Origin of the sequence: Azohydromonas australica DSM 1124 (assembly GCF_000430725.1) — a bacterium.
Classification (GTDB): Bacteria; Pseudomonadota; Gammaproteobacteria; order Burkholderiales; family Burkholderiaceae_C; genus Azohydromonas; species Azohydromonas australica.
The window spans coordinates 31020-86679 of sequence record NZ_KE387207.1; the positions used below are offsets into that span (position 1 = coordinate 31020).

51 protein-coding genes (1 of these 51 running past the window's edge) are annotated in these 55660 nt (G+C 71.9%); 29 read left to right on the forward strand and 22 right to left on the reverse strand.

The window, feature by feature from the left end:
* Nucleotides 1–457: response regulator (locus tag H537_RS56590; RefSeq protein WP_310733032.1), on the reverse strand; the 457-nt coding region annotated here is incomplete at its 3' end.
* A gap of 69 nt (nucleotides 458–526) precedes the next feature.
* Between H537_RS56590 and H537_RS50410 the strand changes: the two genes are divergently transcribed.
* The 5 genes from H537_RS50410 (at nucleotide 527) to H537_RS55125 (ending at nucleotide 3688) form a co-directional block, all read left to right on the forward strand.
* The gene (locus H537_RS50410; RefSeq protein ID WP_084150985.1) at nucleotides 527–1252 is read left to right on the forward strand and encodes a cysteine hydrolase family protein; all 726 of its coding nucleotides are present in this window, start codon (nucleotides 527–529) and stop codon (nucleotides 1250–1252) included.
* Nucleotides 1253–1315: 63 nt separating this feature from the next.
* Nucleotides 1316–1585, forward strand: coding sequence for a GlsB/YeaQ/YmgE family stress response membrane protein (locus tag H537_RS0127685; RefSeq protein WP_029000457.1), 270 nt, complete (start codon nucleotides 1316–1318; stop codon nucleotides 1583–1585).
* Nucleotides 1586–1720: 135 nt separating this feature from the next.
* Complete coding sequence (locus H537_RS53490) at nucleotides 1721–2275, forward strand: hypothetical protein (protein WP_156901986.1); 555 nt, start codon at nucleotides 1721–1723, stop codon at nucleotides 2273–2275.
* Nucleotides 2275–2808: a phage holin family protein gene (locus tag H537_RS45860; RefSeq protein WP_051243356.1), complete on the forward strand. Its 534-nt coding sequence runs from the start codon at nucleotides 2275–2277 to the stop codon at nucleotides 2806–2808. The genes H537_RS53490 and H537_RS45860 overlap by 1 nt, the downstream gene beginning before the upstream one ends.
* Entirely contained in the window at nucleotides 2774–3688 is a 915-nt protein-coding gene (locus H537_RS55125; RefSeq protein WP_211235095.1) for a lipocalin family protein, read from the forward strand. Before H537_RS45860 ends, H537_RS55125 begins: the two co-directional genes overlap by 35 nt.
* 110 nt (nucleotides 3689–3798) lie before the next feature.
* Here the strand turns inward: H537_RS55125 and H537_RS0127710 are convergent, their stop codons facing one another.
* The gene (locus H537_RS0127710; protein WP_029000461.1) at nucleotides 3799–4059 is read right to left on the reverse strand and encodes a hypothetical protein; all 261 of its coding nucleotides are present in this window, start codon (nucleotides 4057–4059) and stop codon (nucleotides 3799–3801) included.
* A gap of 126 nt (nucleotides 4060–4185) precedes the next feature.
* On the opposite strand from H537_RS0127710, the gene H537_RS49780 reads away from it, so the two are divergent.
* On the forward strand, nucleotides 4186–4746 hold the full coding sequence (locus H537_RS49780) for a hypothetical protein (RefSeq protein WP_051243358.1): 561 nt from the start codon (nucleotides 4186–4188) through the stop codon (nucleotides 4744–4746).
* Between the two features lie 200 nt (nucleotides 4747–4946).
* Here the strand turns inward: H537_RS49780 and H537_RS45870 are convergent, their stop codons facing one another.
* A complete protein-coding gene (locus H537_RS45870) occupies nucleotides 4947–7928 on the reverse strand; it encodes a hybrid sensor histidine kinase/response regulator (protein WP_051243360.1) in 2982 nt (993 codons plus the stop codon).
* Nucleotides 7929–8303: 375 nt separating this feature from the next.
* Between H537_RS45870 and H537_RS45875 the strand changes: the two genes are divergently transcribed.
* The 7 genes from H537_RS45875 (at nucleotide 8304) to H537_RS0127755 (ending at nucleotide 16427) form a co-directional block, all read left to right on the forward strand.
* On the forward strand, nucleotides 8304–9587 hold the full coding sequence (locus tag H537_RS45875; protein WP_051243361.1) for a glycosyltransferase family 4 protein: 1284 nt from the start codon (nucleotides 8304–8306) through the stop codon (nucleotides 9585–9587).
* Nucleotides 9584–10204, forward strand: coding sequence for a D-glycero-alpha-D-manno-heptose-1,7-bisphosphate 7-phosphatase (locus tag H537_RS45880; protein WP_043460333.1), 621 nt, complete (start codon nucleotides 9584–9586; stop codon nucleotides 10202–10204). The genes H537_RS45875 and H537_RS45880 overlap by 4 nt, the downstream gene beginning before the upstream one ends.
* Nucleotides 10201–11376, forward strand: a complete 1176-nt coding sequence (locus tag H537_RS45885) for a glycosyltransferase family 9 protein (protein ID WP_051243363.1) — start codon at nucleotides 10201–10203, stop codon at nucleotides 11374–11376. The genes H537_RS45880 and H537_RS45885 overlap by 4 nt, the downstream gene beginning before the upstream one ends.
* Complete coding sequence (locus tag H537_RS0127740) at nucleotides 11373–13235, forward strand: carbamoyltransferase family protein (protein ID WP_029000462.1); 1863 nt, start codon at nucleotides 11373–11375, stop codon at nucleotides 13233–13235. The genes H537_RS45885 and H537_RS0127740 overlap by 4 nt, the downstream gene beginning before the upstream one ends.
* A gap of 66 nt (nucleotides 13236–13301) precedes the next feature.
* Nucleotides 13302–14279: a glycosyltransferase family 2 protein gene (locus H537_RS0127745; RefSeq protein WP_029000463.1), complete on the forward strand. Its 978-nt coding sequence runs from the start codon at nucleotides 13302–13304 to the stop codon at nucleotides 14277–14279.
* A 10-nt stretch (nucleotides 14280–14289) separates the two neighbouring features.
* Nucleotides 14290–15429 carry a glycosyltransferase family 9 protein gene (locus H537_RS45890; protein ID WP_084150988.1) on the forward strand — a complete coding sequence of 380 codons (1140 nt, stop codon included), beginning with the start codon at nucleotides 14290–14292 and terminating at the stop codon, nucleotides 15427–15429.
* A 5-nt stretch (nucleotides 15430–15434) separates the two neighbouring features.
* The gene (locus H537_RS0127755) at nucleotides 15435–16427 is read left to right on the forward strand and encodes a glycosyltransferase family 4 protein (RefSeq protein WP_043460441.1); all 993 of its coding nucleotides are present in this window, start codon (nucleotides 15435–15437) and stop codon (nucleotides 16425–16427) included.
* 83 nt (nucleotides 16428–16510) lie between these two features.
* Here the strand turns inward: H537_RS0127755 and H537_RS0127760 are convergent, their stop codons facing one another.
* From H537_RS0127760 to H537_RS0127790, 7 genes are all read right to left on the reverse strand, one after another.
* Nucleotides 16511–17161 carry a D-sedoheptulose-7-phosphate isomerase gene (locus H537_RS0127760; protein WP_084150989.1) on the reverse strand — a complete coding sequence of 217 codons (651 nt, stop codon included), beginning with the start codon at nucleotides 17159–17161 and terminating at the stop codon, nucleotides 16511–16513.
* A gap of 1 nt (nucleotide 17162) precedes the next feature.
* Complete coding sequence (gene rfaE1 / locus H537_RS45895; protein ID WP_051243365.1) at nucleotides 17163–18110, reverse strand: D-glycero-beta-D-manno-heptose-7-phosphate kinase; 948 nt, start codon at nucleotides 18108–18110, stop codon at nucleotides 17163–17165.
* Nucleotides 18107–18679 (reverse strand): D-glycero-alpha-D-manno-heptose-1,7-bisphosphate 7-phosphatase, encoded by a 573-nt coding sequence (locus H537_RS0127770; protein ID WP_064736062.1) that lies wholly within the window; start codon nucleotides 18677–18679, stop codon nucleotides 18107–18109. The genes rfaE1 and H537_RS0127770 overlap by 4 nt, the downstream gene beginning before the upstream one ends.
* Entirely contained in the window at nucleotides 18676–19164 is a 489-nt protein-coding gene (locus H537_RS0127775) for an adenylyltransferase/cytidyltransferase family protein (RefSeq protein ID WP_029000467.1), read from the reverse strand. Before H537_RS0127775 ends, H537_RS0127770 begins: the two co-directional genes overlap by 4 nt.
* A 152-nt stretch (nucleotides 19165–19316) precedes the next feature.
* Entirely contained in the window at nucleotides 19317–20444 is a 1128-nt protein-coding gene (locus H537_RS45900) for a DNA topoisomerase IB (RefSeq protein ID WP_043460336.1), read from the reverse strand.
* A gap of 16 nt (nucleotides 20445–20460) precedes the next feature.
* A complete protein-coding gene (locus H537_RS0127785; RefSeq protein ID WP_029000468.1) occupies nucleotides 20461–21462 on the reverse strand; it encodes a DUF4142 domain-containing protein in 1002 nt (333 codons plus the stop codon).
* Nucleotides 21463–21589: 127 nt separating this feature from the next.
* Nucleotides 21590–22042, reverse strand: a complete 453-nt coding sequence (locus H537_RS0127790; protein ID WP_043460339.1) for a PA2169 family four-helix-bundle protein — start codon at nucleotides 22040–22042, stop codon at nucleotides 21590–21592.
* Between the two features lie 111 nt (nucleotides 22043–22153).
* Between H537_RS0127790 and H537_RS45905 the strand changes: the two genes are divergently transcribed.
* Nucleotides 22154–23407 (forward strand): glycosyltransferase, encoded by a 1254-nt coding sequence (locus H537_RS45905; RefSeq protein WP_051243367.1) that lies wholly within the window; start codon nucleotides 22154–22156, stop codon nucleotides 23405–23407.
* A complete protein-coding gene (locus H537_RS45910) occupies nucleotides 23404–24183 on the forward strand; it encodes a DUF2334 domain-containing protein (RefSeq protein ID WP_169517104.1) in 780 nt (259 codons plus the stop codon). Before H537_RS45905 ends, H537_RS45910 begins: the two co-directional genes overlap by 4 nt.
* Before the next feature lie 59 nt (nucleotides 24184–24242).
* Here the strand turns inward: H537_RS45910 and H537_RS0127805 are convergent, their stop codons facing one another.
* Nucleotides 24243–24479 (reverse strand): hypothetical protein, encoded by a 237-nt coding sequence (locus H537_RS0127805; RefSeq protein WP_029000470.1) that lies wholly within the window; start codon nucleotides 24477–24479, stop codon nucleotides 24243–24245.
* A gap of 140 nt (nucleotides 24480–24619) precedes the next feature.
* On the opposite strand from H537_RS0127805, the gene otnI reads away from it, so the two are divergent.
* A complete protein-coding gene (otnI, locus tag H537_RS0127810) occupies nucleotides 24620–25417 on the forward strand; it encodes a 2-oxo-tetronate isomerase (protein ID WP_029000471.1) in 798 nt (265 codons plus the stop codon).
* A 49-nt stretch (nucleotides 25418–25466) separates the two neighbouring features.
* Here the strand turns inward: otnI and H537_RS45915 are convergent, their stop codons facing one another.
* The 4 genes from H537_RS45915 to H537_RS0127830 form a co-directional block, all read right to left on the reverse strand.
* Complete coding sequence (locus H537_RS45915) at nucleotides 25467–26012, reverse strand: phosphatase PAP2 family protein (protein WP_051243373.1); 546 nt, start codon at nucleotides 26010–26012, stop codon at nucleotides 25467–25469.
* On the reverse strand, nucleotides 25996–27156 hold the full coding sequence (locus H537_RS0127820) for a glycosyltransferase family 4 protein (protein WP_029000472.1): 1161 nt from the start codon (nucleotides 27154–27156) through the stop codon (nucleotides 25996–25998). Before H537_RS0127820 ends, H537_RS45915 begins: the two co-directional genes overlap by 17 nt.
* A gap of 80 nt (nucleotides 27157–27236) precedes the next feature.
* Nucleotides 27237–28304: a hypothetical protein gene (locus tag H537_RS0127825; RefSeq protein ID WP_029000473.1), complete on the reverse strand. Its 1068-nt coding sequence runs from the start codon at nucleotides 28302–28304 to the stop codon at nucleotides 27237–27239.
* Between the two features lie 65 nt (nucleotides 28305–28369).
* Entirely contained in the window at nucleotides 28370–29617 is a 1248-nt protein-coding gene (locus tag H537_RS0127830; protein ID WP_029000474.1) for an AI-2E family transporter, read from the reverse strand.
* Between the two features lie 129 nt (nucleotides 29618–29746).
* Between H537_RS0127830 and H537_RS45920 the strand changes: the two genes are divergently transcribed.
* Nucleotides 29747–30799 (forward strand): YihY/virulence factor BrkB family protein, encoded by a 1053-nt coding sequence (locus H537_RS45920; protein WP_051243376.1) that lies wholly within the window; start codon nucleotides 29747–29749, stop codon nucleotides 30797–30799.
* 30 nt (nucleotides 30800–30829) lie between these two features.
* On the opposite strand, the gene H537_RS0127840 is transcribed toward H537_RS45920, so the two are convergent.
* Nucleotides 30830–31123, reverse strand: coding sequence for a BON domain-containing protein (locus tag H537_RS0127840; protein ID WP_238446836.1), 294 nt, complete (start codon nucleotides 31121–31123; stop codon nucleotides 30830–30832).
* A 312-nt stretch (nucleotides 31124–31435) separates the two neighbouring features.
* Between H537_RS0127840 and H537_RS0127845 the strand changes: the two genes are divergently transcribed.
* The 7 genes from H537_RS0127845 (at nucleotide 31436) to H537_RS45930 (ending at nucleotide 39938) form a co-directional block, all read left to right on the forward strand.
* Nucleotides 31436–32362, forward strand: coding sequence for a manganese catalase family protein (locus H537_RS0127845; protein ID WP_029000476.1), 927 nt, complete (start codon nucleotides 31436–31438; stop codon nucleotides 32360–32362).
* A 3-nt stretch (nucleotides 32363–32365) separates the two neighbouring features.
* Complete coding sequence (locus H537_RS0127850) at nucleotides 32366–33289, forward strand: ZIP family metal transporter (protein WP_051243379.1); 924 nt, start codon at nucleotides 32366–32368, stop codon at nucleotides 33287–33289.
* A gap of 194 nt (nucleotides 33290–33483) precedes the next feature.
* On the forward strand, nucleotides 33484–34143 hold the full coding sequence (locus H537_RS0127855) for a phosphoribosyltransferase (RefSeq protein ID WP_029000478.1): 660 nt from the start codon (nucleotides 33484–33486) through the stop codon (nucleotides 34141–34143).
* 51 nt (nucleotides 34144–34194) lie between these two features.
* A complete protein-coding gene (locus H537_RS0127860; RefSeq protein ID WP_043460346.1) occupies nucleotides 34195–34860 on the forward strand; it encodes a dienelactone hydrolase family protein in 666 nt (221 codons plus the stop codon).
* Nucleotides 34861–35167: 307 nt separating this feature from the next.
* A complete protein-coding gene (locus H537_RS0127865) occupies nucleotides 35168–38752 on the forward strand; it encodes a Dyp-type peroxidase (protein ID WP_238446826.1) in 3585 nt (1194 codons plus the stop codon).
* Nucleotides 38753–38816: 64 nt separating this feature from the next.
* The gene (locus tag H537_RS45925; protein WP_043460348.1) at nucleotides 38817–39242 is read left to right on the forward strand and encodes a MerR family transcriptional regulator; all 426 of its coding nucleotides are present in this window, start codon (nucleotides 38817–38819) and stop codon (nucleotides 39240–39242) included.
* Between the two features lie 63 nt (nucleotides 39243–39305).
* Nucleotides 39306–39938, forward strand: coding sequence for an NAD(P)H-dependent oxidoreductase (locus H537_RS45930; protein WP_051243382.1), 633 nt, complete (start codon nucleotides 39306–39308; stop codon nucleotides 39936–39938).
* A gap of 43 nt (nucleotides 39939–39981) precedes the next feature.
* Here the strand turns inward: H537_RS45930 and H537_RS55935 are convergent, their stop codons facing one another.
* Nucleotides 39982–43656, reverse strand: coding sequence for an FAD-dependent oxidoreductase (locus tag H537_RS55935; protein ID WP_064736063.1), 3675 nt, complete (start codon nucleotides 43654–43656; stop codon nucleotides 39982–39984).
* Between the two features lie 10 nt (nucleotides 43657–43666).
* Nucleotides 43667–44221, reverse strand: coding sequence for a hemerythrin domain-containing protein (locus tag H537_RS45935; RefSeq protein ID WP_064736064.1), 555 nt, complete (start codon nucleotides 44219–44221; stop codon nucleotides 43667–43669).
* A 139-nt stretch (nucleotides 44222–44360) separates the two neighbouring features.
* Here H537_RS45935 and H537_RS45940 point away from each other — a divergent pair, with 139 nt between their 5' ends.
* Nucleotides 44361–44696 (forward strand): hypothetical protein, encoded by a 336-nt coding sequence (locus H537_RS45940; protein ID WP_043460350.1) that lies wholly within the window; start codon nucleotides 44361–44363, stop codon nucleotides 44694–44696.
* Nucleotides 44697–44997: 301 nt separating this feature from the next.
* On the forward strand, nucleotides 44998–46458 hold the full coding sequence (locus tag H537_RS0127900; protein ID WP_029000482.1) for an RNA polymerase factor sigma-54: 1461 nt from the start codon (nucleotides 44998–45000) through the stop codon (nucleotides 46456–46458).
* 88 nt (nucleotides 46459–46546) lie between these two features.
* Here H537_RS0127900 and H537_RS45945 read toward each other — a convergent pair whose 3' ends face one another.
* The 3 genes from H537_RS45945 to H537_RS0127915 form a co-directional block, all read right to left on the reverse strand.
* Nucleotides 46547–47575, reverse strand: a complete 1029-nt coding sequence (locus H537_RS45945) for a cyanophycinase (RefSeq protein ID WP_084150992.1) — start codon at nucleotides 47573–47575, stop codon at nucleotides 46547–46549.
* Between the two features lie 133 nt (nucleotides 47576–47708).
* Nucleotides 47709–50750 carry a hypothetical protein gene (locus tag H537_RS0127910; protein WP_029000483.1) on the reverse strand — a complete coding sequence of 1014 codons (3042 nt, stop codon included), beginning with the start codon at nucleotides 50748–50750 and terminating at the stop codon, nucleotides 47709–47711.
* Between the two features lie 218 nt (nucleotides 50751–50968).
* The gene (locus tag H537_RS0127915) at nucleotides 50969–53005 is read right to left on the reverse strand and encodes an AsmA family protein (RefSeq protein WP_029000484.1); all 2037 of its coding nucleotides are present in this window, start codon (nucleotides 53003–53005) and stop codon (nucleotides 50969–50971) included.
* A gap of 137 nt (nucleotides 53006–53142) precedes the next feature.
* On the opposite strand from H537_RS0127915, the gene H537_RS0127920 reads away from it, so the two are divergent.
* The 3 genes from H537_RS0127920 (at nucleotide 53143) to H537_RS0127935 (ending at nucleotide 55465) form a co-directional block, all read left to right on the forward strand.
* Nucleotides 53143–54216, forward strand: a complete 1074-nt coding sequence (locus H537_RS0127920; RefSeq protein ID WP_029000485.1) for a flavodoxin family protein — start codon at nucleotides 53143–53145, stop codon at nucleotides 54214–54216.
* Nucleotides 54217–54685: 469 nt separating this feature from the next.
* Complete coding sequence (locus H537_RS45955; protein WP_043460356.1) at nucleotides 54686–54925, forward strand: hypothetical protein; 240 nt, start codon at nucleotides 54686–54688, stop codon at nucleotides 54923–54925.
* Between the two features lie 108 nt (nucleotides 54926–55033).
* Nucleotides 55034–55465: a hypothetical protein gene (locus H537_RS0127935; RefSeq protein ID WP_156901987.1), complete on the forward strand. Its 432-nt coding sequence runs from the start codon at nucleotides 55034–55036 to the stop codon at nucleotides 55463–55465.
* Between the two features lie 22 nt (nucleotides 55466–55487).
* Here H537_RS0127935 and H537_RS0127940 read toward each other — a convergent pair whose 3' ends face one another.
* On the reverse strand, nucleotides 55488–55660 hold the end of the coding sequence (locus H537_RS0127940; RefSeq protein WP_029000487.1) for a DUF2269 family protein. 292 nt of this gene lie beyond the right edge of the window; the window shows 173 of its 465 coding nt (coding positions 293–465); its start codon lies off the right edge, out of view; the stop codon is at nucleotides 55488–55490.

Genomic DNA, 55660 nt, shown 5'->3' on the forward strand with positions numbered 1-55660 from the left:
CGTAGATGCGCTGCATCGGCGCCGAGCGGCCCCAGAGGTGGCCGAAGTGGCCGGTCTTGTGCCACTCGGCGTTGAGCGAGGCGAGCTCGTCCTTGAGCACCGAGGGGCGCATCACGCGCGAGAGGATCCCGCGCAGCTGCTTCATGTTGACCGGCTTGGTCAGGTAGTCGGCCGCGCCCAGGCGCAGCGCCTGCACCGACGTCTCCAGGCTGGCGTGGCCGGTGATGAGCACCACCTCGGAGTGCGCGACGAGTTGCGGGTCGTCGAACAGGTCCATGCCGCTGCCGTCGGGCAGCTGCAGGTCCAGCAGCACGATGTCGGGCCGCTGCAGCGCCATCTGGCGCCGCGCATCGCGCAGGTTGTGCGCCGTGGCCACGGTGAAATGCTCGGCCGCGATGAGGGCCGCCATCATCTGGGCCGAGTCCGTGTCGTCGTCGACGATCAAGGCATGACTCAAGTGATCTCTCCTCTACTGAAGGGGTCTTGTACGGCACGGCCCCGGGAACTGAAGTTGCCGTAAGGGCTCATGGACGTGAACCCCCCACAACGTCCGGCGCTGACCATCGGCGCCGGAGACAACACACTGCCCCGGAGCCACAGCGTCCTGCTGTTGGTGGACTTCATCAATCCGCTTCAGTTCACGGGTGCTGACAGTATCGCGCCCGCGGCCCTGCAGGCGGCGCGCTGTACAGCCCGTTTGAAACAGGTGCTTTCACAACGAGGCGTACCGGCCGTGTACGCCAACGACAACTATGGCACCTGGCGGTCGCAGTTCAGCGACGTGTTGAACTACTGCAAGGAGTTGCCGGGTGAGGCCGGTGAGATTGCCCGGTTGCTGGCACCGGCCGAATGCGACTTGAGCCTGCTCAAGCCGCGTCATTCGGGGTTCTATGCCACGCCGCTGGAGCTGTTGCTGACGCAGATGCATGCCCATGAGCTCATCGTGGTCGGGCTGTCGGCCGACATGTGCGTGCAGCTCACGGCCATGGATGCCTACCTGCGTGGCTACTCGGTCTGGGCGCCAGCGGACTGTACCGCCGCCGAGACGCCCGAGCGTAAGCGCGAGGCGCTCGCCTACATCGAGCGCGTGTTCAAGGCTGACGTCCGCGACAGCACCGAGCTGGACAGCCGGACGCAGGGCGGGGCGGCGATGGGCGAACAACAAGAAAAAGGCGGGGAAGACGAGGGCGGGGAAGCGCGTGAAGCCGATGCGACCAGCGCCGCGGCGGCACACCGTTTGCCTCAGCTTTGACACGGGACTCGCGCATCAGGGCGCCGTTCTGCAACCTCTGAAACGTAGGAGTAATGCACCATGATCAACCTGATTGTCTGGCTGTTCGTTGGCGGTCTGATCGGCTGGGTAGCCAGTCTGATGATGCGCACTGATGCCCAACAGGGCATGTTCCTCAACGTGATCGTCGGCATCATCGGCGCCGCGTTGGCGGGCTGGTTCATCTCGCCGCTGGTGGGCATCCCGTCCATCAATCAGAACTCGTTCAGCATCGGCTCATTGCTGGTGTCGCTGGTGGGCGCCGTGGTCTTGTTGGCCATCGTCAACCTCGTGCGCAGGGGCAGCGTGCGATAAGGCAGTCCACGGCAACCTTACCGAGCTCCCTGCGGCCGTCCCGATGCCGCCGTTATATGCTGCATCGGGACGTGCCTCGTCCTTCCGTCGGCTGGCGCCGACGCTCCACGCGTCTTAAAGCACAGGAGAGAAACCATGGCCTCCACTTCCAGCCCCTTCCCGACTTCCGGCAGCTCCGGCAGTTCCAGCACCACGGGGTCCGGCTCCACGCTGGGCACCGGTTCCACGCTGGGTAGCAGCAGCATGAGCGGTACGGGCGACAGCTCCAGCAGCCTGTCTTCCGGCATGTCCTCTTCGGGCATGTCCTCCTCTTCTTCTGGCACGGGCTCGTCCATGGGCTCCTCTTCCTCCGGCATGTCCGCCAGCGGCGGCGGCCTCTCGGGCAACGGCAACAGCGCGATGGCCGGCGGCGGCAACGCCCAGGGCGGCGCCTCGATGGACCGCATGGTGCAAAGCGCGCACGAGGCGGTGGACCGCTTGGCCGAGAAGGCCGGCCCGGCCCTGGACAAGCTGCGCAGCACCATGGGCAGCGCTACTGAAAAGCTGCCCATGAGCCGAGACGAACTCAGCGCCATGCAAGAAGAGTGGGTGTCGAGCCTGCGCGAGACGGTGCGCGAGCATCCGATCGCCTCCGTGGCCGTGGCCGCGGCCGCGGGCATCCTGCTCAGCCGTATGCTGTCCTCTCGCTGATGGACGGCCTGCAGCCCCAGCCTTCCGCGCAGGCCGCCCCCCAGTCCACCGCCCAGGCCGACCCGGCCCAGGCGGGCCTGGACGGCCTGACCTCCGATTCCTTGTGGGACAACGTCAAGCTGCTGCTGCGCGATCTCCCGGGTGTGGTGAGCGACCGCGTGCATCTGCTGGCGCTGGAGCTCAAGCGCTCGGGGCTGGCGCTGGCGCAGATGGTCGGACTGGTGGTGGCCGCGGGGGTGCTGCTGTGCACCGCGTGGCTGGCGCTGTGGACGGGCATCGGCGTGGCGCTGGTCCAGGCCGGCGTGGCCTGGGGCTGGACGCTGCTACTGATCCTGCTGATCAATCTGGGCGCGGCCTGGCTGGCCGTCAAGCGCGCGCTGGCGCTGGCAAGGTTCCTGGCCCTGCCGGCGACGCTGCGGCGGCTGACGCTGTCCACGCCCACTTCGTCCTCGCGCCGTGCCGGCGCCGGGGCTCCCAACGCTTCGACAGGAACCCCCGATGAGCGCGCAGCTTCAGCCGCCGGCACGCCCTGAGGCCCCGGCCGGCATCGTGCCGGCCAGCCTGGACCAGCAGATCATGGCGGCCGAGATGGCCATCATCGCCCGCGAGCAGCGGTTGCGCCTGCAAGCAAGCCGCATCGGCGAGCAGATTCACCAGAAGCTGCCCGCGCTGGGCGCGGGCGCGGCCAGCATGGTCGGCGGCGTGGTGCTGCGCAGGATTTTCCGCCAGCGCCGCGGCGTGGCCGACACCGGCGGCGCCGTGAGCACCGGCACCAGCTGGCTGGCGCAGCTGCCCTGGGCGCAGCTCAGCGCGTTCATCTGGCCGCTGCTGCCGCTGACGGTGCGCAACCGGGTCAATCCCAAGCTCGTGGCCGGGCTCATGGCCACCGCCGTGCCGCTGGCCGTGGCGCACTTCAAGGTTGCGCGCCAGGCGCCGGTGAGCACCGCGCCGCTGCTGGACCTGCGCCGCTACGCCGGGCGCTGGTACGAGATCGCGCGGCTGCCGCTGCGCACCGAGGACCAGTGCGACAGCGACGTGACCGCCACCTACACGCTGCTGCGTGGCGGCCGGGTGCGCGTGGTCAACAGCTGCTACACGCGCGACGGCGTGCAGGAGGAAGTGCGCGGCATCGCCCGCGCCACCGAGGGCGACGGTGCCAAGCTGGAAGTGAGCTTCGCGCCTCGGGCGCTGCGCTGGCTGCCCGGTTCCTGGGCGCCGTACTGGGTGCTGCACGTCGATCCGGACTACGGCGCCGCCGTGGTCGGCACGCCTGACCGCAAGCACTTGTGGCTGCTGTCGCGCTCGCCCCTGATGGACGACTCGCAGCTGCAGCGCCTGCTGCTGCACGCACGCGCCCAGGGCTTCGACACCACGAAGCTGATGCGTACGCCGCAAGGGCTGCACGCGTCCTGAGCGATTGAAGTCCTGAAAGGGCTCGCGCCCCGGCCTGCAACACAGTGGGCCGGGGCGCGCTGTTTTGGGCCGCGCCCGCCTTCGGTGACGGCGCGGCCGGTCAGCGGATCTCAGCCGCCCCGATGCGGCCCGTTGCCCGAGTCGTCGTTGCTGTTGGTGCGCCCGGCGCTCTTGCCCACCTGGTCATGGCCGCTGGAATGGGGCTGCAGCGTCTGGTGCGAGCCGCTGGCCGCCGGGTGCTGCGGGCCCTTGCTGCCTTGCTGCTGCTTGCCGCCCTGGTTCTGCTGCTGCTGACGGTTCGTGCCGGCGTCGGAGGGGTTGTTGCCCATCTGCGTTTCCTTGTTCCTGTCCGGATCCTGCTGGCGGGTCATGGTGATCTCCGTGGGAGTGGGGCGGCCCCGGGGGACCGCATGCCTTACGGGTCGGCAACGCCTGTGCCCAGTGCCGCGCGGCATGACGCTTGCCGAATCCACGGGAAGTTCAAGGAGCACAGCACCATGGCCACCAGTTCCATCCTCGGTACCGACCAGACCCCGATGCCCGTCGAGGGCCGCGACACGAAGGCGCTGGGTCCCAGCGACACCACGGACAGCGGCAGCGACATCGCCGGCCTGGAGGATGACCTCAATCCGGGCGGCGCGCTGGACTCCATCGCCGAGCCTGACAGCCTGCGCCCCATGACCTCGCCCGAGAGCCTGACGGCCGACAGCGACTCCCAAGGCTCCGGCGAGCGCCGCAGCGCCGGCAGCGACGCCGGCCGGGAGGCCGCTGACATCGCGCCGGACTCCATCCAGACCGTGAGCGACATCGACCCGCTGGTGGACGGCGATTTCAACGGCGATGCCAGCGCCGGCCTCTCGCCCGAGGAAGCGCGCGCCCGCGAGGATGCCGCCGCCGACATGGTCAACGCCGCCACGCTGGAGGACGACGACGACCTCGACGAGGAGGAGGAAGCCGACGCCGACATCGAGGAAGGCGACGAAGGGCTGGACTCCGACGACACCGGCGACGTGCCGGACCTGGGGGACGCCGGGGAAGGTGACGAGGACGGGCGCTGAGCCCGGTGCACGGTTTTCGCTGAGCCTGCGTCGGCGTCGATCGACGCCAGCGCGGGCCGTCAGTCGCTACGCTGTCACTCCGGCTTTTCCCGCGATGACGGCGTTTTCGCTTCGGCTGCCTGTGTCATGCGCGGACCACCAGCAGACCGCTGGTTTGGCGGTCGGCGCTCTCTGCGCTGGCCAAGCGTTTGGCCGTCCCTTCACGGCTCCGCCAGCAATTTCCTCAACGCCTCCGGATCCACCGGCTTGACCAGGTGCGCGTCGAAGCCCGCGCGCAGTGCCTGCTGCACGTCGCGGCCCTGGCCGTAGCCCGAGAGCGCGATCAACTTGCCGGCGTGGCCCGCGCCGCGGCTGCGCTTGGCGACCTCGTAGCCGGTGAGACCTGGCAGCCCGATGTCGATCACCGCCACCTCCGGGCGCAGCCGCAGCAGCTCCTCCAGCCCAGCCACGCCGTCCTCGGCCGTGCTCACGGTGTGGCCGTCGAGCTCCAGCAGCGTGCGCAGCGCGCTCATGGCGTCGGCGTTGTCCTCCACCAGCAGCACGTGGCGCTGGCGCGCGGCCAGCCGCTGCTCGCCGCCGCGCACCAGCTGCAGCGCCGGCGTCTCGATGCCCGGCAGGCGCACGCTGAAGGTGCTGCCCTCGCTGGAACTCTGCACGCCCACCGCGCCGCCATGCAGCTCCACCAGGCGCCGCACCAGCGTCAGCCCGATGCCCAAGCCGCCGGCGCGCCGGTCCAACGTGCGCTCGCCCTGCACGAACAGGTCGAAGACGCGCGGCAGCAGCGAGGGCGGGATGCCCAACCCATGGTCGCGCACCTCCAGCAGCGCCTGCGCGTCCTCGCGCACCAGCCGCACCTCGATGCGCCGGCCTTCGGGCGTGTACTTCAGCGCGTTGGTCAGCAGGTTGTTCACCACCTGCTCCAGCCGCGTGGCGTCGGCGTCCACCCATACTTCCTGCAGGTCGAGCTGCAGCTCGTGCTGCTGCGTCTGCCCGGTGAGCTGCAGCGTGGAGACCAGCCGCTGCACCAGCGCCGAGAGCTCCACCGGCTGGCGCGAGAGCACCACCTTGCCGGAGATCACGCGCGCCACGTCCAGCAGGTCCTCCATCAGCCGCGCCAGGTGCCGTGTCTGGCGGCCGATGATGTTGCGCGCGTTGGCGGCCAGCGCCTCGTTGGTGCCTCCGCGGTTGAGCACCTCCACGGCCGAGGAGATGGCGCTCAGCGGGTTGCGCAGCTCGTGGCCGAGCATGGCCAGGAACTCGTCCTTGGCGCGGCTGGCGGCCTCGGCCTCGCGACGCGCCGCCTGCTCGCGTTCCACCAGCGCCGCGCGCTCCTGCTCGGCGGCCTTCTGCTCGGTCACGTCCACCGTGATGCCGATGGCCTGCAGTGGGCGGCCGTCGTCGGCGTAGCTCATCAGCACGCGGCTGGAGAGCCAGCGCATGTGTCCGTCCCGGGGCGCGACGCGGAACTCCAGCGTCAGCCGCTCGGCGCGCTGGTGCAGCAGCCGCGCCAGCGCGTGGCGCACGCCGGGACGGTCCTCGGGGTGGATACGCTCGATCCACTCCGCCAGCGGCCCCTCCACGCGCTTGCTGCGCAGCCCGAAGAGCTTGGCGTGGCCGGAGGTCCAGGAGGCGGTGTCGGTGCCCACGTGGTAGTGGAAAAAGCCCACGTGCCCCGATTCCTGCGCCAGGTCCACCAGGTGCTGGCTCTCGCGCAGGCGGCGGTCGGCATGGGTGAGCCGCGCCTCGGCGAGCTTGCGCTCGCTGATGTCCACCAGCGCACCGATGGCCCCGCGCGGGCGCCCGGCGGCGTCGAGCAGCGGCGCGGCATGGGCGATGACGTGGCGCGGCGGGCGGTCGGGGAACTGCAGCTCCAGCTCCAGCCCGCGCACCGCCTGCCCGCTGCCGGCGGCGCGCTGCAGAGGATGCTCGGCCGTCTCCAGCAGGCGTCCGCGGTGCAGCATGCGCACGCTGCAGGCGTCGCTGGCCGCGCCGAGCAGGTCGTCCATGGCGGCGTTGTGCAGCACCGAGCGGCACTGCGGGTCGTGCGCCACCGCCAGCCCCACCGGGATGCTGTGGAACAGGGTCTCGAACTCGTCGGCCTTGCTCTGCAGCCGCGTGCGCGCCACGGACTCCTGCGCCTCGGCCGCCACCAGCGCGTCGCGCAGCCCGGTGATCTCGTCGACCACGATGCGCCCAAGCGGCTGGCGCGGCCCGGCCGTGGCGAGCTGGCGCAGCGGCTGCGTGACGCGCCGCGCCACCCACAGCGCCAGCACCACGCCCAGCGTCAGGCAGGCCAGGGCGGTGCCCAGCGTGGCCAGCACGGCGCGTCGCGCGCGAGCCTCCAGCGGCTCGGCCTCCATGCCCACGCCCACGCCCCAGCCGTAACCGGCGTTCTGCCAGGCCACGTAAGTCGTGCCGCCGCCCAGGCGGTCGGCCCGCATCACGCCCGCAGGCTGGGAGGCCACGCTGCTTTGTGCCTGCTGCGGCAGCGGCTGGCCCACGCCCGTGGGGCCGTTCTCGGAGGCGCGCGCGATCAGCCGGCGCTGCCGGTCGAACAGGCTCAGGAAGCCCCCTTCAGGGTTGCCCGAGCTCTCCAGCAGTCGCTGCCACACGCCGGCGTCGATCCAGGCGCCCAGCGCGTAGCGCAGCTGCCCGCCCAGGCGTACCGGCACCAGCACGGCGGTGCTGAAGCGGCCTTCGAAGCGCCCGCCCAGCAGGTCCGACACCACCGGCTTGCCCTGGGACCGCAGCGCCTGCGCCAGCTGCTGCAGCTCGGCATCGGGCGGCGCGCCGGGCTGCGCGGTGTCGAACAGCGGCTGCCCGTCCGGGCCCAGCAGGAACACGCCGCGCCAGGAGGCGCGCGGCACGGGTTGGTCGGCGAAGGAGGCGGCGAAGCCGGCCACGTCGTCGCGCTGCAGCGCGTCGTCCTGGGCCAGGATGGACAGCGCCTCCACGCTGGCGGTGAGCTCGCGCTCCACCGCGTGTGCCAGGTTCTCGGCGCTGTGCTTCAGCCGCTCGTCGAGCTGGCGCTGCTCGGCCTTGATGTCGGAGAAAACCTGCCATGACATCAGCAGCACGCTCGGCAGCGTGCCCAACAGGATCATGGCCACCAGGTAGGTACGCAGCGAGGCCCGGGGCCAGGCCGGCCACCACGCTCTGCCGGAGCCGCGGATCAGCTTCATCACAGGCAACGTACCGGGCAAGCACGGTGCCCGTGCGGTGTGAGGGCCAAGGGAGAGGGGGGCATCGGGGCTCGCGGGGTGCACCGGTCGCAACGGCGGGAGGCCGTGGACGGCGGGAAATCGGGACTGCCGCGGCCAGTCTAGCGGCGCGCCGGCGCAGTCGGTTGATGCCGCAACGCTTCGGGCCACGTGGCCGGTCACGGCATGGCCAGGGTTTGAGCAAACGAAATGCCAAAAAAGAGCCGGCTTGAGTCGCTTGTCAAGGGCTCTCCACCCTCACACCGCACGACCCCCGCGACCCGGGAATAGGGGCACGGCGATTGCCTCCCAAAACGACACAGCTGCAATGGGATTGGTCTCATGAGTTTTCCGCCTTTGCGCGTTGCCTTGATCAGCGAACACGCCTCGCCCTTGGCCGTGCAAGGCGGAGTGGACGCGGGCGGCCAGAACACCTACGTCGCGCACGTGGCGCGCAGCCTGGCCCAGCTGGGCCACCACGTGGACGTGCTCACGCGCCGGGACGATCCGGCGCTGCCCGCCGCGGTGGACCTGCGTCCTGGCGTGCGCGTGCTGCACATCCCGGCCGGGCCGCCGCGCTTCGTGCCCAAGGAGCAGTTGCTGCCGCACATGCCCGCCTTCACGCGCGCGGCGCGGCAGCTGCTGGCGCACAGCGTCCCCTACGACGTGGTGCACGCCAACTTCTTCATGTCCGGCCTGGTGGGGCTGCGGCTCAAGGCCAGCTTCCGCGTGCCGCTGGTGATGACGTTCCATGCCCTGGGCCATGTGCGGCGTGAGCACCAGGGCGCCAGCGACGGCTTCCCGCCGGAGCGCATCGCCATCGAGGAGCGCATCGTGCGCGGCGCCGACCGCGTGGTGGCCGAGTGCCCGCAGGACCGCCTGGACCTGCTGCGCCTCTACGGCGCCGACGACCGCCGCATCGTCACCGTGCCCTGCGGCGTGGATCTGAAGGAGTTCGCGCCCGTGGACCGGGCGCTGGCGCGGCGCCGCCTGGGGCTGGCGCCGGACGACTTCGTGGTGCTGCAGCTGGGCCGCCTGGTGCCGCGCAAGGGCGTGGACAACGTGGTGCAGGCCGTGGCGCGGCTGCGCCACATCCCGAAGCTGAAGCTGCTGATCGTGGGCGGCGACGCGGCCGAGCCCGACGAGGCGCTGACGCCCGAGATCGGCCGGCTGCGCGCGCTGGCGCGCGAGGGCGGGGTGGAGGACCGGGTCATCTTCAGCGGCCAGCGTCGGCGCGAGCAGCTGCCCGCGTGCTACTGCGCGGCCGACGTGTTCGTCACCACGCCCTGGTACGAGCCCTTCGGCATCACGCCGCTGGAGGCGATGGCCTGCGGCGTGCCGGTGATCGGCGCGGCGGTGGGCGGCGTCAAGTTCTCGGTGGCCGACGGCGTCACGGGTTTCCACGTGCCGCCGCGCGACCCGGCGGCGCTGGCGGCGCGCATCGAGCAGCTGCACGCGCAGCCGGCGCTGGCGCGGGCGCTTGGGCGTGCGGGCATCCGCCGCGTGCGGACGCTGTTCACCTGGGACCGCGTGGCCGGCGAGCTGGCCGAGGTCTACCAGGGCGTGCGCCGCCCGCGCCAGGCCGCCGCCGTGCAGGCCGCTGCCGATCTCGACCTGTCGCAGCCGGGAGCCATGGCATGACGGCGGGCCGCCCGGCGGTGTTCCTGGACAAGGACGGCACGCTCATAGAAGACGTGCCCTACAGCGTCGACCCGGCGCGGCTGCGCTTCACGCCGCGCGCGCTGCCGGCGCTGCGCCTGCTGCGCGATGCGGGCTACGCGCTGGTCGTGGTCACGAACCAGCCGGGGTTGGCGCTGGGCCGCTTCAGCGCCGCCGACCTCGAAGCGCTGCGCCTGGCGCTGGCGCAGAAGCTGTGGCGCGAGGGCGGGGTGGCGCTGGACGGTTTCTTCTTCTGCCCGCATGCGGCCGAGGCCGGCTGCGATTGCCGCAAGCCCGCGCCGGGGCTGCTGCTGCGGGCCGCTGCGGCGCTGGGACTGGACCCGGCGCGGTCGTGGATGGTGGGCGACATCCTCAACGACGTGGAGGCCGGCCACCGCGCCGGCTGCCGCGGCGTGCTGCTGGACGTGGGCCACGAGACGCTGTGGCAGTTCACGCCGCTGCGCCAGCCCCGCTACCGCGCCAAGGACCTGCTCGACGCCGCCCGGTTCATCCTGGAGAGCCATGACATGAACGATTCGCTTGCCGGATCGGGCGCCGCTGCGTCCGCCCGGGAATCCACCGTGGAGGCCAGCGCATGACCGCCGCCTGCGAACGCCAGCGCCGCTGGCAATCCGCGAAGCGGGTGCTGGCCATCCGGCTGGACAACCTGGGCGACCTGCTCATGACCACGCCGGCGCTGGTGGCGCTGCGCGCCTCGCTGCCGCAGGCGCGGATCACGCTGCTGGCCTCGCGCGCGGGCGCGGCGCTGGCCTCGCACGTGCCGGTGGTGGACGAGGTGCTGGCCTTCGACGCGCCCTGGGTCAAGCGCCCGGCCGGCGTGCTGGAGCAGGCGCTGCCGCTGGGGCAGGCGGAAGGCGAGCTGGTGCAGCGGCTGGCGGCGCAGCGCTTCGACGCCGCCGTCATCTTCACCGTCTGCACCCAGACCGCGCTGCCCGCGGCGCTGCTGTGCCTGCAGGCCGGCATCCCGCTGCGGCTGGCCTACAGCCGCGAGAACCCCTACGAGCTGCTGACCGACTGGGTCCACGACACCGAGGTGCCTGCCGACGGCATGCGCCACGAGGCGCAGCGCCAGCTCGACCTGGTGCACCACGTCGGGCTGCAGGCCGACGCGCAGCGGCTGCTGTTCCGCTACCGCGTGGAGGAGGCGCTGGACATGCGCCACAAGTTCGAGCGCGCCGGTGGCGACCTCACGCGGCCCTATTTCGTGGTGCATCCCGGCGCCACGGCCGCCTCGCGCCGCTGGCCGGCCGAGCGCTTCGGCCAGGCGGCGCAGGCGCTGGTGGACGCCACCGGCTGCCAGGCCGTGTTCAGCGGCGGCGCCGACGAGGAGCCGCTGGTGCGCCAGGCCCTGGCCGCCATGCGCGACGGCGGTACGGGCGCGGTGTCGCTGGCCGGGCAGCTGGCGCTGGGCGAGCTGGCCTCGCTGATCGCCGGCGCCCAGGTCACGCTGTGCAACAACAGCGCGCCCGCGCACCTCGCCGCGGCGCTGGACGCGCCGGTGGTGGTGCTCTACGCCCTGACCAACCCGCAGCACACGCCGTGGCAGGCGCGCTCGCGCGTGCTCAACCATCCCGTGCCCTGCCGCCACTGCCTCAAGAGCGTCTGCCCGGAGCGCCACCATGACTGCCTGGAGCGTGTGGCGCCGCAGGATGTCGTGCAGGCGGCCCTGGAACTCATGGGGCCGCTGCCGGGCGTGCCGCTGCACCCCGCCAGCCCCTGCATTCCCCACCCCATTACCGTCCTCGGATGATCACCCTCGGCATCAACGCAGCCTTCCACGACTCCTCCGCCGCGCTCGTGCGCGACGGCCAGCTCATCGCCGCCGCGGAGGAGGAGCGCTTCAGCCGCATCAAGCACGGCAAGCGGCCCTTGCCCTTCACGGCCTGGGAGCTGCCCTACCACGCCATCGACTACTGCCTGGCCGAGGCCGGCCTGACGCTGGCGCAGGTGGACCACGTGGCCTACAGCTACGACCCGCAGCGCTTCATCAAGGGCCGCCTCTCGGGCGACAGCATCACGCTGCCGCTGCAGCCCTCGGCCCAGCCCGCGCCCGGCTGGGACAACCCCTGGGACCCGCTGTTCGCCGCCTACGTGAGCAACGCCCCGCGCCAGCTTGCCGACGGCGCGCCGCACCACCTCAAGAAGCGCTTCAAGGGCTGCCGCTTCGACGGGCCCTGGAAGTGGCACTTCGTCGACCACCACCTCTGCCACCAGGCCAGTGCCTTCCTGGCCGCGCCCTTCGAGCGCTGTGCCGTCATGACGCTGGACGGCCGCGGCGAGGACGCCACCACCGCCTACGGCCTGTGGGACGGCCGCCTCTACCGCCCGCTGGGCGAGGTGGACATGCCCCACTCGCTGGGCCTGCTCTACGAGCGTGTCACCAGCCACCTCGGCTTCCTGCACAGCAGCGACGAGTACAAGGTGATGGCGCTGGCGGCGCTGGGCCAGCCGCGCTTCGCCGAGGCCTTGCAACGCCAGGTGCGGGTGTTCCCGGACGGCCGCTACGAGATCGACGCCCTGGACCTGAACGCGCTGGTGCCGCAGCGCGAGCGCGGCGCCGCGCTGGAGCAGCCGCACCTGGACCTGGCGGCCTCGCTGCAGCACGTGCTGGAGCGCTCGGCGCTGCAGCTCGCGGCCTGGCTGCGCGAGGCCAGCGGCGAGCCGCTGCTGGCCATGGCCGGCGGCGTGGCGCTGAACTGCGTCATGAACGCGCGGCTGCGCGACTCGAAGCTGTTCGACCAGGTCTGGGTCCAGCCCGCCGCCGGCGACGCCGGCACCGCGCTGGGCGCGGCGCTGTGGGTGGATGCGCGCGAGCGCGTGGGCACCGAGGCCGTGCTGGGGGCGGTTGCCGACGCGGCCTCCACCACCGCTGCGGCGCTGGCCCCGGACGCGCCGGCGCCGACCCGCGACGTGGCGCTGGAAAGCCGCGCCGCGCCCAATGCCGTGCCCACGGTGCTGCAGCGCGCGGACTGGTCCATGGCCCACGCCTACTGGGGCCCGGGCTACGGCGACGACGAGATCGAGCAGCTGCTCCAGTGGGCCAAGCTCAGCTACCGGCGCGTGGACGACGTGGCGGGCGAGGCGGCCCAGCTGCTGGCGCAGGACCTGGTGATCGGCTGGTTCCAGGGTCGCATGGAGTTCGGCCCGCGGGCGCTGGGTGCGCGTTCCATCCTGGCCTCGCCGCTGCACGCCGAGATGCAGGCGCGCATCAACGAGCTCAAGGACCGCGAGGATTTCCGCCCCGTCGCCCCAGCGGTGCCGGAGGAGGACCTGGCCGACTGGTTCATGCCGGCCGAGGCCAACGGCGGCCAAGCGCGCTTCATGCTCTTCATCTACGACGTGATCCGCGAGCAGGCCGCGCGCATTCCCGCCGCCTGCCACGCCGACCTGACGGCGCGCGTGCAGACCGTCACCGCCGAGGCCAGCCCGCGCTACCACGCGCTGCTGAAGGCGTTCGGCGCGCTCACGGGCGTGCCGGTGCTGATCAACACGTCCTTCAACGTGCGCGGCGAGCCCATCGTGTGCACGCCCAAGGATGCGATCGACGCCTTCTTCAGCACGCCGCTGGATGCGCTGGTCATCGGCAACTTCATCTTGCGCAAGGGGTGAGCGCCGTCCCTGTAGTCCCCGCCGTTCCCGAGATTCCGAGTCCTTGCCTTGGAGGACCCCTCACCCATGAGCAGCAGCGTTGACATCGCCGTTGTCATTCCCACCTACCGGCGCCCGGACCTGCTGCGCCGATGCCTGGAGGCGCTGCTGCAGCAGAGCCTGGACGCGGCGCTGTACGAGGTACTGGTGGTCGATGACGGGCGCAGCGACGACACGCGCGCCGTGGTGGAGGAGCTGGCGGCGCGTCCTGGCGCGCCGCGGCTGCACTACCTGCAGCCCCAGGGGACGCGCGGACCGGCAGCGGCGCGCAACCGCGGCTGGCGCGCCACGCTGGCGCCGCTGGTGGCCTTCACCGACGACGACACCGTGCCCGACCGGCGCTGGCTGGAGGAGGGCCGCCGTGCCCTGGGCCGCAAGCTCGCCGCGGCCAGCGGGCGCGTGGTGGTGCCGGTGCTGGGCCGGCCCACCGACCACGCGCGCATGACGAAGGGGCTGGAGACGGCCGAGTTCGTCACCGCCAACGCCTTCGTGCGCCGCAGCGCGCTGGAGCGGGTGGGGGGCTTCGACGAGCGCTTCAAGCGCGCCTGGCGCGAGGACTCCGACCTGCAGTTCATGCTGCTGGAGCACTGCGGCGAGGTGGGCCGGGCCTCGGAGGCCGTGGTGGTGCACCCGGTGCGCGAGGCGCGCTGGGGCATCTCGCTGTGGCAGCAGGAGAACGTCAGCTTCGACGCGCTGCTGTTCAAGAAGCATCCGCAGCTCTTCAAGACCCGCATCCGCAGCCAGCCGCCCTGGCGCTACATCCTGATCGTGCTCAGCACCCTGGCGGCGCTGGGCCTGGCGCTGGCGGGGCAGGGCCTCGCGGCGCTGCTGGCGCTGCTGCTGGCCCTGGGCGGGATCCTGAGCTTTGCCTTCAAGCGCCTGCGCGGCGCGTCACTGGCGCCCGCCCACGTGGCCGAGATGCTGGTGACTTCCTTTGCCATTCCGTACCTCGCGGTGTACTGGCGCTTCGTCGGCGCCTGGCGTTTCCGCGTGTTCTTTATTTGACGAGGGTGACATGCCGACTCCCATTCCCGCTTCCCAACGGGATCGCCATCTGCGCGGACTGCCCGTGCCCGCCGCCGAAGGGCCCTTGCGCCGCATCGGCGTGTTCCGGGCGCTGATGCTCGGTGACGTGCTGTGCGCCGTGCCGGCGCTGCGCGCGCTGCGTGCGGCGCATCCGCAGGCCGAGATCACCTTCATCGGCCTGCCCTGGGCGCGCGACCTGATGCAGCGGCTGCCACAGGTGGACCGCTTCATCGACTTCCCCGGCTTTCCCGGGCTGCCCGAGGCCGGCGTGGACCAGGGCAACGTGCCCGAGTTTTTGCGCCAGATGCAGTCCGAGCAGTTCGACCTGCTGCTGCAGCTGCACGGCAGCGGGCGCATCGTCAACCCGCTGATGGCCGCCTGCGGCGCGCGGCGCTCGGCGGGCTTCTACGAGCCCGGCGCCTTCTGCCCGCAGCCCGAGCTCTACACCGTCTGGCCCACCGAGGGGCACGAGGTGCAGCGGCTGCTGCGGCTGCTGGACCACCTGGGCGTGGCGCGCCAGGGCGAGGAGCTGGAGTTTCCGCTCAAGCCGCAGGACTTCAGCGAGTTGGAAGCCGTGTGGGCCGAGGCCGCCAGCGACACGCCTTACGTGTGCGTGCACGTCGGCGCGCGGCTGCCGAGCCGGCGCTGGCCGGTGCAGCGCTTCGCCGAGGTGGCGGACCGGCTCGCACGCAAGGGTTACACGGTGGTGCTCACCGGCAGCAGCGGCGAGGCGGCGCTGGCGGCCGAAGCGCATTCGCTGATGAAGCAGCCCAGCGTCAACCTTGCCGGCCGCACCACGCTGTGGACGCTGGGCGCGCTGGTGGCCAAGGCGCGGCTGCTGCTGTGCAACGACACGGGCATCTCGCACATCGCCGCGGCACTGGCCACGCCCAGCGTGGTGGTGGCCAACGGCTCGGAGGTCTCGCGCTGGCGCCCGCTGGGCCGTGGCTCGCACCAGGTGCTGTGGCAGGCCATGGAGTGCCGGCCTTGCCACCACGTGAGCTGTCCCAGTGGCCATGCCTGCGCGCTGGCCATCGGCCCGGCCGAGGTCGCCGCCGCCTGCGAAGGCCGCCTCGCCGCGACCATGGACCAGCCGCGGCCGAGCTTCGTGCCGATCAGCTACAGCTGATGCCCATGCCCGAACGCTCCGCCGCTTCCAACCCGTCCCGCCGCCTGCGCGTGCTCACCTGGCACGTCCACGGCAACTACCTCTACTACCTGAGCCAGGCGCCGCACGACTTCTACCTGCTCACGCTGCCCGGCAACCCGCCGGGGCATGCCGGCCGGGTGGGAACGCTGCCCTGGGGCGACAACGTGCGCGAGGCGCCTGCGGACCAGCTGGCGCGGATGGAGTTCGACTGCGTGCTCTACCAGTCGCGCGCCGCCTTCGAGGAGGACCGGCTGCAGCTGCTCACGCCCGCGCAGCGCGCGCTGCCCGCGCTGTACCTGGAGCACGACCCGCCGCAGCAGCATCCCACCAACACCCGGCACTGGGCCAGCGACGTGGAGGGCGTGCACCTCGTCCATTGCACGCCGTTCAACGCGCTGATGTGGGACAGCGGCGAGGCGCCGGTGAGCGTGGTCGAGCACGGCATCAAGCTCCCCGAGGGCGTGAAGCACGTGGGCGACCAGGCCGAGGGGCTGGTGGTGGTGAACAACCTGCGCAAGCGCGGGCGCCGGCTGGGGCTGGACGTGTTCGAGCAGGTGCGGGCCCGGGTGCCGCTGGCGCTGGTGGGCATGGACGCCGTGTCCGTGGGCGGGCTGGGCGAGGTGCCGAACCTGGAGCTGCCGGGCTTCATGGCGCGCTACCGCTTCTTCTTCAACCCGATCCGCTACACCAGCCTGGGCCTGTCGGTGCTGGAGGCCATGGGCATCGGCATGCCGGTGGTGGCGCTGGCCACCACCGAACTGCCCAGCGTCATCGTCAACGGCGTCAACGGCTACGCCGACACCCGCATCGACCGCCTGGTGGAGGTGATGCACGAGCTGCTGCGCGACCCGGCCCTGGCGCGGCGCTGGGGCGACGCGGCGCAGCGCACGGTGCACGAGCGCTTCGGCATCGAGCGCTTCGCGGCGGACTGGGATCGGGTGCTGCGGGAGGTCGTGGAAGCACGGGCGTCAACCTGACCAGGCGCCCCGCGCGATGTGCCCGGGGATTTTGTAGAGGCCCGCAGCTGCGGGCCTTTTCCTTATTCAAGGTCCGTGCCGCCTCACCCTAACCCCAGCCCTTCCTCCACCAGCGCACACAAGCTGTGCCCGATGAAGATGTGTGCCTCCTGGATGCGCGCCGTGGACTGCCCCGGCACGATCACCGGCACGTCGCTCAGCGCCGCCAGCGGGCCGCCGTCGCGGCCCAGCAGGCCGATGGTGCGGATGCCCAGCGTGCGCGCCGCGGCAAAGGCGCGCAGCAGGTTGGGAGACTTGCCCGAGGTCGAGATGCCCACCAGGCAATCGCCCGCACGGCCCAGCGCCTGCACCTGGCGTTCGAACACCTGGTCGAAGTCGTAGTCGTTGGCGATGCAGGTCAGCGCTGAGGTGTCGGTGGTCAGCGCCAGCGCCGCCAGCGCACGGCGCTCGCGCATGAAGCGCCCCGTGAGTTCCGCCGCCAGGTGCTGGCTGTCCGCGGCGGAGCCGCCGTTGCCGCAGAACATGAGCTTCTGGCCCGCCTCCAGCGCCTGCACCATCACGCCCGCCGCCTGCGCCACGGCGCCTTCCAGCGCCTGGAGCTGCCCGAACAGTGAACGGTGCTCGCGCAGCGCGCGCTGGTACAGCCCAACCGGGGTCGGCAAGGACGGCACCGCGCCGTCCAGCCACGTCACCGCCGCGCCTTGCCCTTGCGGCACCTTGATCAGCACGCCCATGTCAGGCTCCTTGGTTGTCGATGGTTGATGGGGGCGGCGCCGCGTCCAGGCCGAGCTCCTGGCTGCTGACGCTCGCCGTGCCGAACTTGCCCACCACGATGCCCGCGGCCTTGTTGGCCCAGCGCACCGCTTCTTCCAGGCCGATGCCGCGGCTGAGCGTGTGCGCCAGCGTGGCCAGCACCGTGTCGCCGGCGCCGCTGACGTCGTAGACCTCGCGCACCTGCGTCGGCAGCCGCAGGCAGGGCTTGAGGTGCGAGCACAGCGTCATGCCCTGCTCGCCCAGCGTCACCAGCAGGTGCTCCAGCTGCAGCTGGCCGCGCAGCTCGTGCGCCTTGTGCAGCAGCTGCGCGTCGTCCTCCCAGCCGCCCATGACGGCGCGCAGCTCCGCGGCGTTGGGCTTGAGCAGCCATGCGCCGCGGTAACGATCGAAGTCCAGGCCCTTGGGGTCCACCAGCACGCGGCAGCCGTGTCGCCGCGCGGCGGCGATCAGTTCGGCGCAGTGCCCCAGGCTGCCCTTGGCGTAGTCCGACAGCAGCACCCATTCGTGCTGCGGCATCAGCGCGATGGCACGCTCGGTGAGCGCGCGCACGCAGCGCGCCGGCGGGGGCGCCTCGAAATCGATGCGCAGCAGCTGCTGGTGCCGGCACACCGAGCGGATCTTCTGGATCGTCTGCAGCGCCGGGTCGCGCACCGGGTCGAAATGGATGGCTCCTTGCGCCATCAGGCCCGCGAGCTGCGCGCCGGCCTCGTCCTCGCCCACCAGCGACAGCAGCCGCACTTCGCTGCCCAGCGCCACCAGGTTGAGCGCGACGTTGGCGGCGCCGCCGGCGCGCTGCGTCTCGCGCTGCACCTGCAGCACCGGCACCGGCGCCTCGGGCGAGATGCGGTCCACTGCGCCTTCCCAGTAGCGGTCGAGCATGCAGTCGCCAATGACCAGGATCGGCTTCATCGCAGCACCGCCTTGGCGCAGTCCAGCAGGCTGGCGAAGGCGCCGTCCGCGCCCGTGGCCCGCGCCTCGTCCTCGCCGCCGATGAGGAAACAGCGCCCCACGCCCGCGGCGCGCCCCGCGGCGACGTCGCTGCCGCGGTCGCCCGCCAGCAGCGAGGCCGGCAGGTCCAGGCCCAGCTCCGACGCGGCGCGCAGGATCAGCCCCGGCGCCGGCTTGCGGCAGTCGCAGTCCAGCCGCCACTGCGCCAGCGCGGCTTCGGGATGGTGCGGGCAGTGGTAGATGCCGCCCAGCGCCACGCCCGCCGGCCGCAGCAGCGCGCACAGGTGTTCACTCAGCGCGTGGTGCTGCGCCTCGGTGTAGTAGCCGCGCGCGATGCCGGACTGGTTCGTCACCACCACCAGCACGTATTCGCGCGCGAGCAGCTGCAGCGCCTGCACCACGCCGGGCAGGAGCTGGAAATCCTCGGCGCGGTGCACGTAGCCGCGGTCCTCGTTGAGCACGCCGTCGCGGTCCAGGAACGCCGCCGGGCGCGGGGCGGCACCGGCACGGCGGGGCGGTGCCCCACTCACGGCGCGGCCCTCATGCGCTGCACCAGCGACGTGGTGGATCGTCCCGCCAGGTACGGCAGCGCCAGCGCGCGGCCGCCCCAGCGCGCCATCAGTGCAGCCTCGGGCAGGCGCTGCACGTCGTAGTCGCCGCCCTTGACGTAGATCTCCGGCTGCAGCGCCTCCAGCAGCGCCAGCGGCGTGCTCTCCTCGAACACCACCACCAGCGACACGCATTCCAGCGCCGCCAGCACGCAGGCGCGATCCGCCTCCGGGTTCAGCGGACGCTCCGGCCCCTTGTGCAGTGCGCGCACCGAGGCGTCGCTGTTGAGGCCGACGATCAGCGAGCCGCCCAGCGCGCGCGCCTGCTGCAGGCACTCCACGTGGCCGCGGTGCAGCAGGTCGAACACGCCGTTGGTGAACACTCGCGGACGCGGCAGCTCAGCAGCTCGCGACACGATCTGTGTGCGGGCACATATCTTGGATGACCGTGCAACTTCCTGGGCCATCTCGGAAACTTCCCGGGCTGGAAAGAACTGGGCTGCGGTATTGACAGCCTCGTGGGAGATGGCAAAGGAAGAGGCAGAAGGCGAGGAGGTGAGAGGGGTCTGCACTTCGGATAGGGCAGCAGGGACCCTCCGCCAAGGCAAGGCGTGTGCCTTCAGCGCGCAGCCGCCGAGGCGCTGGAAGGTGCGGACGCCACCATCTGTGAGCGCCGGCTTCGCTGCTGCCGGCCCTCGCCGCGCGGATGTTCCAGGAAGCTCAGCAGCCGCCACTCGTCGGCCTGCAGCCCGCCATGGGCGCGCACCGACTCGCCCAGGCGCCGGCACAGCGTGGCGGCGGCCTGCTCGTCCTCGGCCAGCGCCAGCACGGCTGGATGCACGTAAGCCTTGCGGCAGACGGCGGGCGTGTTGCCCAGCCGGCGCGCCACCTCGGTGATCACCGGAGTCAGCCTGGGGGCGCCTTCGCATTCGCGGCAGGCCACGCGCATCAGCTCCAGCGCCTGCACGCTGCCGTGCCAGGTGCGGAAGTCCTTGGCCGTGAAGCGCTCGCCCGCGGCCTCTTCCAGGTAGTCGTTGACCTCCGACGATCCCACGGCATGGGTCTCGCCGTCCTCGCCCACGTAATGGAACAGCTCCTGGCCAGGCAACTGCTGGCAGCGGCGCACCACGCGCGCCACCTGCGGGTCGTTCAGCGCCACCTCGTGCAGCACGCCGTGCTTGCCGCGAAAGCGCAGCCTGAGCTGGTTGCCGCGCAGCCCGGCGTGGCGGCGGCGCAGCGTGGTCAGGCCGTAGGAGCGGTTGCCGCGCGCGTACTCGTCGTTGCCCACGCGCATGACGGTGGTGTCGAGCAGCCGCACGAGGGTGGCGAGCACCAGCGTGCGCGAAGGGCCGGCGCGGGTGCTGGCCTTGAGGTCCGCCGCCACGCGGGCGCGGATGCGCGGCAGCGCCTGGCCGAACTCGCGCAGGCGCTCGAACTTGTGGTCCTCGCGGTGGGCGCGGAAGTCGGGGTGGTAGCGGTACTGCTTGCGCCCGCGCGCGTCGCGCCCGGTGGCCTGCAGGTGCCCGTTGGGCCGCGGGCAGATCCACACGTCGGTGTAGGCCGGCGGGATGGCGAGCTTGCGGATCCGCTGCAGCCGCGCCTCGTCGGTGACCTCCCGTCCCTGAGGGTCGAAGTAGACGAAGGCATCGCCGCAGCGCTCGCGCCGCAGCCCGGGCAGGGTGTCGTTCACCCAGACCAGCCCCGCCGGCAGCGGCGCGTCGGGCGGCTGCTGCGGCAGGGCGGACATGGCGTGATGCCTCGGCTCAGCGGCTGTTGGCTCCGGGCAGCTTGCGGGCTTGCGCCAGGTGCGTTTGCAGCGACTTGAGGTTCTGCTGGATCCAGGCCTTGAGTTCCGGGTCCTTGGCGTCGCGGGCGGCCTTCTCGAAGCGCTCGATGTTGCTTTGGTGGTCCTGCACGCCCACGGTGTTGACGAAGGCGGTGTCGAAAGGTTCGCTGCGTTCCAGGCGCTCGATCACGGTCTGCCGGTCGGGCGGCATCTGCTCGGGCAGGTCGATGCGGTGCCGGCTGGCCAGCGACTGCAACTGCTCCTGCGCCTTGGCGTGGTCGCGTTCGATGCGCTGGGCGAAGTCCTTGACGGCCGGGCTCTTGGCGCGTTCCTGGCCCAGCCTGGCGGCGGCCATCTCGTACAGGCCCAGTCCCGCAGTCGTCTGCACGAAGGTGCGCTCGGCGCTGTTCAGCGGGGTGGCTGAAGTGTCCTTGCCGTCCTTGGCCGCCTTGGACGGTGCGTCGCCGCCCGGCGCGGCTTGCGTGCGGCTGCTGCCCGCGGCCGGGGCGCCCTGGGCCAGGTCGCCGGCGCCGGCGGCCATGGAGGCCGCGCTCGCGGCCGGCACCGCGACGCCGGGCGGCGCGGCCGTGCCGGCGGCGGCGCCGGTGCTGCGGCCAGGCTCGCCAGCGGTGCTGCCGTGTGAATCGGAAGGGGTGGCGCCGCCCGTGGCCATGCCCGCGCCGGCGCCCAGCGGCGCACCGGTGGAGCGGCCGGCCGTGGGCTCGCTGCCGGCGGACACGGCCGGGCCCGAGGCCTCGGGCAGCGTGCCGGAAGGGGTGCCGGGCGTGGTGGTCGAGCCCGCACCACCGGTACCGGTGGCGGTGCCGGTGCTGCCGGTGATGGTGCCGGCGGCCTGCTCGCGTTCCCCGGTGGGCGGGCGGTTGTCCTCGGTGACCTTGGGCGACTTGGGGTCGCAGCCGGCCAGCAGGGCCAGGCCCAGCAGGGCAGCCAGCGGCAGCGTCCGGAAGCAGACGTTCATGGCTTGATGGGGTGGGTTACTGCAGGTGGGCAAGGGCCGCGTGGGTGGCGGACCGGCCGCCGTGCGGGCGGCGGCCGGAGATCGCCACGGTGCGCGCGGCTGACGCGCCCGTGGCGAGGGTGGGCGGTCAGCTCGCGGCGCGCAGACGGTTGCGCAGCTCACGTACCTGGTCGTGGTTGCGCTTCACACCTTGGTACTGGCGATCCACCACCGCGTGCACCTGCGGCGGCAGCGGCTTGGCCAGTGCGTTGCGGTAGCTCGTCAGCGCCGTGTCCTCGCCACGCTCGCACTCCTCCATGATGGCCTTGTCGTCATAGGTGGAGAGCGTGGCCTTCACGGCGACCCAGCCGCGGTGCATGGCGCCCAGCGCGCTGCCGCCGGTGTCGGCTTCGCCGCCCAGCTGCGTCACCAGGGACTGCAGCTCGGTGGCGCCCTTCTGGCAGTCGCCGGCGCGGTCCAGCAGCAGCGACTTGAGTTCGGGCGACTTTGCGTGCTCGGCGCTGGTGCGGAAGCCGTATTCGCCGTCCTTGCAGGTTTCGATCAGGTCGTTGAGGGTGTCGATGACTTCGTCGTTGCTCATGGAAGTGGCTCCTTGGATGCGGGTGGTCGCTTTCAGGCAGGCAGCGTGCCCAAGGGGTTGCTGCGCCGCGGCATGGCACTTGCATCCCGGGCGCGCATGAGAGCCCCGCACATGCCTGCTTCCGCCCGCCACGATGACGACGATGCGGCCTGCCACGTGGTGGACAGCACCATGTTCTGGAGCCCGACGGGCGGTGGGGTGCGTCGCTACCTCAAGGTCAAGCACGACTGGCTGGCGCGGTACCCGGGCTGGCGCCACACCATCTTCGCCCCTGGGGCGCGCGGCTGGGGCCTGGAGGATGCGGGCGGCCTGCCGCTGCCGGGCCTGGGCGGCTACCGGTTGCCGCTGGACCGGCGCGGCGCGGCGCTGCGCATCGAGCGCCTGGGGCCCGACCTGATCGAGGCCGGCGACCCGCTGCGCCTGGGCTGGGCCAGCCTGGACGCGGGCCAGCGCCTGGGCGTGCCGGTGCTGGCCTTCTGCCACAGCAACGTGATGGAGGTGGCGGCGCGGCTGGTGGGCGGGCCCGCGTGGTGCCGCGGCGCCATCCGGCGTGCCGTGGGCGCGTACCTGGGACGCATGTACCGCGACTTCGACCTCGTGCTCGCGCCCAGCCGCTGGATGGCCGATCAGCTGCGCGCGCTGGGCCTGCTCAACGTCGAGCAGCAGCCGCTGGGCGTGGACAGCAAGCTGTTCCATCCCTCGCGGCGCGACCCTGCGCTGCGCGCCGAGCTGGGCATCGGCGAGGACGTGCGGCTGCTGCTGTTCGCCGGCCGCTTCGCGCCGGAGAAGAACCTGCCGCTGCTGGCCGACGCGGTGCGGCGCCTGGGCAAGCCCTACCTGCTGCTGGCCGTGGGCGACGGGCCGCTGCCGCCGCACGGCCCGCGCGTGCGCCGTCTGCCTTTCGAGCCGCGCCCGTCGCAGCTCGCACGGCTGATGGCCACCGCCGACGCCTTCGTGCATGCCGGCGACCAGGAGAGCTTCGGGCTGGCGCCGCTGGAGGCCATGGCCTGCGGCACGCCGGTGATCCTGCGCCACGCCGCGGGCTTGGCCGAGCTGGCCGAGGGCGGCTCGGGCCTGGCCGTGGACAGCGACCGGCCCTCGGAATGGGCGGAAGCGATTGCGGCATTGTTTGCCGTGGACCATGAGCCGTGGCGCAGTGCCGGACGCGCCTGCGCCGAGCGCCACGACTGGGAGACGGTGCTGCCGCAATTGATGACGCGCTACCACCGGCTGCTGCGCGGCAGGCGCCTCACCGGCGAGGAGGCAACGATGCCGGTGGCGCATTGGCATGGCCTGCCCACGGCCAAGGAACAGGGCTTCGAAAGCGCCTCATGGTCCGAAGTGGGCCGCTCGCGCTCGGGGTGAGCGCCGCGCCGGCTGCGCTGCCGCGCGACGCGCTGGCCCCCGGCGGCGCGCTGGCGCTGGTGGTGCACGACGTGGCGCCGGCCACCTGGGAGCGCTGCGCGGCGCTGCTGCGCGAGGCGCGCGCGCTGGCGCCGCTGCCCGCCACGCTGCTGGTGGTGCCGCGCTGGCACGGGCAGCCCTCGACGCGCGGCTTCGAGGCGGCGATGGGCCAGGCGCTGGCGCAGGGTCACGAGCTGGCGCTGCACGGCTGGAGCCACGTGGACCCGCTGCCCGCGGCCGGGGCGCTGCAGCAGCTGCGGCGGCGCTTCTACACCGCCGGCGAAGGCGAGTTCGCGGCGCTGTCGCGCGCCGATGCGGCGCGGCGCCTGGCACTGGGGCGGCGCTGGTTCGAGCGCCGCGGCTGGCCGCTGCACGGCTTCGTGCCGCCGGCTTGGCTGCTGGGCGCGGACAGCGCACACGCCGTGCAGGAGGCCGGTTTCGAGTACAGCTGCACCCTGGACCGCTTCATCGGGCTGCGCGGGCAGCCGCCGCTGCCGGCGTGGAGCCTGGTGTTCAGCACCCGCGCGGCGTGGCGGCGCGGCTTGTCGCGGCTGTGGGTGCCGCTGCTGGCGCGGCGGCTGCGGCAGGCGCCGCTGCTGCGCTTCGAGCTGCACCCGGACGACGTGGTGTACCCGGCAGTGCGCCGCTGCTGGCTGGGCCTGCTGGCGCAGGCGCTGGAGGAGGGACGGCAGCCGCTGCTGCTGCGGGAGGTGGCGGGAAGGCTGCCCCGGCCCTGAGGCGCGGGCAGCAAAAAGCCCGGCGGGGCCGGGCTTTCGTGCTCTGGATCAGCGGCGCGTCATTGCCGCGTGAGCACCACGTCGCTGCCGTGGATGCGCATCGAGCCGTCGGGCATCACGTCCAGCGGTTCGCCGGAGTCCAGGCGGTACTCGGCCTGGCCGGTGGGCTCCCAGTGCTCCTCGGCACCGACGAACACGTCCTCGCGCAGCATGTGCTCGTAGCCCTTGACCTTGTAGCTCTTGCCCTGTGCGTCGTGGGCGCTGAAAGTCTCCAGCAGATGCAGCTTGCGGTCCATGGTCACCTCCTTGTGCAGCGGACGGCGCGGCCGTCCGGACGTTCGATCGTAGGCAGTCCGCAGCCCGGTGCAAACGGGCGGCCCACGACGGCGCTGGAGAATGCGGGCTTGCCCTTGGATCCCGCACTCGGAGGACCGCCTTGCCCCGCTTCGCCGCCAACCTCTCGCTGATGTACACGGAACACGCCTTCCTCGACCGCTTCGAGGCCGCGGCGGCCGACGGCTTCGAGGCTGTGGAGTTCCTGTTCCCTTACGCCTTCGAACCGGCCGAGGTGGCCGAGCGGCTGCGGCGCCACGGGCTGCGGCAGGTGCTGTTCAACGCCCCACCGGGCGACTGGGACGCGGGCGAGCGCGGCATCGCGGCGCTGCCCGATCGGGTGCAGGAGTTCCGCCAGGGCTTCACCGAGCAGGTGCTGCCCTGGGTGAAGGCGCTGCGCTGCCCGCGCGTGCACGTCATGAGCGGCCTCATGCCGGAGAAGCTGCCGCGCGAGGCGATGGAGATGACGCTGCTGGCCAACCTGCGCTGGGCCGCGCAGTTCTGCGTGGAGCACGGCTTCGAGATCCTGATCGAGCCGCTGAACCCGCGCGACATGCCGGGCTACCTGCTGCGCACGCAGGAGGACGCGCACCGCCTCGCGCAGCAGGTCGACAACGGCTTCGTGAGGGTGCAGTTCGACCTCTACCACTGCCACCTCACCGAGGGCGACGTGGCGGGCCACCTGCGCCGCTGGCTCCCCACGGGCCGTGTCGGCCACATCCAGTTCGCGGGCGTGCCGGACCGGCACGAGCCCGAGAGCGGCGAGCTGGATTTCCCGGCGCTGTTCGGGCTGATCGACGAGCTGGGCTACCAGGGCGTTGCCAGCGCGGAGTACCGGCCGCGGGCGGGGACGTCGGCGGGGCTGGGGTGGTTCAGGGATTGGAAAGCCGCCCACGGCTGAGCCGCCGGCCAGGCGGTCGAGCGCGCAACCAGCCGGCCGGCACCGGCGTTCACCACGGCCACAACGCCAGCAGCGCTCCCGCCGTCACGAAGCCGGTGAGCGCGCCGGCGAGCACGTCGCTGGGGTAGTGCAGGCCCAGCACCACGCGCGAGGCCGCCACCAGCGCCGTGAAGCCCCAGGCCAGCGGGGCCCATGCGGGGTAGTGCCAGCTCAGCAGCAGCGAAAAGCTCACCGCATGCAGCGTGTGGCCGCTGGGAAAGCTGTAGCGGTCCAGCGGCCGGGCACAGGCGCGGATGCCGGGACAAGACACGCAGGGCCGTTCGCGCCCGGTGCGCAGCTTGGCCCAGCGGTACAGCACCACGTTGAAGACGCCCGCCGCACCCATCTGCAGCGTGCACACCAGTCCGTCGGGGTTGCCGCCCAGCCAGGGCAGCACCAGCATCAACGCGTACCAGAGGCCCCCGTCGCCCAGGCGGCTCGCCACCACCAGCAGCCGCAACAGCAGCACCTGCTCGGCGCCGCGGTGCAGGCGCCGGGCCCATTGGCGATCGATTTCCAGCCAGCGCGCACGGCTGGCTTCAGGCCATGGCCACATGGGGCAGCCGCGCCGGCAGGGGCAGCAGCGCGATCTGCGCCAGGCGCTGCTCGAAGCGGCCGAGGACCTGCTCCCAGCCCGCCTGCAGCGCGGCCTGGCGCGCCGCGTGGCGCAGGGGCGCCAGCAGCTCGCCCATCTCCGCGGCCCGGATGGCAGTGCGGATGAAAGCCTCCTCGTCGTCGGGCGGCACCAGCAGCCCGCTGACGCCGTGGCTGATGTGCTGCGACGCGGCGGCCAGGTCGATGGCCACGACCGCCAGCCCGCTGGCCAGCGCCTCCAGCGTCACGTTGCCGAAGGTTTCGCTCTGGCTGGGGAAGAGGAACAGGTCGGCGCTGGCGTAATGGGCCGCCAGCGCCTCGCCCTGCAGCGAGCCTACGAACTCCGCTGCCGGGAAGTCGCGCTCCAGCCGCGCGCGCAGCGGGCCGTCGCCCACCACCACCATGCGCGTGCGCGGACGCAGCCGCCGGGCGGCCTGGAATGCGCGCAGTGCCAGCAGCACGTTCTTCTCCGCCGCGAGGCGGCCCACGTAGAGCATCACGACCTGGTGCGGATCGGGCGCGTTCCAGCGGGCGCGCAGCCCGGCACTGCGGCGCTCGGGCGTGAAGAGCTGCGTGTCCACGCCGCGCCCCTGCACCTCCACGCGGCAGAAGCCGCTCAGCCGCAGCTGCCGCGCCAGCGCCTGCGTGGGCACGAAGCTGCAGCTGGCCTGGTTGTGGAAGCGGCGCAGGCACGCGGCGATCAGCGGCTCGGCCCAGCCCAGCCGGTAATAGCGGCTGTAGTGGTGAAAGTTGGTGCGGAAGTCGGTGCTGACGGGCAGGCGCAGCCGCCGCGCGGCGTGCACCGCCGCATGCCCCAGCGGCCCGGGCGTGGCCACGTGCACGATGTGCGGACGCTGCGCCTGCCAGTGCTCGACGAAGCGTGCACTGCGCGCCATGCCGAAGCGCAACGCGGGGTACATCGGGATGGGCAGCCCCAGGGTGCGCCACTCCTGCGCGTCGTCCCGCGGGGCCTCGCCGCGTTGGCGGGGCCGGACGAGCTGCAGCTCGTGGCCGGCGTCGCGCAGGAACCGCACCGTGCGCTCCGTCGTCAGGGCCACGCCGTTAAGCTCCGGCGGGTAGGTCTCGGTCACGTAGGCGATGCGCACGGCGTTCGAGTCGGTTGCGGCAGTGATGGCGTTTCAGCAGATACCGTTCCCGCCGGTGCGCTCAGCCCGCGTGACGGTGCTTAGGCCACCACGCCTGCACCCGCCGCATCGAAGCGCCGCTTGAACTGCAGCTCGAACGCTGCCCCCGCCTCCGGGTCCAGCAGCACCGGCGCGGGGTCGTCGCACAGCCGCGGCGTGCCCAGTGCGGCCCACAGGCCGTCCACCACCACCAATGCCGGGCCGAGGGGTGGAGCGTCCGGCGAAGGCGCCCGCGGCCAGCCGCTCATGGCGCGTCCCGGCGCGGCGCCCTGCAGCCGGCAGTCGGCGCCGGCGCGCTGCAGCAGCGCCAGCGCCCGGCCCGGGCGCGACAGCAGCAACTGCACGTCCACGCCGCGCCATGCGGCCTGGTAGAGCGCGCGCAGCAGGGCAGGGCCGGGCTTCTCGGCCGGGCCCAGGGCGAGGCGGATGCGCGACTGCGCGACAGCCAGCGCCTGCAGCAGCGCCCCGCGCAGCGCCTGCTGGGCGCCCTGCGGGTGCGCCGGCGTCACGGCCACCAGGCGCTGCGCGCCAGCCACCGGCTGCAGCAGGGGCGGCGGCAGCGCCAGCGCCGGCTGCAGCCGCTGCGTCCAGTCGTACAGGAAGGCCTGCTGCAGCGTCGGCACCACCGGGCCTTCCAGCAGCAGGGCCGGCGCGCGCGTGCCGCCGGGGGCGATGAAGGCACGGCGGCCCTCGGCCACCAGCAGCGGCAGTGCACTGCGGTGTTGCGGCCACGGCCACCAGCGCTGCCAGCGCGGCGGCGTGCCCAGCAGCGCACCGGCCCGGCGCAGCGCCTCGGCGCCGGGCGCCAGGTGGGCGCCGCCGCGCAGCGCCAGGTGCACGCCGCGCCGCGCCGCGGACAGCAGCGCTTGGTGCAGCGCCGTGGGCGCGTCGCGCAGCAGGGCCTGGTCCAGCTGCAGCTGGCGCCGCGAGCGCTCCACCGCATCCAGCAGCGCGGGCAGCGCCTCGTCCAGCCAGCGCGCCTGGTTGCCGGCGCACAGCGGCTGGCCCAGGCACTGCACCAGCGCCCGCGCGTGGCGCTGTTCCGCTTCGAGCTCGGCGTGCCGGCGCTCGCGGGGGCGCGCCGTGCCGGAGGAGTGTTGCGAGGCCATGGTTTCGGGGGCTTTTCAGCAGCCGGCATGCCTGTCATGGCAGCCGTGGCCTGCGCGCCGGGCAATCAGCCGGTCTGCCCGCGCGGACGGCGGCGCTTGTGGCGCAGCAGCGAGGCCAGCGAGGGCGGCGGGCGGCGGCTGCCTTCGAGGTAGACGCACAGCAGCCGCAGCCGGCGGTTGCGCTTGCACACGCTGCGCAGCCCCACCAGGATCGGCACGGCCAGCACCGCCCCGGCCACGCCCCACAGCCAGCCCCAGAACATCACCGACAGGAACACCGAGATCGGGCTCAGCGACAGCCGCTTGCTCACGAACACCGGGCTGACCACGTTGGCCTCGATGGCGTGGATGAGCACGTAGGCCCCGGCCGGCGCCACCAGCAGCGCCGAGTCGCCGAAGCTCAGCAGCCCGGCCGTGAGCAGCAGCAGCACGGCCACCAGCGGGCCGATGTAGGGGATGAAGTTCAGCACCCCGGCCAGCGTGCCCCACAGCACCGGGTTGGGCAGCCCGATCCAGGCCATGGCGCCCCCCGTGACCAGCGCCACGCCCAGGTTGATGATGCTCAACGCGCCCAGGAACTGCCCGATCTCCTGCTGCGCGCTGCGCACGCCCGCCACCACCAGCGCCCGCGTGCGCCGGCGCGGGATGGCCTCCACCGTGCGCGAGAGCATCCAGTGCTCGGAAGCCAGCAGGAAGTACAGCAGGATCACCGTGGAGGCGGCCGAGACGCCGAAGCTCAGCACGTGGCCGAGCACCAGCCGCGTGAGCGTGACGCCCTCGCTGGCGAGCTTGTCCTTGATCGGGTCCGCCGGCGGCGGCACGTTGCTGCGCGACACCGGCGGGCGCTCGGGCGGTGCCAGGATGGGGATGGCGTGGCGCAGGCGGTCGATCTGCTGCTCCACCGCCGACATGACGCTGGGCGCGCGCGCCCACCACTGCGCCGCGGGCGTGACCAGCGCGCTGCCCAGCAGCGCCGTGCCGCCCAGCAGCGCCAGCACCAGCACCAGCGCGCCCAGCACCTCCGGCACGCCGTGGCGGCGCAGCGCGCGCACCTGCGGCGACAGCAGGAAGGTCAGCACCACCGCCACCACCAGCGGCACCAGCAGCGGCTGCGCGATCTTCATCAGGAAGATGGTGGCGATGGCCAACAGGCCCTTGAGCGCCGGGCTGCCGTGCCAAGGCACGGGGGCCGGCGTGGCATCCGCCGCGGGCACGGGCGGCATCGCGGCTTCCGCGGCGGTGTCCAGGGCTTCAGCGCCGGCCATGCCGGCCAGCGCCGCGGGGTGGGTGAGGGAGGCGGGATCGGCGCTCATGGCGGCATGCGCGGGCCGCGGAACGGAGGACGGCGCATGCACGGCTCGCTCGGCGGAAAAGGTGAATCGTTCCGGCTGACCAGCAGCTTTCATGCCATTGCGGGCACGCCATCTGCAGGGGTTTGGCACATGAGCTTCGTTACCTGGCACCGCCATGCCTGGCACCAGCTGCCGCCGCGGCTGCGGCACACGCTGGTATGGGTGTGGGCCTCGGCACAGCGCTGGATCGACGCAGCCGGGCCGCAGCTCGGTGCCTCCATCGCCTTCTACACCATCTTCTCGCTGGCGCCGCTGCTGGTGATCGCCATCGCCATTGCCGGCGCGGTGTTCGGGCAGGACGCCGCGCGCGGGCAGGTGGTGGCGCAGATCCAGGACCTGGTGGGCCTGCAGGCGGCGCAGGCGATCCAGGCCATGATCGAGGCGGCCTGGCGCCAGCCTGGCGGCGGCCTGGCCGCCGTGATGGGCGTGGCCACGCTGCTGGTGGGCGCCACGGGCGTGTTCGCGGAGATGCAGCGCGCGCTCAACGCCATCGGCCACATCCGCCCCAAGCGCACCGGCGTGAGCGCCATGCTGCGCGTGCGGCTGACGGCCTTCGCGCTGCTGCTGGGCTTCGGCTTCCTGCTGATCGCCTCGCTGCTGGTGAGCGCCGTGCTGGCGGGCGTGCTGCAGGCGATCTCGGCGCGCTACCCGGCGCTGGCGGTGCTGGCGCGGGTGTCGGAGCTGGGCGTGTCGTTCGTGGTGCTGAGCGTGGCCTTCGGCTCGATCCTGCGCTGGCTGCCCGACGAGGCGCCGTCGCGGCGCGCGGTGATCATCTCGGCCTGCGTCAGCGCGGGGCTGTTCGTGGTGGGCAAGACCTTCATCGGCATGTACCTGGGGCGCGCCTCGGTGGCGTCGAGCTACGGTGCGGCGGGTTCCTTCGTCATCGTGCTGATGTGGGTGTACTACTCCTCGCAGATCCTGCTCTTCGGCGCCGCGCTGGGCCGGGAGTGGGACGCGCGGCAGCGCCGCAAGGCGGCGCACGGGGCGGCCCATGCGCATGCCCGTCCGGGCTCGGAGCCGGTGCCCGGCGTGCCGGGGGCCTCGGGTACTTCAGGGGCTCCGCCGCGCCGGTTGCAGGGGCAACCGGGCGGCGGGCCGCAGCGGGTGTCGTCCGCGCAGGGGCAGCGGGCGCGGCGTCACTGAGGGCTCGCCACGACCGCGCGGCGGGCCGCCTTACTGCGGCGCCCGCACCACGATGTTGTTGCGCACGTCCTTCACGTCCGGCACTTCGCGCACGATGCGGCTGGCCTCGGCGCGTTCGGCTTCGCTGGTGGCGAAGCCCGAGAGCTGCACCACGCCGTTGAGCGTGTCCACGTTGATGCGCATGGCGCTGACCTGCGGATCCTTGGCCATGCGCGCCTTCACGCGCGAGGTGATGGTGGCGTCGTCCACGTACTGGCCCACCGTGCTCTGGCCACTGGTGACCGCGCAACCAGCGGCACCGAACAGCAGGCTCACGGCCAGCATCGAGGCGGCGAAGGGGGAGATGCGGCGTTGGGACATGGGGAAATTCCTCCTGGTTCTGGTCACCGGCAACAGCACCGGCGATTCCGAGGCCCACAAGGCAAATGCCGCGCCCAGCCCTGGCTCGAACCCGCCGCGCAGCCCGGGTTTCCCCTGTGTCGCGCGGGCATATCCCCCTAGGTATGGGGCTTGCCTCCAATCCCGACAAGTGCCTTTGGCGCCGGGGCTCGTTGAGCCCTGGCGGCCGGCGCTGCATTGCCACCCCCTTGCAACCCCCAGCGGGCGCGAGCGCCCGCATCGCACAGGAGTTTTTCGATGTTTGCCCACAACAAAGCCTTGCAGTACACGGTCCGGGTCAGCGAAACCAATCCCGGCTTGGCGAACCTGCTGCTGGAGCAGTTCGGCGGTCCGCAGGGCGAGCTGGCTGCGGCCGGCCGCTACTTCACGCAGTACCTGGCCGAGGACGACCCCGGCCGGCGCGACATGCTCATCGACATCGCCACCGAGGAGCTCAGCCACCTGGAGGTGATCGGCACGCTCGTGTGCATGCTCAACAAGGGCGCCAAGGGCGAGGTGTCCGAAGGCGTGGACCAGGAAGGCGAGCTCTACCGCAAGATCTCCGGCCGCGGCAACGACTCGCACGTCACCCAGGTCCTCTACGGCGCCGGCGCGCCGCTGACCAACTCCGGCGGCGTGCCCTGGACGGCCGCCTACATCGACACCATCGGCGATCCCACCGCGGACCTGCGCTCCAACATCGCCGCCGAGGCGCGCGCCAAGATCATTTATGAGCGCCTGATCAACCTCACCGACGACGCCGGCGTGAAGGAGGCCCTGGGCTTCCTGATGACGCGCGAGATCGCGCACCAGCAGAGCTTCGAGAAGGCGCTGTACTCGATCCAGGACAACTTCCCGCCGGGCAAGCTGCCGGGCATGCCGCAGTTCACGCAGGTGTACTACGACATGTCGCAGGGCGAAGGCAACGCGCGCGGGCCCTGGAACAACGACGAGAACTTCCAGGTCGTGAGCGAGCGCAGCCAGCAGATCGGCGTGGACGGCGCCGGCGGCACCTTCGACGTGCGGCTGACCTCCACGGAAGCCAAGATCGCGCAGCAGCTGATGATGCGCACGCGCTCGGCGCAGGTGGGCGACCCGATCACCGGCGCCGAGCTTGGCAGCGACGGCACGGCGCCGCGCTCGCCGCAGTCGGCACAGCCGCCCAAGTCCGGCCAGCAAGGCTAAGCCATGGCGGCCGAGCAGCATCCCGTCGGGCCTGGAGCCCATGCGCTGGGCCCGGCGCTCAGGCCGCGGCAGCGGCTGGGGCTGCTGCTCTTCGCGGCCGGTTGCCTGGCCGGCGGCGTCTTGCTGTGGGAGTCGCTGGCCGATTGGCCGCCGGCGGTGCGGCAGGCGCTGCTGGCCGGCAGCCTGGCCGCCGCGGCCACGGCGCTGGGCACGCTGCCGGTGCTGCTGGCCCAGCAGAGCTCCACGCGCACGCGTGACACGATGCTGGGCTTCGGCGCCGGCGTGATGCTGGCGGCCTGCGCCTTCTCGCTCACGATTCCGGCGCTGAACGCCGCGAAGAGCCAGGGCGCCGGGCCGTGGCAGGCGGGTGGCATCGTGGGCGGCGGCATCGTGCTCGGGGCGCTGCTGCTGCTGGCGCTGGACCGCTGGCTGCCGCACGAGCACTTCATCAAGGGCTTCGAGCGCGACAACCCGCGCGCGCACGCACTCAAGCGCACGTGGCTGTTCGTGTTCGCGGTGTCCCTGCACAACCTGCCGGAGGGGCTGGCCATCGGCGTGGCTTTCGCCGGCACCAACCCGGTGAGCGCCGCGGCGCTGTCCACCGGCATCGCGATCCAGGACGTGCCCGAGGGGCTGGTGATCGCGCTGGCGCTGCAGGGCGTGGGCTACGCGCGCGGCTTCTCGGTGTTGCTGGGCGCAGTGTCGGGATTGATCGAGCCCGTGGGCGCGGTGCTGGGCGCGGCGGTGATCGGGCTGTCGGCGGGCCTGCTGCCCTGGGGCCTGGCCTTCGCGGCCGGGGCGATGCTCTTCGTCATCAGCCACGAGGTGATCCCGGAGTCACACCGCGCAGGGCACGAGGGTCACGCCACGATGGGGCTGATCATCGGCTTCGTGCTGATGATGGTGCTGGACACGGCGCTGGGTTGAGGCGGAGCCAGGGACGCCGCATCCCGTTGGCCGAGACGTTGCGCACCCTGATTCGTCATTCCCGCCTTCGCGGGAATGACGAGGTCGTAGGCGGCCTGGAGCAGCTCACGGCTGTCGGCTGATTTGCACCGTTCGAGGCTTTCCGAACTAGGCACCGCGCTTGCCTCGCGCTGCGGGAATCAGCCCCGTGCGCCATGCCCACGCTCCAGTACCTCGATCGCCGCGACGCCGGCCGGCGTCTGGCGGCGCTGTTGTCACCCTGGCCGGGCGCCACGCCGCCGCTGGTGCTGGCGCTGCCGCGTGGCGGCGTGCCGGTGGCTTTCGAGATCGCCCGGGCGCTGAAGGCGCCGCTGGACATCCTGCTGGTGCGCAAGCTGGGCGCGCCGCACAACCCGGAGCTGGGCCTCGGCGCGGTGGTGGAAGGCGACCCGCCGCAGCGCTTCCTCAACCCGGAGCTGATGGCGCTGGTGCAGCCCTCCGACGACTACGTCGAGGCCGAGGTGGCGCGGCAGCTCGCGCGCATCGAGGAGCAGCGGTTGCGGCTGCGCGGCGGGCGTCCGCCGACGGCAGTGGCGGGGCGCGAGGTGGTGCTGGTGGACGACGGCATCGCCACCGGCGGCACGGTGCGCGCGGCGCTGCAGGCGCTCGCCGGTGCGGGCGCGGCGCGCACCGTGCTGGCCGTGCCCGTGGGTCCGCCGCAGACGCTGGCGCAGCTGCCGCTGGCCGAGGGCGACGTGGTGTGCCCGCTGCAGCCCTACGACCTGGGCGCGGTGGGGCGCTTCTACCTTGACTTCGACCAGACCGAGGACGAGGAAGTCGTCCGCCTGCTGGACGAGGCCGCCCACTCCGGCTGAACGGCGCGCATTCACCCACTCATTCATTCATCACCCAGGAAGGACCCCGCCATGCAACCTCCAGCCGCCGCCACCGTGGCTTCCGCCGCCACCGAGCAGCCCGTGACGCTGCCGCCGCATGGCCTGCCAGGCCTGCTGGTGCTGCCGCCGCAGCCGCGCGGCGTCGTGCTGATCGCGCACGGCAGCGGCAGCGACCACCTGAGCCCGCGCCATCGCCACACGGCGCAGGTGCTGGCCGAGGCGGGCCTGGCCTCGCTGCGGGCGGACATGCTCACGGCACAGGAGTCGCTGGACCGGCGCAACACCTTCGACATCCCGCTGCTGGCCACCCGCCTCGTGGAAGCGGCGCAATGGCTGCAGCAGCAGCCGGGCACGGCCGGACTGCCGCTGGGCGCCCTGGGCGCGAGCACCGGCGCGGCGGCGGCGCTGCTGGCAGCGCATCACCACGGCGCCATCCGCGCGGTGGTGTCGCGCGGCGGGCGGCCGGACCTGGCGGGTGCGGCACTGGGCTCGCTGGACATTCCCGTGCTGCTGATCGTTGGCGAGCGCGACACCGAGGTGCTGCCGCTCAACGAGCAGGCGCGGCAGGCGCTGGGCGAAGCCTGCGAGCTGCTGGTGATCCCGGGCGCGACGCACCTGTTCGACGAGCCGGGAACGCTGGAGGAGGCGTCGAAGGCGGCGACGGGGTGGTTCGGGCGGCGGCTGGGTGGGGGCTGAAAGACGCCATCCCCGTCAGGCCGGCGATCTCCGCACGCGACGGCCGGCCGAAGCACGCGCATGGCCATCCCCCCGCCCGCATGCGGGCGAGGGGAGGCTGCACCGCGCCAAGCGGGAGCCGCCAAGGGCGCCTGCACGAATATCCTGCGCACTTCTTTCGCTGTTCCTGCCATTCCCGGCAAGCCTGAATAAATAGCCAGAAAGACGCGAAATATCTGCCCCCGCAGAAAAATTCTGGCCATCCATCGCAATATTTTGCGCAGACATCGTGGTTTGCCCTGAACCCCTGGCTTCAAATTGCCAAAGCTTGAACCTGCTCAAATTCGCGCGCCCGCGCTGCTGGAGCATGTGCGACGGCTTTCAATTCATTCCAGGGAGAAACCATGTTGCCGGTATCGTCAAGAGTGCCCAGAAAGGCCTGCTGGTACAGGCCGTCTTCGGTGAGGTCAGCACGCTGACGCTGCGCGACCACGGACCGGCCACGCGGCAAGCGGTGCTGGAACTGGTGCGGCATCTGGCCGAGGCCGCTGCGACGGCGCCGCAGGCCAGCGGGCTGGTGGCCGCGTTTTCGCCGGAACTGTGGGGCCGGTGGCATGACCGCAAGATCCCGGTCAGCCGCAAGGTGCTCAACCACAGCCCCAAGCTGCGCGACACCGGTGGCGACGTGCTGCTCTACCTGAAGACGTCCGACCTCGCCACCGCGCAGCGGCTCATGCACGATTTCAACGCCGCGCTGGAAAAGCTCGCGGACAAGATCGAGCGCGTTCCGGTGGGCAAGCGCAGCGACGGGCGCGTGATCGGCGGGCGTTATCTGGACGGCATCACCAATCCCAACGACCCGGTCAGCATGGCCGAGGACATTCTGGTGGACGGGCCGTACCGGGGCGCCGCTTTCGGCTTCAGCCAGAAATTCCTTTTCGACTGGCAGAGCATCGCCGCCATGGCCCCGGACAGCGAAGACGCCATGATCGGCCGCAATACCGACGGCGCCATCCTGCCGCAGGCGCCGGAGGACGCCCATATCCGCCGTGCCCACGTGCTGGACCCGAATGGCGACAACCGCAAGCTGCTGCGCCAGGCACTGCCTTTCGGCGAGGAGGCGGGCCATCCGGCCCGTGAGCAGGGCTTGATGTTCGTCGCCTTCTGCAATGAGCAGGAGCGCTTCGAGAAAATCCTGCACCACCTGATGGGCGAGATGCCCCATCGCCCGGTGGACCGGCTGATGTCGGTGGTGCAGGGAGTTTCAGGGGCCTATTGGTATGTGCCGGCTGCGGCTGAATTGAAAGTGCCCGCCGCGCAAAGCCTGCAGGAGGTCACGGAAGACGCGCACTGGCGCGTGCGCAGCCCCAACGGCTACATGTTCTACAACTCGCAGGATTACCTGCACCAGATGGCCGAGGGACGTTATCTGCCGGGCGATCCGCCCAGCCCGCGCCTGCTGTCCCTGCTGGGGCGCGCCTTTTCGCACTGGAACGACGGCTGGCTGCAGCGCAAGCCCTTTCCTCGCTTGCCGCACCTGGCGTCCCTGGTCACGAGCGACGAGGCCTGGGTGCTGAAAGGCTCGGTCCAATTGCGCAAGGGCCTGGCCAACAAGAAAACCCTGGAGGATTTGCTGTCGGCGCCCGCTTCGCCCCTGGCCCGCAACAACGACCTGCTGCGCATCTATCCGGAAGAGCTCATCGTTGGAATCATTCCCGATTTCACCCTGGGCCGCGGCAAGGAGGTGGTGCCGTATCTCACCGAGGAGGAGCGCATCGGCGGCTGGCTCAACGGCGAGCTCAACGAATGGTCGTCCATGGGCCATATCGTCCCCGACTATCCGCAGCTGGTCGCCAAGGGCTTGCGGCAACTCCTGGAGGAGTTGCATGAAAAGCAGCGCCAACCGGGACTTTCTTCCAGCCAAAAGGATTTCTACCTGTCCGCCATCTGGTCGCTGGAAGGGGTGCAGGCCTATCTGTTGAACTGGGCGCAGCTGGCCGAGGGTGCCGCGGAACAGGCCGGGCAGCCGGCATACGGCGACAACATGCGGCAGGTCGCGGACCGGCTGCGGCGGCTGGTGTCGGAAAAGCCCGCTGATCTTCTGGACGGCGTGCAGCTCGTCTATTCAGCGCACTGCTGCCTGCATTTGCTCGGCGAGCTGACGCCCATCGGCCGGCTGGACCAGATGCTCTGGCCGCTGCTGGAGAAATCCCCGCCGCAAATCAAGGCGCAGGCGCAGGACATCATCGACTGCCTGTGGCTGAAAATGGGCGAGAACGCCTTCATCAACCGCGCCAACATCACCGATTACGTCAATTACGGCACCACGGCGGTGTGCGGCGTGGGAGGCAATTTCCCGCAGGGCGGCGGCATCAACCAGTGGGTGCAGCAGATCACGGTGGGCGGTTATGTCGCCAACGACGAGGCCGTGCCGACCGGCGGCGCCAACCCGGTGACGCTGCTGTGCCTGAAGGCGGCGCGGCGCATCCCGGTGAACGCGCCCTCGCTGTCGCTGCGCGTCTACAAGGACATGCCGGACGAATACCTGCACGAAGCGGCGCAGAGCCTGCTGGCCGGCGGGGCACATCCGATCCTGTACCAGGACGACCGGCTGTGCGAGGCGCTGCGCCGCTCCGGCAGCGAGGTGTCGCTGCGCTGGGCGCGCGACTATGCGGCCGACGGCTGCTACGAGCCCATGCTGGCCGGCGCCACCGAATTCGCCTTCGCCAACGTCACGCCGATGCTGGCCCTGGAGCAGGCGCTCAACCAGGGCGCGACCTACAGCCAGGCCGGGCCGGAATACCTGCGCGGCATGAAGCAGGCCTTCTCCTCGCCGCCGGTGCAGAAGATCACCAGCTTCGACATGCTGCAGGCGCATTTCCTGCGCCAGCTGGAATGGGGCGTGATCCAGACCTACAACCTCATCCTGGCCAATTACGGCAACCTGGCCGGCATTTGCCCCAGCCCGCTGCTGTCGGTATTGATCGAGGGTTGCGTGGGTTCGGGCCGCGACTTGACCAACGGCGGGGCACGCTTCCACATGATCGCGCCCTTGTGCGTGGGCGTGTCCAACACCATCGATTCGCTCTACGCGATCAAGAAACTGGTGTTCGACCGCGGAAGCGCGATCACGACGCTGCCGGAATTGCTGGACTGCCTGATCAACGACTGGGGCTTCAACATGATCGAGCCCTACCAGAACCAGTTGATGGGCCCGGCGGCGGCGCAGGAGCGGGCGCGCCGCTACCAGGAATGGCGCGAGGTGGCGCTGCAGTTGCCGAAATGGGGCAGCGGGCATCCGGAGGTGGACGAGATCGGCCAGTGGCTGATGGAGCATCTGGTGCGGCTGTGCGTGGAGACGATCCGCAAGCCGCACCGGGCGCTGAAGCCGGCGCTGGAGAAGATCGCGCAAAACTACGGCGCCTTCGAGTTCGTCGTCACGCCGGGCATCGGCACCTTCGAGGGCTACGTGGGCGACGGCATGGCCTGCGGCGCTTCCGCAGACGGCCGGCGCAACGGCATGCCCATCGCGTCCGACCTGTCGCCCACGCCGGCGCCGCAGGACCTGCCGGCCGCACCGGCCTTCCGCAACATCTACCAGGCGCTGCAGTCCTGGCGCGGCGAGGCGATCGAATACGGGCTGTCGAACGCCTCGCCGGTGGACATGAACATTCCGGAGGCTTTCCCGCTGGAGGACCTGAAGCGCTTCGTGCGCGCCTATGCGCAGGGCGAGACCGGCTCCAACCTCGTGACGCTGACCTGCGCCGACCTGCCGACCTACCAGGCCGCCAGCGCGGACCCGGAGCGCTACAACCTCGTGCGCGTGCGCATGGGCGGCTGGACCGAGTTCTACGCCACCATGTTCCCGGCCCACCAGGAGCAGCACCAGCGGCGGGTGGTTTTCACGAGTTGAATCAGGTCGCGGCCCGCGGGCGCCCAACCCGGAGCGCCCGCGGGCGCATGAAGTCATCGATCCCATGTACATCGGTTCCCTGTCCCGCGCGGCCCAGGCCTCGCCCAAGGCCATCCGCCTCTACGAATCCCTGGGGCTGCTCAGCGGCGTGAAGCGCCAGGGCGCCTACCGCGTCTATGCCGAGCACCACGTCGTTCAGGTGCGGCTCATCCGCCGCGCGCTGGCGCTGGGTTTCAGGCTGGCGGAGCTGCAGCCCGTGCTGGCCGGCCGCGACGGCGAGCCGGATTGGGAGCAGGTGAGCGAATTCCTCAAGCGCAAGCAGGAGGAGATCGCCGCGGAGATCGTCCGGCTGGAGCAATTGCACGGGGACCTGGGCCTGGTGCTGGGAGAGATGCGCCAATGCCGCGTTGCCCTGGCCGATGCCGGCAGCGAGGCCTGCGGGCTGGCGCGCCCGGCCGCTGCGCGCGCCTTGTCGGCACAAAGCGCTTGACTCTGCCCCTAGGGGCAAGTCCCAGACTGCCGCTCCTTGGAAGCCAGGGAGGAAACCAAAAGCATGGGCAGCAAGCAAGTCCTGGTGATTTCGGCGCACTCGCCGAGTGGCAGCTTCGGCGCGGCATTGGCCGAGGCGTATGCGCAGCGGGCGCGCCGTGAGGGGCATGACGTGGAGCTGCTGTGCCTGGAGCGGCTGCGCTTCGATCCCGTCCTGCACGAGGGCTACCGCCACGTGCAGGCGCTCGAACCGGATCTGCAAAGGGCCCAGCAGGCCATCCACCGCGCCCAGCACCTCGTGTTCGTCTACCCGATTTGGTGGGGCAGCGTGCCGGCGCTGCTCAAGGGCTTCCTGGACCGTGTGCTCTTGCCGGGCTTCGCGTTCAAGTACCGCCCGGGCAAGAGCTTTCCGGACAAGCTGCTCGCGGGCCGCACCGCCCACATCGTCGCGACCATGGACACGCCGCCGTGGTACTTCCGCTGGATCTACGGCGCGCCGGGCCTGCGGCAGATGCAGAAGAACACGCTGGCGTTTTGCGGCATCGCGCCGGTGAAGACGCTGGCGCTCGGCCCGGTGCTGGGAGCGGATGAGAAGCAGCGGGCGCGCTGGCTGCGGGAGGTGCAGGCGCTGGCGGGGCGCATCCCGAAGGCCGCCGGCACGCGGACGGCTCCGGTGGCGGTTCAGCCGCCGACCTGATGCCGCCGCGCCGGCTTGCCGCAAATCACCCGCTGCCCGGCCTTCACCCCGCCTGCTGCTGCAGCGCCGCCCCGTCGGCCCGGCGCTGCGCCAGCAGCGTCATCACCAGCTCCGCCGCCTGGCGGCCGGCGGTGAAGGCGTGCGGCGCGCCCTCGGGCTGCCAGCGGCCGTGGTGGCCGGCCAGCACGATGCCGTGCTCGGCGAACCACTGCCGGATCAGCACCAGCGACGCCTGCTGCGTCGCATCGGGCAGGGCGCGCGCGCAGGCCAGGTCCAGCTGCGAGGCGAACTGCACCGGGTCAGCGCTGCCGAACAGCCCGATGCGGCGGCAGTCCTCGATCACGCGGTCGATCAGCGCCGCGCCCTCGCAGGGCAGCGGCTTGTCAGGGCCGTAGGCGATCTCGCAGCACAACGCAAAGCCGGCCGGGGCGTTGTTGTGCGGGCTGGCGTTGCCCTGCACGAACACGCGCTGGAACACCGTGCCCGCCGGCGCCGTGATCCAGTGCGCCTCGGTCAGCGCCTGGCGCCCGGGTGCCAGGCCCAGCCCCAGGTTCACGCAGCGCAGCGAGCCCTGGCGCAGCCCGCGCGCGGCGTTGCGCAGCTCGGCCGGCGCCTCGTCGCCGCAGGCCTGCACCAGCGCCGGCAGCGGCATGGTGCTCACCAGCGTGTCGAAGCGCAGCGAGCGCCCGTCGTCCAGCCGCACCGTGCGGCGCGAGGGCGAGAGGTGCAGCAGCGTGGTCTTGCACGCCAGCTCGCAGTCCAGCACCGGCAGGAAGGCGTCCATCAGCGCCTGGAAGCCGCCGCGCACCGGGTAGCCGAAGTCGCGGTCCTCGCGCAGCGGCGGCAGCCCTTCCTGCGAGACGGCGTGGTCCGCGTGCTGCACGCGCGGGGCCTGCCAGTGCAGGTTGTCGCCCAGCAGCCGCTCGGCCAGCGCGCGCACCTCGGCGTCGGCCGACTGCAGCACGTGCGCGCCGTGGTCGAAGGTGTAGCCCTGCTGGTGCACCGAGCGGCAGCCGCCGCCCACGTGCTCCTCGCGCTCCACCACCAGCGTGTCGTGGCCCTCGCCGTGCTGCCCCAGGTAGTAGGCCGCCGCCAGCCCCGTGGCGCCGCCGCCGATGACCAGATGCCGCACCGCCGGCGGCTGCGCCGAGGCCGGGGTGCGGGTGAGCGTCGCGGCAGCGGTGTTTTCCGCGCTCTCGGCCGGCGCCAGCCCGGCCAGCTCGCGCAGCGCCGCGGGCGAGTCCACCGTGGAGTCGCGCAGCGCCTGGCGCAGGCAGCGCAGCACCGTGCGCGCGCTGCGGTCCCACGACACCTTGCGCAGCGCCTCCTGCATGCGCCCCACCAGCAGCCGGCGCTGCGCCTCGGTGAGCGCGAGCATCTCCTCGCAGCCGGCGATGAAGTCCGCGGGGTCGCGCCCGATGCGCACCACGTCGCCGTAAGGCACCTCCACGTCGCGCACGGCGGTGGAAACCACCGGCTTCTCGCCGGCCATGTACTCCAGCGTCTTGGTCGGGCTGATGAAGCGCGTGGACTCGTTGAGCGCGAAGGGCATCAGGCACAGGTCCCAGGCCGCCATCAGGTGCGGCAGCATCGCGTAGCTCTGCATGCCCAGGTAGGTGATGTTGGCGCGCTGCGGCAGCGTGGCCGCGTCGATCTTGACCACCGGGCCCACCATCACGAGCTGCCACTCGGGATGGGCGTCGGCCACGGCCGCCACCAGCTCCAGGTCCAGCCGCTCGTCGATCACGCCGTAGAAGCCCAGGCGCGGCCCCGGACCGATGTTGGCCTGCAGCCGCTGCGCCTCCACCGCCTCGGCGCTGTCGGCCTTCAGGCGCTGCGGCGCGAAGTGGTTGACGTCCACCGAGCTGGGCAGGCAGTGCACGTTGGGATGCAGCGGGCGCTTGGCCTCATACAGTGCCGGGCCGCCGGTAAACACCACGCTGGACATCTTCATCAGCGCCGTCTCGCGCTGGCGCAGCTGCCTGGGCGCGTTCTTGAAGGCGGAGAGCTCGTCCATGCAGTCGTACACCACCACCCGGGGCTTGAGCGCGGCGACCAGCGGCAGCGCCATGGGCGTGTAGAACCACACCAGGCTGTCTTCCACGCCCTGCTCGCGCAGGAACTCCGCCAGCAGCGGTTTCAGCAGGCTGAGCTGGTCGTCGTGGAAGCCCGGGGACGTGACCGGCGTTCGCGGCACCAGCACTTCGAGGTTGGGCCCCTGCGGCACGCGGTCCACCCGCGGCTCGCCTTCGCAGTGGATGGGCTCCTCCACGAACAGCACGCGGTAGAACTCGGACAGGCGCGTGAGCAGGTGCTGGGGGCGCTGGTACACGAAGCCCCAGCGCAGGTGCGAGAACACGACCAGGGCGGGCAGGACAGTGCCCGGTGCGGACGAAGGGGGCATGGCGGTTCCTCGGTTGGGTATGAAGTCCGGTTGACCAGAGGGAAGAGGCAGGCGGGATGCCGGCTCGGCCAGCTGCGTCTGCCACCAGCGCAGCGCGCCGGCATATTCGGTGTTGAGCAGCCGGGGGAAGGCTCGGGGCGCTTGCGAAGGCGTCTCCTCGGGCGTCCCGGGTCCTTCCTCCATCGTCCCGGGGGCGCCCGGCTGCACGTCCCAGAGCCCGCTGCGGTGCCAGTGGCCGGGCGTGTCCCAGTCGGGACGGTCCACCACCGGGTACAGGCACAAGCCCTTGACCGGCACGCCGTCCACGCGTGCGCGCTGCACCTGCGTGGCCATGTCGTGCAGCCAGGCCACGCGGCCGGCGCCGACGTGGCTGGTCTCGGCCACGACGATGGGGCGGTGGTAGCGCTGCCAGGTCTCGCGCAGCAGCAGCGCCGGCGGCTTGCGGCGCGGGTCCTGCTCGTGCCAGCGCAGCCGCTTCTCGGTGAGCAGCTCCCACTGGCCGCTGTGGTAGTGGTTGACGCCGACGATGTCGAGCGCTTCCGGATGACCGCCGAGCTGCGGCTCGCTGCGGCCGGCCAGCATGTCCCAGGCTTGCCACTGGTAGGCGGCGACCTCGTCGGCCTGCGGCTGCAGCTCCGGGCGCCCCGGCGGCGGCACCACGTGCACCAGCGGGTCGATGTGCATGAAGCGCGCGCGCGGGTCGACGCGGCGGATGGCCTCCACCGCGGCCAGCGCCGCGCGCACCAGGCGGCGCTTGACGCCGTAGCCACTGGTGAGCGTGCTCTCCAGCGGCCCCTGCAGGCGCTGGCCGTAGGGATGCATCAGCCGGCTGGCCGAGACGGCCCAGGCCAGGAAGCTGATCTCGTTGATCGGCGTGTAGATGGGCGGCTGCTCGCTTTCCTCGCCCAGCACCCGCGCCGCGGCGGCGGCGAAGGCGGCGAAGCGCGGGATCCAGCCGTCGTCGAACAGGTCCACGTCCGGCGGCGTGCCGTAGTGCATCAGGCTCCACAGCAGCTGCACGCCGTGGCGCCGCGCGCAGCGCGCCATGAGGCGCGCGCGCGTGAAATCGAAGACGCCGGGCGCCGTCTCGGCCAGGCGCCAGCCCAGGCTCTCGCGCAGGCTGCGCAGGCCCAGCGCGGCGCACCGGGCGTAGTCCTCGTCCAGCCGCTGCAGGTGACCATTGGCGCGCACCATGTCTAGCGGCCGGCCGTGGGCGTTCACATGGTCGGCACCTTCGAAGCCGCCGATCCAGAAGGACCTCAGGGGTACATCGGTCGGCGGCAGTGGGGTTGAGTCGGTCGGCAGGACGGACATCGGCCTGGGCTCAGGCCTCGTTCTGCCCGGCCGTCAGCGACGCGGTCTGTTGCGGAAGCAGCTCTTCCATCAGCTCGGCCTTGCGCGATGCCATCTGCTCGCCCAGGGCGGCCCAGTCCACCTTGTTGCCGGCCTTCTCGCACTGCTCGAAGAGCTCGCCTTCCTCTTCCTTGATGTGGTGCTTCACGTACTCGCCCAGCACCGTGAAGGTGGCGGCGAACTTGCCGTCCATCTGTCCGGCCTGCTGCATGGTCTGCAGCTGCTCGATGAGCTGCTTGGCGGAGGCGTGCTCGACCTCGGCCTCGTCCAGCAGGTCCTGCTCCTTGAGCGCCTGGCGCACGGCCGGGTAGAAGATCTCTTCCTCCAGCGTGGTGTGCACCTGCAGCTCGCCGCAAGTCTGCTCCACCAGCTCCTTGCACTCGTCGGGCTGCTTCTGGGCATCGAGCTTCTCGAAGTCCTTGAAGGCCTTCTTGGCGCGCTTGTGGTCTTCCTTGAGCATGTTCAGCACCTGCTCGCGGGCGGCGACGGCGCCGGTGGAACGGGTGGTCTTTTCAGCGGTAGGCATGAGAAATCTCCTTGTGGGATGTCGAGTCGTCGATGGCGTCGTTTCGGCAAGCGACGTGCCCCGGGCACGAAGGCGGGCGGGAATGAAAGCTGCCGCCTCAACCATCAATCCCCCAGGCCAGGAATTCACAGGAGCTGCCATGCGAGAACCCAAAGAAGCCGTTCAGACGCCCCAGGACGCCGATCCCGGCCTGCCCAAGGGCGCACCCCACAACCCGCCCGAGGCGCAGCCCGGCCACGGCATGACGCAGGCATCCAAGGGCGGCGCGCCGGGGCCGCGGCTGCCGCACGAGCACGACGAGTCGGCGCACGACCAGGAGGCCACGGCCAACACCATCTCCGAGGAGTCGCAGCAGGCCTACGCCGACGCGGAGGCCGGGCTGCCGGACACCAGCTACGGCCACGCCACCGACCCCACCTACCACCGGCAGGTCACGCCCGGCAGCGCCAGCCCGCCGCCCAAGCGCACGCGCTGAGGCTTGTTCTTGCCGTGGCGCCGCAGCGCTTGCGGCAAAGCCGTTACGCCGGCGTTGCTCCCGCGGCGTCGCCTGCGGGTTGGAATCCACTTGCTCGAGCCGGTCTTTTTTTTGATTACAGATTGCAAGTGCTCGCAGACCTCTGGTGTGAGGGGAGGGCACCGCCCCGAGGGTCGTGGGCGCGCTGCGGCTGCATCAATCGTTACTACAAGTTCTCGGTCAGCAAAGCTGGCATGAATGGTGCGGACAGAGTGCCTGCCAAGACGCCGAGCGGGCGTCTATTCCAATGAGGAGCCACTGAATGAACGCACCCGTGCTTCGCACCGAGCACCGGCAGCAGCAGGCCTTGTCCCCCCGTCTGCAGCAAGCCGTGCGGCTGTTGCAGTTGTCGTCGCTGGATTTCGCGCAGGAGGTGATGGACGCGCTGGGCCGCAATCCGTTCCTGGAAGCGGATGAAAGCGAGGACGCCCCTGCTGCGCCCGATACCGAGGGCGCCCCGCTGGCGGCCGATGCGCTGACCAGCGTGACAGTGCCCGAGGCCACCGAAGCGCCCGATTACGGCAGTTCCGACAGCGCCATGGAGCGCGACGCCGAGCGCGACAGCTGGCAGGCCGACGGCAGCAGCGGCAACCGCAAGCGCGAGGACGGCGAGCTCAGCCTGATGGACACGATGGCGGTGCAGCACTCGCTGGCCGAGCATCTGCACGGGCAGCTCAACCTGCTGCCGCTGTCGCTGCGCGACATGGCGCTGGCCAAGGCCATCGTGGAGTCGCTGGACGACGACGGCTACCTGCGCGTGCCGCTGGAGGAGCTGGCGCAGGTGTGCGAGCTCGACCCGGAGGCCACGCTGGAGGAGATGCAGATCGCGCTCAAGCGCGTGCAGTCGCTGGAGCCCGCGGGCGTGGCCGCGCGCAGCGTGCAGGAGTGCCTGCTGCTGCAGCTGCCGGCCATCGAGTGCTCGCACCAGCGCGCGCTGGCGCAGGCCGTCATCAGCGAGAAGCTCGACGCGCTGGCGGCCAAGGACGTCAACTCGCTCTCGCGCTTCCTCTCGCGCCCGGTGGAGGAGGTCGAGGCCGTGTGCGCGCGCATCCGCCGCCTCGATCCGCGCCCGGGCTGGCGCTACGGCGCGGCCAACATCCAGTACCTCACGCCCGACGTGATCGTGCGCAAGGTGCGCGGCCAGTGGATCGCGACGCTCAACCCGGCGATCGTGCCCAAGGTGCGGCTCAACCGCGTCTATGCCGAGCTGTTCCAGCGCCACCGCAACGGCATGCATGCCGAGCTGGCGGCGCACCTGCAGGAGGCGCGCTGGACGGTGCGCAACGTGGAGCAGCGCTTCTCCACCATCGTCAGCGTCGCGCAGGCGATCGTGAACCGGCAGCGCCACTTCCTGGAGTACGGCGCGATGGCGATGAAGCCGCTGGGCTTGCGCGAGATCGCCGACGAGGTGGGGCTGCACGAGTCGACCGTCTCGCGCGTGACCAACAACAAGTACATGGCCACGCCGATGGGCGTGTTCGAGCTGAAGTACTTCTTCTCGCGCGCCATGGCCACGGCCGGCGGCGGCACCTGCTCGGCCACCGCCATTCGCGGGCTGATCAAGGACATGATCGAGGCCGAGCGCGCCGAGGCGCCGCTGTCGGATGCCGAGATCGCGCGCCAGCTCGCGCGCCAGGGCCTGGTGGTGGCGCGCCGCACCGTCACCAAGTACCGCCAGACGCTGCGCATCGAGGCAGTGGAGCGGCGCAGGAAGCACACCTGAGCGTTTGCTGCTGATGCGCACCGGGGCCGGCCGGTGCCGCGTCGCGGACGCCGCCGGGCTCTGACGGGCCCGGCGGCGTTTTCACGTCTCACACCGCCCGCACCAGCACCTCCACCGCCTCCTGCAGCCCCGGCGCCGCCACTGTCGCGCCGTCGGCCTGCAGCCCCAGCCGCTGTCCTGCCTGCAGCACGTGGATGCGCAGCCCCGCGAGCGTGAGCCGGTCGCCGGGTTGCGCGCGCTCGATGCTCGACGCCATGTGGCGGCCGTCGAGCAGCGTCACCGCGCCGGTGCCCACCACCTCGATGGCGCCGCGTTCCACCACCAGCGCCGTGTCCTCGTCGATGCCCACGCCCAGCAGCTGCGGGTGCTGCGCCACGGCCGACATCAGCCGCGCCAGGCGGCGGCGCTCGGAGAAGTGCTGGTCGATGATGGCGCCGGGCATCAGGTCCAGCCCCTCGTCCAGCAGCACCACGTCCTTCTCCGGCAGCAGCGGGGCACGCCCGCCGGCCAGCATCTGGCGCGACAGCGCCGCGGCCCCGGCGCTGGTGCCGGCCACGCACAGGCCGCGCTGCGCCCGCGCGCGGCGCATCGCCTCGGCCACCGCGCTGCCGCCCAGCACCGACAGCAGCCGGCGCTGGTCGCCGCCGGTGAGGAAGACACCGTCGGCGGCCAGGATCTCGCGCACCGCCGCCGGCGCGTCGGCCTCCTCGCGCGAGGACAGGCCCAGCTCCACGCAGTGCTGCACGCCCAGCGCCGCGAAGGCGCGCTCGTAGCCGGCCCACAGGATCTGCGGCACCGTGCTGGCGGCGGTGAGCACCACGATGCGCGCTTGCGGCCCGCCGCAGTGCTGCACGAAGCGGCGCAGCACCGCCATCTCCTCGCGTCGGTCCTCGTTGCCGCCGATGGCCAGCAGCACGGCGCTGGTGTCGCCTTGCAGCGGCGCGGTGGGCTGTCGTCGCCGGTCCTCGCGCACGCCGGGCGCGCCGCCGGCGCGTGCCGGCGTGGTGGCTCGGGCCTGGGTGAAGGGCAGTGTGGAACCGCCCAGCGTGGCCAGGCTCAGCAGCATGGCCCTGCGGTGCTGCAGCAGCCGGCTGAAGGCGCGGGGAACACGTTTCATGGGACTCCCTGAAGAACGAACGGTGCCTGTGTTGGAGGAGCGCCCCCGGGGCGCGGTTGCGTAAAGAAAAAGAAAAAGGCGCCCCGTGGGGGGCGCCTGCTCAAGCGGCGCCTGACAGCGCGCCGCCCTTACCTTAGCTCTTCGAGCTGCCGGACGAGGAGCCGGAGGAACCCGACGCCCCCGGGCTGCCGCCGGAGGAGCCGATGGAGGTGGCCGAGCTGCCGTTGCTGCTGCCGGTGGCGCTGCCGCTTGCGCTCTTGCCGCCGCTACCGGCGCTCATGCTGCTGCTCGAACCCAGCCCGCCGGTGCTGCCGCTGCCGGACATCGCGCTGCCGCCCGAGGTGCTCAGCCCCGCCGCCGAGGAGGCGCCGCCGGTGCTGGTGCCCGAGGACACGTTGCTGCTGCCGGAGGACGAGGTCGGACTGGAGCCGCTCTGGCTGCTGCCGGAGGACAGGCTGCCGGTGCTGCCCGACTTCTCGGCGCTGCTGCCGCTGAGGCTGCTGGGCGCCGTGGACAGGCTGCTGCCCTGGCCCGCGCCGGTGCTGCCGCCGCCGGCGCTCAGCGAGGAGCCGCTGGCGCCGCTGCCACCCGTGCTGCTGCTGCCCGTGCCGCCGGCGGCCTGGCTGCTGCTGGCGGACTGGCTGCCCGAGGACAGGCTGCCGGCACTGCCGCTGTGGCCCGTGGTGGCGCTGCTGCTGCCCAGGGCGCGGTCACTGTCGCTGCCGCGGCTGAAGTCGGAGCTGCCGCTGCTGCTGTCCAGCGAGGACAGGCTGGCCCCCAGGCCCGCGTTGCTCTGGCTCAAGCCGCCGGTGGAGGAGGCGCTGGGCTCGCCGCCGGAAGCACCGGACTGCGAGCCCATGGTGCCCGGCGTGCTTTGGTTGCCGAAGCGCTCGGCACCCAGCCCGCCCGAAGCGCCGCCAAGTCCGCCGCTCTGGCTGCTGCTGCCGCTGCCGCTCTGGCTGCTGCCGCTGCTCAGCGAGCTGCTGCCCGATGAACTGCTGCCCTGCGAGCCGCCGCGGCTGCTGCGCCATTGGCTGAACTCGTCGCTGAACTTCTTGTAGCGGTCCTGGCGCCAGCTGCGGTAGTCGTCATCCAGGCTGCGCATCTGCTCGGTGCGCCATTGCTGGTACTCGGGGTCGAAGTGCTCGCCCTCGTGCGAGCCCTGCGATCCGTGCTGGCCCCCGGAGGAGGACTGCTGCCCGCCGTAGCCGCGTCCCTGCGAGCCCTCGAAGCTCTGCGAGCCGCCCCAGCTGCCCCTGCCCGAAGCGCTGCCGCCGCCTTGCTGGTGCAGGTTGCCGCTGAACTGGCTGGCCTGGTGGCTGCCGCCGCCGTAGCTGCCTTGCGAGGGGCCGCCCTGCTGGCCGCTGCCGTAGGAGGAGCCGCCCTGCTGGCTGCCCCCGTAGCCGCCGGACTGGCTGTGCTGGCCGCCGTATCCGCTGCTGCCGCGCATGTCGTCGCCGTAGCCGCCCTGGCCGCCGGACGCCGAGGCCGCCGCCTGCTGGATCACGCCATGGCCGGACTGGCTGTGCTGGCCGCTGCCGTAGCCGCCCTGGCCGCCCCATTGGCCGCCGCCTTGCTGGCCGCCGAAACCAGACTGGCTGTGCTGCGGGTTGCCGCCGAAGCCGCCCTGGCTGCCGTGCTGGCTCATCTGCGTGTGCTGGCCGCCGTAGCCGCCGGACTGGGTGTGCTGGCCGCCGCTGCCCTGGTGCTGGCTGCCGCCGTACTGCTCGCCGCCGCCGAAGTTGGTCAGGTGCTGCTGGCCGCCCTGGCGGTTCTCGTTCATGCCGGCGCCGTAGGTGCTGCCCTGCATCCCGCTGCCGTAGCCGCTGTGGTGCGTGCCGCTGCCGCGCATGTCGTCGCCGTAGCCGCCCTGCGGGCTGCTGTGCAGGCCGCCATGCTGGCCGCCGCCGGCGAGGGTGCTGGCCTGCATGCCGCCCTGGCGGCTGCCGCCTTGTCCGCCCTGGCCGCTGTAGCCGCTGCCCATGCCGCCGCCCATGCCGCTGTGCTGGCTGCCCCACTGGCCGGCCTGCTGGTCACCGCCCCAGGCACCGCTCATCGAGCCATGCTGGCCGCCGGTGAAGCTGGTGGCGTGCTGGCCGCCGCCGAAGCCGCCGCCGGACTGGCTCTGCTGGCTGCTGAAGCCGGTGCCCGACTGGCCGCCGCCCGTGTACTGCTGGCCCCACTGGTTGCCCTGCTGGCCGCCCTGGGTGTGCTGGTAGCCGCCGCCGCTCTGGCTGTGCTGGCCGCCCTGGTAGCCGCCGTAGCCGCCCTGGGCGCCGTAGCCGCTCTGGCCCATGCCGCCGCGCATGTCATCCGCGTAGCCGCCCTGGTTGCCGCCGTGCTGCTGGCCCAGATTGGCCCCCTGGCTGTGCTGGCCGCCTTGCTGGCCCCACGGGCTGCCCTGCTGCTGGCCGCCCGAGGCGGAGGACTGGCTGTGCTGGCTGCCGTAGATGCTGGAGGCGCCGGCCTGCTGGCCCCAGTCGCGCTGTCCGCCCCAGCCGCCGCCTTGCTGGCCCTGGCCGCCGGACTGGGCGTGCTGCTGGCTGCCCTGGTAGCTGCCTTGGTAGTGGCCCTGGTGCCCACCCTGGGCGCTGTGGGAGCCGTAGTCGGTGCCCGGCTGGTTGCGGCTCTGCAGGCCCCAGTTGCCGCCTTCCTGCTGGCCGGGGAGGGAGCCGGACTGCGCATGCTGGCCGCTGCCCTGGTAGCTGCCTTGGTAGGCGCCTTCGTGGCCGCCGTGCAGGCTGTGCGAACCGTAGTCGGTGCCGCCGCCTTGCTGGCGTCCCTGCTGGCCGCCTTGCTGCTGCTGCTGGCCGCCCTGGGTGGAGCGGTCGGTGCGGCCCATCTGGCCCAGGCCGCCGAAGGCGCTGCCCTGCTCGAAGCTGCCGCTACCCGAGTTCTGGGCGTGCTGCTGGGCGCTGTGGTCGTCGCGGCCGGTCCACTGGTCGCTCTGGGAGCCGCCGTAGTTGGCGTCGTTGCCCATGCCGCGGCCGTAGGCGCCGCTCACCTTGTCTTGCGCGCTCTGCTGGCGGCCACCGCTGTAGTCGCCGTAAGTGCTGCCGGCCTCGGTACGCTGGCCGGCGCTGTAGCCGCCTTGCTCGTGCTGCTGGCGGCCCTGACCCGACCGGCCTTCGTCGCTGCGGTAGTCCTGGCGGCCGGATTGGTCGTGCTGGCTCATGTGTTGTCCTTTCATGGTTGCTCGTCGCTACCGACGTCATGACTTGCGCGGCGGCTGCGGCCGTGGCGCGGGGGCGTCAGTCCTGGGTTACGGCAAGGCCTGTTCCCAGGGGGTGTGGCTGGAAAGAGACGGGCAAGTGCCGCGATGTGGGGCACACGTTGGCTACCGGCAGTGCCCGCGCTTCGCGGCCGGGTGGCGCTTCAGGCGCGCCACGCCCTTCAGCGACTGAACTTCTGCAGCGTCTGCTGGCAGCCAGCCTTGTCCTGGTCGCCGGGGTCCACCAGCGGCAGGATCGCCGCCAGCGGGTTGACGAAGGCCAGTGCCGCCGCGGCGCCGAGCTTCAGGGCCAGCTTGCCCTTCTCCAGCCCCACCTCGGGCTCGGCGAAGCTGCCCCGGACGTGCACCGGCGAGCGCAGCGACAGCGGCGAGAAGTCCTTGGGGCGGGCCGCGAGGGTGAGGTCCAGGCTCTCCTTGGCCAGCGACACCTCGCCGCTGGCCAGGATGGTGGTGTCGCTGGTGTCGAACACCGCCACCTCCGGGCGCACCAGCCCGTCCTGCACCTTCACCCGCACCACGGCGCAGTTCAGCGGCAGTCGGTTGTCTCCCTTGACCAGCACGCCCAGCGCCTGCGCCACGTCCAGGCCCAGGCCCTCGATCAGCAGGTGCGACAGCGTGCCGTTGCGCACCCACAAGTCCATGCCGCCATCGAGCGAGGCCAGCATGGCGGCGGTGGATCGGCCCACGCCGCGCAGCTGCGCCTGCCCGCCCAGGATGCCGCTGACGTAGCCGGGTGCCGGCTTGTCTTGCCCGCGGTGCTCGGCGGCGGTGACGTTGCGCGGCTTGACGAAGCGCTCCAGCTGCACGTCGGACCAGCGCAGGCCGGCCTGCCACTGCGGCTGCTTGGTGCGGGCGTCCAGGCCGATCTGGCCGCGCAGCTCGCCGCCGGCGGTGCGCGCCAGCAGGTCCTGCAGCGTGAGCACGCGGTCCTTCAGCAGCACCCGGCCCTGCAAGGGGTGAAAACTCTCCAGCGCACCGGTGCCCAGGAAGGCGTTGTCCAGATCGATGCGCACGTCGGCCTGCATCCGGCCCAGCTCGGGCAGGTCGAAGTCCTGTTGCGGCAGCACGCGGCTGCGCTTGGCCGGCGGCGCGGACTGGCCCGACCCCTCACCCTGGGCGGCGGCGCCCAGCGCAGGGGCCAGGTCCGACAGCGCCAGCCGCTGCCCGGCCAGCGTGCCGGCCAGGCGCGGCGGCTTGAGGGTGGGGTCGAAATCGAACTCGCCGTGCATGCGGCTGCTGCCCACGGTGAAGGACTGCACCAGCGCATGCCAGCGCAAGTCCTTGCGGGCGATGTCCCCCGACATCTCGAAGGGGCCGGTGGTCGGCAGCGCCAGGCTAAGGAAGCCGCCGGCGCCGGCCAGCGAGGCGCCCTTGACGTGGAAGCGCGCCTGCAGCGCGCGCAGTGACATCACGTCGGCGACGCGGCCGTCCAGGTCGATCAGCGTCTGCGCCGCCTCCAGGTGCAGCTTGATGGGGACGAGCTGCGAGCCGTCGCCGCCCACCAGCGGCAGCACGCCGCCGGCTTCCAGCCGCGCCGCTAGCGGCTTGCCCTGCCAGCGGCCCTCGGCCTGCGCGCGCAGCCCGGCATTGGCGCCGCCGGCGCTGCCTTCGCTGGTGCTGAGCCGGCCGTCCACCGACAAGGCGTGCTGCGCGTCCTCCAGGCGCAGCCGGCCCTCGCGCAGCTGCAGCTCGCCGAAGCGCGGCAGCAGCAGCGGCTCCTCCTCCTCGCCCTCGGCCTTGGGCAGCTTGGGCGGGCCGAACTTGAAGTTGGCGCGGCCGTCCTTGGCCTGCGCGAGGTTGGCTTCGAGCTGCTCCACCGTCAGCGAGGTGATCTCCACCGTCTCCAGCCCTTCGCCGCGGCGCAGGGCCAGCAGCGAGGCATACGGAACGGCCACGCGCAGCCCGGTGGCGTGCAGCAGCGGGCGCGGCTGCTTCTGGTCGTCGTACAGGAAAGGCTGACCCTCGGGATTGCCCAGCAGGAGTTCGCTGCACTGCAGCCGCACGGAGCCCAGCAGGTGCAGCCTGAAGGTGGGGCCGCAGCGGACCTCGCGCTGCAGCGCGGTGGAGAGGCGGCCTTGCAGCGGATCGCGCAGGAAACGCCAGCCCAGGGCTTCGCACAGGCCCAGGACCAGCACCAGCAGGGCCAGCGCTCCCAGCAGCCAGCGGCCGATGCGGCCGATGCGGAATGCGGTTGCCATGCCCGGAAGATCGGCAAGCCCCATGCCGCGCCGGCAGCGCAGGAATGGGCTTTGCACTTGGCGCCCCAGGCTTTTCCTGGAGGTGCCGACATGGGATTCGCAGCGGTTCTTTATGGCCTCGTGGCTGGAGCGCGGTCATGAGCGGCGGCGTGCGCAAGGGGCAGACGCCGCCGATGCTGGAGCGCGGGGCCTTCGGCGAGCGCTTCAGGCAGGGCTTCTTCGATCCGGCCTTCCGCGCAGAGGACGCGGCGATCGCGCGGCTGGAGGAGATCGCGTGGCAGGCGTACCAGGAGGGGCGCAAGGCGCCGCTGAGCTCGCCGGCGGGGCCGGGTTTCGCCGATCCCAGCTACGCGCTTTCCGATGAGTGGCGCGCCACGCGGGATCGGCTGCTGGCGGCACAGGCGCGCCAACAGGACGCGGCCACGCCCTCGCGGGTGCTGCTGGTGTGTGGCTCGCCACGCAATGACGGCACTTGCCCGGGCGAGCGCTCCAAGAGCCACCGGCTGGTGATGCTGGCCAGCGAGGTGCTGGCCGGCGCCGGCATCGAGCCCGACGTGCTGGACCTGAGCCTGCTGACCTCGCAGCCGGGGCGGCGCATCTTCCCGTGCAAGGGCTGCGTCTCCACCGCCATGCCGCTGTGCCACTGGCCGTGCTCGTGCTACCCGAACCACTCGCTGGAGCAGACCGGCGACTGGATGGCGGAGATCTACGAGCGCTGGGTCGCCGCGCACGGGGTGCTGATCGTCACGCCGGTGCACTGGTACCAGGCCTCCAGCGCGCTGAAGCTGATGATCGACCGGCTGGTGTGCGCCGACGGCGGCAACCCGGACCCCACCAGCACCGGCGGCAAGGACCCGGAGAAGGCCCAGGCGCTGGAGCTGCGGGGGTGGTCCTATCCCAAGCACCTGGCCGGCCGCGCCTACGGGCTGGTGGTGCACGGCGACGTGGCGGGCACCGACGGCGTGCGGCGCGCGTTGGCGGACTGGCTGGACTGGATGGGGCTGGTGGACGCGGGCGCGCTGTCGCGGCTGGACCGCTACATCGGCTACTGGGAGCCCTATGCCACCAGCCACGACGCGCTGGACGCCGACACCGCGCTGCAGGAAGAGGTGCGCAACGTGGCGCGCGCGCTGGCGCAGGGCGTGGCGGCGTTGCGCACGGGGACGCTGGCGGAGCCGGGGAAGGATTTGTCGCGGCCGCGGCCGAAGTGAGCCGGGGCGGCGCCCCTCAGTCGCGGTACGGCATACCGGCCGCGCGCATGGGCAGCACGCGGTTTGCCGCGAGGCAGGAACAGAAGGGGGAGGGGTCCGAAAAGGACCCCGGGCCCGAAGCCGCCATATTGGGGAAGGAGGGGAGGGAGACTGGCAGCGACGGTGGTGTGCCCGGGGCTGCGTTCTAGAAAGCACGGTCCGTGCCATGACAAATGTCATGGGTGCCTTGGGCGCTTCCTCCCTTGTGCGACAAGGGTTTGCCGCGCTAAGGCGGCCAGCCGACCCCTGGAATACCCTCGAACGCCGCAGTGCTTACCGGCGCTTTTTGCAGGGCATCGGCAAAGGCGGCGGCCTGGGAGCCCGGTCATGGGGCGCGGCGCCGGCGGCCGGTGCGCACGCTCCCGAAAGCCTGGACAGTGCCGGGCGCGCGGCTTGCAGCGCTGCGCGCCCGCCTTGCCGGAGCGCACGCATGAAGCTCGATGAATCCCTGGCCTGTTCCTGGCGCCTGCGCCTGCATGAGCTGCCCGTGACGCCGCCGCCCGAGGCGCCGCCGCGCGGGCCGGCGCGGCCGGCCGAGATGCCCGAGCCCGACGAGCCGCCGGGCGAGATCAACGATCCGCCGCCGGGCGAGACGCCGCTGCAGGACCCGCATCCGCCACGTCCAATGATGCGTCGGCGCACCTGGCACGGAAGCAGGACGCGTCACTGAAATGTCAAACAGCACCGCTGCGGTGCTCCTGTTGTTTCAATTGCCGCAGCGGTATCGGGCGCAGACTTGACGCTTGTTGTGTTGAATCAAGCGCGCTCGATCATGGACATGCCTGCCCTGAACGTGGACTGGGAAACCGGCGAAGGCCAACTCGACCTGGGGCGCCTGGCGGAGATGCCCGCGTCGTTCCGGCGCGACGTGCTGCGCGACTGGCAGCGCCAGATCGAGCAGGCGCTGTTCCGCGCCGAGGACGAACTGCAGCCCGACAAGCGCATGGACGCGGTGCACGACCAGCGCTTCCAGAATGCGCGCCGGCGCGCGATGTGCGAGCGGCTGTCGGGCGTGAACGTGCTGCTGGCCGAGCCGCTGGTCAACGGCGACGTGCTGCTGCACCTGCAGGGCGGCGACACGGTGGTGATGTTCGCGCGCCACGAGGACGTGAAGTTCAACGTCGTGCGCGACGCCGACCGCGCGCGGCACTTCGCCTCCACCGACAACACGGGCGACTACTACGTGCGCGAGGACTACACGCCGACCTGAGCCCGAAGCGCCGCCGGCCGCGTCAGGCCGGCTTGGCCACCATCAGGTAGAACACGGTCACCAGCGCCAGGAAGGCCGGCACGCCCAGGGCGGTCCAGACCTTGAGCAGCGCGAAGTAGCGCGGCGGCAGCGGCTGGTTGTGCGTGACCGCGGCCTGCGCCAGGGCGCGCATGCGGATCTGGATCCACACCACCG

Coding starts and splice junctions, on each gene's coding strand:
- H537_RS50410 (WP_084150985.1), top strand. CDS start 527: ATGGACGTGAACCCCCCACAACGTCCGGCGCTGACCATCGGCGCCGGA.
- H537_RS53490 (WP_156901986.1), top strand. CDS start 1,721: ATGGCCTCCACTTCCAGCCCCTTCCCGACTTCCGGCAGCTCCGGCAGT.
- H537_RS45860 (WP_051243356.1), top strand. CDS start 2,275: ATGGACGGCCTGCAGCCCCAGCCTTCCGCGCAGGCCGCCCCCCAGTCC.
- H537_RS55125 (WP_211235095.1), top strand. CDS start 2,774: ATGAGCGCGCAGCTTCAGCCGCCGGCACGCCCTGAGGCCCCGGCCGGC.
- H537_RS0127710 (WP_029000461.1), bottom strand. CDS start 4,059: ATGACCCGCCAGCAGGATCCGGACAGGAACAAGGAAACGCAGATGGGC.
- H537_RS49780 (WP_051243358.1), top strand. CDS start 4,186: ATGGCCACCAGTTCCATCCTCGGTACCGACCAGACCCCGATGCCCGTC.
- H537_RS45870 (WP_051243360.1), bottom strand. CDS start 7,928: ATGAAGCTGATCCGCGGCTCCGGCAGAGCGTGGTGGCCGGCCTGGCCC.
- H537_RS45880 (WP_043460333.1), top strand. CDS start 9,584: ATGACGGCGGGCCGCCCGGCGGTGTTCCTGGACAAGGACGGCACGCTC.
- H537_RS45885 (WP_051243363.1), top strand. CDS start 10,201: ATGACCGCCGCCTGCGAACGCCAGCGCCGCTGGCAATCCGCGAAGCGG.
- H537_RS0127740 (WP_029000462.1), top strand. CDS start 11,373: ATGATCACCCTCGGCATCAACGCAGCCTTCCACGACTCCTCCGCCGCG.
- H537_RS0127745 (WP_029000463.1), top strand. CDS start 13,302: ATGAGCAGCAGCGTTGACATCGCCGTTGTCATTCCCACCTACCGGCGC.
- H537_RS45890 (WP_084150988.1), top strand. CDS start 14,290: ATGCCGACTCCCATTCCCGCTTCCCAACGGGATCGCCATCTGCGCGGA.
- H537_RS0127755 (WP_043460441.1), top strand. CDS start 15,435: ATGCCCGAACGCTCCGCCGCTTCCAACCCGTCCCGCCGCCTGCGCGTG.
- H537_RS0127760 (WP_084150989.1), bottom strand. CDS start 17,161: ATGGGCGTGCTGATCAAGGTGCCGCAAGGGCAAGGCGCGGCGGTGACG.
- rfaE1 (WP_051243365.1), bottom strand. CDS start 18,110: ATGAAGCCGATCCTGGTCATTGGCGACTGCATGCTCGACCGCTACTGG.
- H537_RS0127775 (WP_029000467.1), bottom strand. CDS start 19,164: ATGGCCCAGGAAGTTGCACGGTCATCCAAGATATGTGCCCGCACACAG.
- H537_RS45900 (WP_043460336.1), bottom strand. CDS start 20,444: ATGTCCGCCCTGCCGCAGCAGCCGCCCGACGCGCCGCTGCCGGCGGGG.
- H537_RS0127785 (WP_029000468.1), bottom strand. CDS start 21,462: ATGAACGTCTGCTTCCGGACGCTGCCGCTGGCTGCCCTGCTGGGCCTG.
- H537_RS0127790 (WP_043460339.1), bottom strand. CDS start 22,042: ATGAGCAACGACGAAGTCATCGACACCCTCAACGACCTGATCGAAACC.
- H537_RS45905 (WP_051243367.1), top strand. CDS start 22,154: ATGCCTGCTTCCGCCCGCCACGATGACGACGATGCGGCCTGCCACGTG.
- H537_RS0127805 (WP_029000470.1), bottom strand. CDS start 24,479: ATGGACCGCAAGCTGCATCTGCTGGAGACTTTCAGCGCCCACGACGCA.
- H537_RS45915 (WP_051243373.1), bottom strand. CDS start 26,012: ATGTGGCCATGGCCTGAAGCCAGCCGTGCGCGCTGGCTGGAAATCGAT.
- H537_RS0127825 (WP_029000473.1), bottom strand. CDS start 28,304: ATGGCCTCGCAACACTCCTCCGGCACGGCGCGCCCCCGCGAGCGCCGG.
- H537_RS0127830 (WP_029000474.1), bottom strand. CDS start 29,617: ATGAGCGCCGATCCCGCCTCCCTCACCCACCCCGCGGCGCTGGCCGGC.
- H537_RS45920 (WP_051243376.1), top strand. CDS start 29,747: ATGAGCTTCGTTACCTGGCACCGCCATGCCTGGCACCAGCTGCCGCCG.
- H537_RS0127840 (WP_238446836.1), bottom strand. CDS start 31,123: ATGCTGGCCGTGAGCCTGCTGTTCGGTGCCGCTGGTTGCGCGGTCACC.
- H537_RS0127845 (WP_029000476.1), top strand. CDS start 31,436: ATGTTTGCCCACAACAAAGCCTTGCAGTACACGGTCCGGGTCAGCGAA.
- H537_RS0127850 (WP_051243379.1), top strand. CDS start 32,366: ATGGCGGCCGAGCAGCATCCCGTCGGGCCTGGAGCCCATGCGCTGGGC.
- H537_RS0127855 (WP_029000478.1), top strand. CDS start 33,484: ATGCCCACGCTCCAGTACCTCGATCGCCGCGACGCCGGCCGGCGTCTG.
- H537_RS0127860 (WP_043460346.1), top strand. CDS start 34,195: ATGCAACCTCCAGCCGCCGCCACCGTGGCTTCCGCCGCCACCGAGCAG.
- H537_RS45925 (WP_043460348.1), top strand. CDS start 38,817: ATGTACATCGGTTCCCTGTCCCGCGCGGCCCAGGCCTCGCCCAAGGCC.
- H537_RS45930 (WP_051243382.1), top strand. CDS start 39,306: ATGGGCAGCAAGCAAGTCCTGGTGATTTCGGCGCACTCGCCGAGTGGC.
- H537_RS55935 (WP_064736063.1), bottom strand. CDS start 43,656: ATGTCCGTCCTGCCGACCGACTCAACCCCACTGCCGCCGACCGATGTA.
- H537_RS45935 (WP_064736064.1), bottom strand. CDS start 44,221: ATGCCTACCGCTGAAAAGACCACCCGTTCCACCGGCGCCGTCGCCGCC.
- H537_RS45940 (WP_043460350.1), top strand. CDS start 44,361: ATGCGAGAACCCAAAGAAGCCGTTCAGACGCCCCAGGACGCCGATCCC.
- H537_RS0127900 (WP_029000482.1), top strand. CDS start 44,998: ATGAACGCACCCGTGCTTCGCACCGAGCACCGGCAGCAGCAGGCCTTG.
- H537_RS45945 (WP_084150992.1), bottom strand. CDS start 47,575: ATGAAACGTGTTCCCCGCGCCTTCAGCCGGCTGCTGCAGCACCGCAGG.
- H537_RS0127910 (WP_029000483.1), bottom strand. CDS start 50,750: ATGAGCCAGCACGACCAATCCGGCCGCCAGGACTACCGCAGCGACGAA.
- H537_RS0127915 (WP_029000484.1), bottom strand. CDS start 53,005: ATGGCAACCGCATTCCGCATCGGCCGCATCGGCCGCTGGCTGCTGGGA.
- H537_RS0127920 (WP_029000485.1), top strand. CDS start 53,143: ATGAGCGGCGGCGTGCGCAAGGGGCAGACGCCGCCGATGCTGGAGCGC.
- H537_RS45955 (WP_043460356.1), top strand. CDS start 54,686: ATGAAGCTCGATGAATCCCTGGCCTGTTCCTGGCGCCTGCGCCTGCAT.
- H537_RS0127935 (WP_156901987.1), top strand. CDS start 55,034: ATGCCTGCCCTGAACGTGGACTGGGAAACCGGCGAAGGCCAACTCGAC.